Genomic DNA, 53,765 nt, shown 5'->3' with positions numbered 1-53,765 from the left:
ATTGAGCCACAGGACGTCGATAAAGGACGGTTTGGGGCGTCATATCGGGAGCTGCGGACCACTTAATCGCAGCTTCCTTAGAGATATAACGCCAAAGCATGGGCGCGCTCTTCGCCTCCAATGCCTTTTCTTGTTAGCTGTTTAATTACAAGTATCACTAACGTAGGTAATCGATGATTGAAGCAATCGAAACACACACGCGATCATCCCGCTTCGCTAAAATTAAAATCAATGCGCACTTTCAATGAATCTTAGGCAATTTATTCAATTAACGAATCTATGGTTTCAATGTGAGATTTGAGAGTCTTCAGTAATTTCTCTCTCTGTTTTTTACTGAGACTGGTATTTAACTCCGAGAGTAGATCAGCGTACAGGTATTCATTTTTTGCTTAGCCTTTAGGAGTGATTCAGACTTTAATGAATCAAGGTTTTTAATCAGAGAAGTAAACTGATTCGAAAATTCATCAGTGTTTCTCTCAAAAAACAACTGCTCCAACGCCGATCTAAGTTTTTTTGCTGTAAGCGTTTTCCTCAATAAAAGTAGACGCCATCTGTAATGAATAACGGTTAACTATACTTTGCTGTTGTGATGACAGGCTGCCAATGTTTTTTTCGATCGCTTCCGTTATTTTTTCTTGCCTTGCTTTAATTTCCTCATGTGCTCCCTGCTGTGCAAATTCTTCGAGCTCTTCATTATCACTCTCTGTACGCAACAGGGCGGGATTCTACTTTGCTCATAAGCTTCCTTTAGAGACATAATACCCTGCTTAGGGGCGGAAACACATGGGCTAAAATTAGGAGCGAAACGACGCAGCCCATATGTTTGCGTCCCAGCGAGCTTGCGAGCGACTACAGCAGATTGTTAGGCATTCGCGGCACTACTTAATAGATGAACCGTTACAGTGTAGTTTCCGTTTCCTGGCATTAACCCAGAATCCATTCCGATTTCTTTAAAACCGCAGCGCTTATAAAAGTTAAGAGCACTTGAATTGCCTTCTAGTACTTCAATAGAGAAAGGGGAATTGTTTATTGCCAAAGCTTTTTCTAACAATGCTTTACCTACGCCCTTTCTGTACATTTTCGGGTTAACGTAAAGCCATGCTATTTCTTCATTATCGAAAGCAATAAACCCTTGTACCTCATTGTCGCACTCAGCCACCAATATTTCATATTCAAATAAACCTTACTCGGCAGCTACTTCTAGTGGCAAAAAAGCACTTTCTAGGGACGCTGCTTTAAGTTCATCTGATCTTGCAAGATCATGAACTTTACAAAGGTCATTCCAATCAGATTTGATAAAACTACGAATGTTCATAATGTGCCTAACGCCAAGCTAAGCGGCGCGTGTTAGCGCGTCCTTGCTTGAGCGCCTCGTTAAATGCTGAACTCAACGATGCCACCTTGTTCAGCGTAAATTTTGTTTAAACCCGCCTGTAATTCTTTGAACTTGTCGAAATTTGGCGGAAAGTAAAAATGCTCTGATTTACCATTGCCTAGAACTACATGAATTCCATCACTGGTAACAGTGCATTCTTGCTTAAATCAAATGGAACCTATTTGCCCTTAAGCGCTTCTTTCGTTAAACACGGTAATCAGGTCGTATGGGGAAATCTAAAGGCCGCATCGTTAACTGGAAGCAAGAGCCTCCGTTTCTATAAGGGATAAACAACTAGCTACACGATGCTCTTCAGAACAAGAAAACGAGCCTATAGCACTTGGCCTATCGTTGATTGTTGCTACAAGGCTGAATATTAACCTGATTTATAACTCATAATTTTATGTTTTCGCTATTAGGAAACAAAACCATGGTTAACTGCACCAGATGGTTGGTTTTTTCTAAAGAGCGTACTGCTTGATATTGTGTCCTTTCTTCAACAGCAGTAGTCAGTGGTTGCTCGGCCGCTAGGTGCTTTGCCAGCCTCATAGCTATGCGCCGCTATTACACGGCGCATACTGATTATTTGCCAAACATATCCTCAAACTCAAAACCCTCGGCTTGCAGATGAGCCATGATTTGCTGTATCTCGCCCAGAGGACTAGGTACTGCTGCTCGTCGTGATAATTCTGCTTGCAGTGATTTTACCGTCGATAGCTGTGCTATCAGTTCGTTTAGCTCTTTTGCATTGTCGACCAAATCTTGCTGATAATGGACAAGTATTTGCTCACGTTCGCGCTTGTTGCCAGCACCAAAACGGTTCCACACCATCGACTTGATGTCGTTGCCATATTTCAATTCTTGATAGTCTTCATTCAAACCTTGCAGCTTCTGCTGTAAGGATTGCTCAAAGTGCTTAATCGCGTTGTCATCAAGCTCGATTGCCAGCCCGGGGAGCCACTGCTGAGCAAGGTGCATCATCACAAAAATATCATTGTCTTTTTTCGCCAGTGACAGCTGTTGCATCAATTGATGATTGCGCTGTTTGTCCTCATCGCTCTGTGCTTTATCTGGATGAAAAACCTTAGCAAGCTGCTTATAGAGTCGATTGATATCTTTGTGACGAAACAGCTCAATACTGTCTGACGATACGGCAGCGTCTGCCCACTCAGGTTCCCAATCGTCGCTTACGTCATCGTCCACGGAGAAATCGAATGTCTGCTCTGCGCTATTGCCTTCCAACTCACTGATAAACTTTGCGAATAATTCAGGGTCTTTAATGATTTCCACAAGCTGCTCATCATCCAGATCCAGCGGCATACCAGTTAGCTGTTCCACCTGTTCGCGAAAAAAGTCACAAGCTGCTGAATTTGTTGCTGGATTTGGCTCTGGAAATACCTCCATCATGGCTTGCTGGAACTGTTGTCGCAGAGGCTCCGTGCTATTCGCTCGGAACGGATTCGCTTCCAACGCCATCAACTCTTGCTCAATCCAATCAGCAAGCGTTTCTCGCTGTCTGTTACTAAGTGATTTACGAGGGAAGAAGTTAATCAGATGGCTGATCAGCGCCGCATTGGCAGCACATATCTCCAGCTCATGAGTTTTTAGTTTGTCTGAGAACTGTTCAAAAAACTTACTGATTTTGCGTTCATAACGCTCATTCGCTGCTTGTTTCTTTTCTATCTGTTCCCATAACTTACGCACTTTGGCCCAGCTAGTGGGAATACGTTGCTGTGGCGCTTTTATCGTTGCAGCAGTAATCGTTAATTTGGACATAAAGGATAAAATCTCATAACAGAAAATGCGGCACAGACTAGCACACGTGCACGCAATATTCTGCTAGTTGAGCGTTACCAATTTGCATACGATGACCCAAGGGCATCAAGCCACGCTGTCTAAGGACGGTGTTGGTGAAACCTTAAGGTGATTAACTCATCGAGTTGGTGTTGCTCTTTCTTAGCTTGGCGCAGTTGCTCTGCCATTTCGCGCTGCTGCAATAGCTTTTGCAGCCCTAAATTAAAGCCCACCTGCTTACTGCAGGCTTGTTGTTGACGACCAACATCTTGGCTGACTTCTGCCACCCGTTGGTGTTGTTGCTGACACAATCCCTGCATTTGATGCTTCATCTGCGCCATATTTTGCAGCAGTAAGGCATTGCTGCCGGGCTGCACCGTCAGCGCGTCGATATGTTCGTTGAGCTGAAATAAACGGGTTTCTTCTAACTGCTGCTGTTGTAGCAGTTCTTGCCGCCGCTGCTGCATATGCTCCAGCTTACGCTGTTGCAACTCCATGTACTTATTGAGCGACTTCATTAATCAACTCCATTAACTGCTGTTGACTCTGTTGGAAACTGACCGGTTCATACAACCCTTGGCACAGGAAAGCTTCCATCTTCGGATAGAGTTTGACGGCTAAATCTAGCTCTGGGTCTTCGCCAGTTTGATAAGCACCGAGCGGAATAAGCTCTTGTACTTCAAGGTAACGGCTATAAAGTTTTTTCAAGCGATAACAAGCTTGTAGCTGCTTATCATCAACAATCTGTGGCATCACGCGGCTGATAGATGCGCCGATGTCGATAGCCGGATAGTGGCCCTTTTCAGCCAAGGCACGCACCAACACAATGTGGCCGTCGAGAATAGCGCGGGCACTATCCACAATGGGATCTTGCGAATCATCGCCTTCGGCCAATACGGTGTAAATTGCCGTCATGGTGCCGCGGCTCTGAGCGCTGTTACCGGAGCTTTCTACCAAGCTAGTGAGCTTGCTAAACACCGATGGTGGATAGCCCTTAGTGGCAGGCGGCTCGCCGAGCGACAAACCAATCTCACGTTGTGCTTGGGCATAACGGGTCAGGCTATCCATCAACAGCAATACGTTTTTGCCTTGGTCACGAAAATGGCTGGCCAACTGATGGCTTAGTTCGGCACAGCGCATACGCAGCAATGGTGAGTGATCAGCCGGTGCGGCCACCACAATGGCCTTTTTCAGCCCCTGTTCACCCAAGGCATGTTCAATAAAATCGCGCACTTCCCAGCCACGTTCGCCCACCAAGCCCACAATCACAACGTCGGCATTGGTGTAACGCGTAAGCATACCGAGCAGCTTACTTTTACCCACGCCCGAGCCAGCAAACAGCCCGAGGCGTTGCCCTTTACCCACGGTGAACAAACCGTTAAGGGCGCGAATGCCTACATCCAGCGGTTCAGTCACGCCACGGCGTTGCATCGGACCAAGGTGCGGCGCTTGCAGTCGTTGTTTGGGAGCCGTCAGCGGGCCAAGCTCATCGAGCGGGCGCATCAAGCCATCCACCACGCGTCCCATCAAGCCTTCGCCTACGGGCACTGCCGCTGAGTTATCAATTTGGCGTACGCGCGCGCCTGCGTATAAACCGGAGACTGACGCCAGCGGCATCAAGAAGGCTTTATCTTCGTCAAAGCCAATCACCTCTGCGTCAAACCACTGGTCACGGCCTTCCACTTGGCAGCGCTGCCCCAGCGACAAGCGGCCGCCTGTGACGGTCAAGGTCAGCCCGTTGATGCTGAGTAAACGGCCGTAACTGTAATAGGATTTAGGTGGGTGTAGCTTGGCGGTCGCCTCAGCAAGGCGTTGGCTAAAATCAATCTGCATGAGGCATCAGCATAGGTTTAATCTGCGCCAGTACTTCGTCGAGTCGTTGCTGGAACGACAACTGGTGCAACTGATTATCGCCGTCAAACTGTACCTGTCCGCACGGCAAACTGTCGTCCACCCGCACTTCGACGCCGCCAATTTGGCTGATGTTTTGCGTTTGTAACCACTCACCATCGGCGGTGGCTACATGAATCGCGCTAATGGCTTCACGTCCTTGCAGGCAGGTTAAAACTTTTTGAATGGCAGCGAGATAGCTTTCTGGCTGTATGGCCAATTCAGCTTCAATCACTAACTGGCTGATGGCCGCTAAGCTGTCAAACAACTGCTCAGACAACTGCTGTTGTTGCAGTGACAGCTGTTGCTTCACGCCGTTGAGTAGGCTATCCAACTGCTGCTGATACTGCTGTTGTAGCTGCTCAACTCGCTGTTCGGTTTGCTGCTGGCAGCGCGCTTCCATCTCTTGGGTAAGCTGCTGCCGTGCGGTTTGTTGACCTTGTTTATCGCCTTCGGCGCGTCCTTCAGCAAGGCCGCGCTCGTAGGCCAATTGCAGCCGCTGATCTAAACTCAGCAGCAGCTCTTGACGATCTAAGGTGGGGAACGGAGAGTTTGCGCTCATCAACTAGCCCATCACCTCTTCTGGATAGAGACGATAATCGATGCGGCCTTCCGACATCATGCGGCGAATCACCTGCATGATTTCTAGCCTTGCTGCTTCAACTTTACGCACCGGCTGCGGCCCTAAACCGTCCAACTGTTGCTGGTACACTTGCGCCAAACGTTTCGGCAGTGACGCCAGCATGGCGGTAACAAATTCTGGTTTGGCGCCTTTGAGTGCCACAATCCACAATTCGTCGGAGATCTCGTTCATCAGCTCTGCACGCACCTCTTCGGTTTGATGCTCCAGCGTGTCAAAGTCGAACATCCGCTCTTCAATCGCGTTGGCGGTCTCTTGGTCGTGTTGTTTCAGCAGCGAGATGATTTCAGCTTTGTTGCCGTTGTAGCGGTTAACAATCTCAGCGACTTTTTCCACGCCATTAAGGCGAGCACCCGCTTGGTTGCCGACAAATTCGATACAACGTTCGAGGGTGTAGCGCAGATCATCAATCACATGTTCGCTGACTTCCCGCAGCCCCGCGACACGGAACAATAAATCTTCGTGGCGCTCTTTGGGCAGCAAGCTGATCACTGCTGAGCTTTGCTCAGCGGGCAAGAATGCCAACATCAGCGCTTGCATCTGCACATGTTCCTGCTCGAGGAAGCGGGCAATCAGTTCGGCCGGTATCCACTCCAGACGGCGCAGATCATCGACTAACTCGTTACCGTAAATATCATCCAGCATGCCGCGTGCAAGTTTACGGCCAACGGCTTTGTCGAGTGCTTTTTCCAGATAACGTCGAGACGCCCCACTGACACCACTTTCAACCCGATAACTATCAAAGAAGTGGCTCATGGTTTGCGTCATATCTTCCTGTGATACATGGGCGATCTTGGCCATGCGCTCCGACAGTGCTTTTACTTCGGTGCGACCCAGACGACGAATAACATTGGCGGCGTTGTCTTCACCCATGCTCAACAGCAAAATGGCGGCTTGATCTAGCTCAGACAACGGCTGTTTGTTGAGTTCAGGACTTTCTAGTTTCAATTTCTATTCCCCGTTCTACCCAAGTTTTAATAACAGCGGTAACACGCTCTGATTCTTTACTCGCTAAGTACTGCATATGGGCGACTTGCTCTTCAAACAGCGCGCCAGCTTCTGGCAACGCCATCGGTATGGGTTCTTCACGCATCAATTCTGTTTTGGCTGCAGTACTCTTCGCGCTGCTGGACGGGTCTTTATCCCCGTCCGCTTGCGTCTGACCATGACTGTTGGCCCCAAACTGCGGCTCATTACTGTTGCCAGCCAGCTGCGGCAGTTGGCTATCGCGTTTGCCTTTGACCAAATGGTTCACTAATGGGCGCACGCCAAAGAAGATCAGCGCTAAGGCAATTAAAGTACCGAACAGGTAACGGGCATATTCGCTAACCATCGGCAACTGCCACCAAGGGGTGTCGTCGGCCACGGCGGTAATATCTTGCGCAACAAATGGGAAGGTCGAAATGTTGAATTTATCCCCACGCGCTTCGTCATAACCGGCGGCGGTTTTCACCACATTGCCGAGTGATGCCAGCTGCGCGTCAGTCCAGCCGGCGCTTTGAGTTTCCCCCTCGCCGTTAACGCTTTTCACCGCTTCGTTGACCAACACTGAGATGCTGATGGACTTCAAACGGCCAACTTCATATTGGGTGTGAGTAACGGAACGACCGCTATCAAACTTGCGTTGCGCTTCTTGGCGTTGGTTGCTGCGGCCACCGTCGTTATTTTGTTGCTGGCCATTTTGATTTTGGTTTTGCGCATTGGCGGCGACTGGCGGCTGGTTGGCTAACGAGCCGGGAATGCCCATGGCCAGTTGGTCTTCGCTGCTGCCAGACTTGGTGTTTTCGGAGATCACCACCGTGTTAGGATCAAGCGTTTGCTTGGTCTCTTCAACTACGCTGAAATCAACATCGGCAGATACTTGGATGCGGTAGTTGCCCTCACCCACAATCGGCAGCAGCATAATCGCCGCCCGTTGCTCGATATTGCGTTCCAGTTTGTCGATAAACTGCAGTTTCTTGCTGGATTCTTTACCCACTGGTGAGGTATCAAACAGCTCTGCTGTTAGCAGTTCACCTTTCTGGTCAACTACCGATATTGCTCGCTGATCCATGCCCGGTACACTGCCGACCACCAAGCTAACAATCGCTTCCACTTGTGGCTGTTTCAGCTCATACCCCGGTGCTAAATCCACCATGACCGAGCCAGACGCCGTTTCCTCTTTACGACCAATAAACAAGCTGCGTTTTGGGATTGCCAGATGCACCCGTGCATTTTGAATACCGGTCATATTCATAATGGTGCGTGCCAACTCACCCTCTAAGGCGTGTTGGTACTGTTTGGTTTCCATAAACTGGCTGGCACCCATTTTGACTTTGTCAGTCAAACTGTTGAGGCCATCAGGCAGTGCGGCTTTGATTCCGCGCGCCGCCAAGGTGATACGGGCATCGGCTAACTTATCCGATGGCACCATAATGTTGCCAGTATCGGTATCGATACGGAATGGCACTTGGTCTTTGTCGAGGATCTCGAGAATACTGGCTTTGTCGTAATGTTCTTGGTTACCGTACAGCGGCACATAGTTCTTCGCGGAGGTCCACAAAATAATAACAATGGCGGCGGCCACTAACGTGGCTAATAAAGCGATTGAAGCTACACTACGATCGCCATTTTGCGGCCAGCCCAAACGGCCTGACAGGTTCACCACTTTTTCACGCAAACCCGCGCTATTGGCGCGGCTCGGGAAGTTGGCGCCGTCTTTCGTCGCTACTACGTCTTTCATTCAAACTTCCTACAGCGACATACGCATAACGTCGTCAAAACCATCCATCAGTTTATTGCGCACTTCCATCAGCATATTAAAGCTCAAGCTCGCTTTTTGGCTGGTGACCATAGTGCCAATTACGTCTTGTGATTCACCGGTATCAACCGCACGCATCATGTCAGATGCTAAATTCTGCTGAGCGTTGATATCGTGGATCACTTGCATAAAGTCCTGTTGGAAACCGCCGTTTTGAGCCGGAGCAATCTCGTTAGAGGAGGCAATCTGTTCCATGCTGTTCATGCGGCTAAGTAACAGATTTTGAGTTTCAATCGAGTTCATTTGGTGTCCCTAATCAAGATGCGATTGCGTCGATATCAATGCCAACTTCGCGCATTGCCGCGAGTTTGTATCGTAGTGCGCGTGTGCTCATGCCTAAGGCTTCGGCGGTGCGACTACGGTGTCCATTAAAGCGCTGCAATAAATCGTAAATGTAATCAAATTCAGCTTGCTTCTTGGTGTGGCGCAAGCGCCCACCACAATCTTCGTTAGCCGCTACTGGCACGGCCATCGGTAAGCCTAAATCTTCAGCTTGTAGCTCCATGCCGCGTGCCATCACTAGCGCGCGTTGCATGACGTTTTCTAATTCACGCACATTGCCTGGCCAGTCATAAGCCAATAGTGTTTCTCTGGCGGCACGGCTGAGCAGGTATTTGTCTTGACCGTACTTTTTGATGAAGTGCTGCGCTAACGGCAACACATCTTCCATACGCTCGCGCAAGGCAGGCCAGCGCAGTGGCAGTACGTCCAAGCGGTAGAACAAATCTTCGCGGAACAAACCTTGCGCCACTAATTCTCGCAAGTCTTTGTTACAGCAAACGATGATGCGCAGATTCAGTTGGATTTTTTGGTGGCTGCCGATGCGCTCTACTTCGCGCTCCTGCAATACCCGCAGCAGTTTACTTTGCAAGCTGAGCGGCAGCTCAGAGATTTCATCCAGTAGCAAGGTGCCACCATTGGCAAGTTCGAACTTACCAGCTACGGCACTTACCGCACCGGTAAAGGCGCCCTTGGTATGACCAAACAGCATGGCTTCCAGCATGTTTTCTGGAATAGCGGCACAGTTAACCGCGACAAATGGCTGCTTGCTACGAGGTGATGATTGATGAATAAATTGGGCGAGTTTTTCTTTCCCCGTGCCAGACTCACCTTGGATGCAGATGGTGGTGCCATTCGTTTGCGCTGCACGGTTGGCAAGACGCAATACCTGCTGGCTCACGGGGGATACCGCCACCATGTCACCAATATGCTGCTGCATAAAGTGTGCTTCACGGATAGAGGTGATCAGTTGCGATTGGCTATACGGGTACAGCAGATAGTCAATTGCCCCACCGGCTAGTGCTTGCGAAGCTAAGGCACTTTGCCCCGATTCGACAATGACGATAGTGGGTGTTGCCGGAAATTTAGCGCGAACAGCATTCAACCAAGCATCGACTTGCGAGGCTGAATTAACAAAGTCGATAAAAATAATATCAGGCGTTCTGGAGACATTATGTAGCTGGTCACTTTTTGTATAAATAAGTGATAGCGACTCCTGATTAAAACTTTCTAGTAACGTTGTCTTTGGCCGTTTGTCCGCTAGCCATAATACAGACTTACTGTTCATCATAATTACCCATTATTTTTGCGAATGAGCCTGATAGTTACCCGTCGATTTAACCCTTGTTCCAGAGTTTTATTATTTATGACCGGATAACGACTTCCATGTGCTCTCACTTCTAATAATGAGGATTCCATTCCAAATTCAACCAAGCGCGAGGCAACATCATCAGCGCGCTGCTGAGACAACACTCTATTTGCCGTATTGTTGCCTACGTTGTCCGTGTAGCCATCAATCAACACTTTGGTGACATTTCTATCCAAAGAAATATATCGAACAATATTTTTTAATAGTTCCAAGTCTTGTGCGGAACTTATAGTGCTTTTGCCAGTAGCAAAATAAAATTCGCTCTCTCTGGCGGTGTTCCAAGAAATTGGCGCCATTTCCGACAGACATTGGCGAAAACTGATCACGGCATCGGCACCGCTGGTATTGGTAAACAGTACATTTTTACGCCGCTCATGTTGCAGGTACGCAAAGGATAACCAATCACCCGCGGCAATGGCATCTAACACTTCACTGCCGATGTCGAAAAATTCTACTTTTGAATCAACAAAATGCCCGGTCGCCAATGTGGGATTAACCTGATCGGCCTCTTTTTTCCAGTCAGCATTTTGGATCTGTATCGCCGCTTCAGTTGCCGCGGCGTCAGGATGCTCTAGCGCAAAAACCAGCTTAGTTGCATGCTCAGGTTCACGTTGTAAAGAGACTTCACCAACGCCAGCTAAACGCTGACTTAAACGGCATTCAAAGCTGCTCTGCTTAATACTCCACGCGCCATTTTCATAAGACTGCTTCCACTGTTCAGAAGCTCGAACGGTGGAAATATATGAAAAAGACACTAGCAATAAGCCAACACAACTTAATTTGGCAACTAACATCAAAATTCCATGAAGTTATTACAAGCCTACCTGGCTCAGTTTTATTAATAAGCAGAGGGGAAACGGGAACAATCCAGATGACCACTTGCCACTAAGTAAATGCAACCCCGCTATCATATCCACACTTCTGTGGACTTAGACCGGTAGCTTTGCGTCCTGACTTTTCAATCAGTTTGCCAGTTAATTTCCTTAGCAACCATCTTGCAGAGAAGGTTACAGACAGATATTACTTTAGCTAAAGTATTATATTCACAGCTTACGTTCAACATTGTTACCAATATTTCTCACAGTTTTTATGGAAAAATGTATTTTTGAATCATCTTTGCGTGATCATCATCCCAAATTACCTAAAATATCTACTCTGATATTGTCAGGAACCTCATTATACGATAGGACGGCCAAGTTGTTTTGGGTAAATGTGCGCGCATAACGCGCTAACAGTGGTCGCAATTGCGGCACCACCACCAATACCGGGTTTACCCCTTGCTGCTGCATCTGTTGTTGGATCAGCGGCATCATGCGTTGGAACTGTTGCAATAGGTTAGGCGCAACCGGGAAACTATCTAGCGCCACTTTACCACCTTGCATCGCTTGGCTCAGTGCGTTTTGCAGCGTTTGTTCGAGTTTACTGTCGAGGCTAAAGGCGGCGAGTTCATCGCGTTCACCCATCAACTGGCGGGTAATGGCCCGTTGCAAAGCACAACGCACATCGGCGGCGAGCAAAATTGGGTCTTTGGTGACGTCGGCACTATCAACTAACGTGTTGGCAACGGTAACGGCATCTTTAATCGATACCAGCTCCCGCAGCAAATAACGGAACACTTTCAGTTGGATATTTTCATTAAGCGCCTTCTCTAAGGCACCTGCCAGATCCGGCGCAATCTCTTTTACCCGAGAGTTAAAATGCTTCACATCTTCAAAAGAGAACAGTTCATCCAGCGCGCCTTTGATCACCTTCCCAGCATGAGTTGCTATCACAGTGGGGAGATCCACCACCGAGTAGCCCATGTTGAGTGCACGTGATTTCGCTTCCTCTTTAATCCATACCGCGCTGAGGCCGTATGCCGGATCTTTGGTTATTTCACCATCGAGCTTGCCATAGACTTCGCCCGTATCCAGCGCCAACAATTGATGCGGTTTGAGGATGCCACTAGCAATCGGGATCCCAGACAGTAGAATGCGGTATTCTTGCGGGTTGAGCTTGAGGTTGTCTTTAATACGTACTTCCGGCAGCAAAAAGCCAAGCTGTTCGCACAGGTTTTTTCGAATACCACGCAAGGTGCCAATCAACTCCTCGCCCTTCTCTTTCTCCGCCATATATACCAGCATAAAGCCTAGCTCGATAGAGATACGGTCGACGTGTGGAATATCACTCCAGCGTAGCGATTGGCTTTCACTGAGTGACTCGGTGAGTTTTTCGACTTCTTCAAAGGGGTCGGCAGGCTGACGCTTATACAGCCGCCACGCCACATAAAACAGAATGGCAGCAAAGGTTAAAAACGCTAGCGTTGGCATACCGGGCACTATGCCCAGCACCACCATGATGAAACCCGCCGTAGCTACAGTACGTGGAGAAGCCAGTAATTGGGCACCAATCGCCTCCGACATATCCTCATCATCGTTCATACGAGTAACGATAATGGCTGAGGCGACAGCCAACAGTAATGATGGGATCTGAGCGACTAAGCCGTCACCAATGGTCAGCAAGGCAAAACGTTGGAACGCTTCGCTCATGCTTAAATCATGCTGGAATACACCAATGCTGACACCACCGAGCAGGTTGATCACTAGGATGATCAAGCCAGCAACTGCGTCGCCACGTACGTATTTAGACGCACCATCCATTGAGCCGTAGAAGTCCGCTTCGCGCGACACTTCAGCTCGCCGCGCTTTCGCCTGCTCAGGGCCAATCAAGCCAGAGTTAAGGTCAGCGTCGATAGCCATCTGTTTGCCGGGCAAGGCGTCCAGTGTGAAACGCGCAGCAACTTCAGAGATACGCTCACCGCCTTTGGTGATAACCACGAAGTTCATCACCATCAGGATGGCGAACACCACGATACCGACAACGTAGTTACCGCCGATAACGACTTCACCGAAAGCTTGAATCACCTTACCGGCAACATCGGCGCCTTCGTGACCATGCAGCAAGACGACACGGGTTGACGCAACGTTAAGCGTCAACCGCATTAATGTGGCTACCAGCAAAATGGTAGGGAATACCGAGAAATCCAACGGTTTACGGCTCGACACCGCCACCAACAACACCATAATGGATAGCACAATGTTGAAGGTAAATAGTGTATCAAGCGCCCAAGCTGGCAGCGGTAAAATGACCATCGCCAAGATGGCCAGCAGCAGCACTGGGATTGCGGTATACGGTCTGGTGAGGTTACGCCAGTTCAATGAAGATCTCCCACATACTAATGTTTAATAAACTTCTTCGGAATTTGTAGTTCGGGCAACGGCGCTGGTTTGCCGCCAGTGCCCGCTTTGTAAGCTTTAAGCTGCACCACGTAGGTCAGCACATAGGCCACCGCGGCATATAAGCCCGCTGGCACTTCTTGGTCAACGCGAGTAGACCAGTAGATCGCCCGCGCTAGCATCGGAATTTCCAAGACTTCTTTGTTATGTTCACGGCCAATGGCACGGATACGTAGCGCCATCTCATCCATACCTTTGGCCAGCACGAACGGCGCCTTCGCGTCCTTTTCGGAGTAACGCAGCGCCACGGCAAAATGGGTCGGGTTGGTGATGATCACGTCCGCTTTCGGTACCCGTTCTTCGATACGGCGGCGCGAAAACTGATATTGGATCTGGCGAATACGGTTTTTAATCTGCGGGTTACCGTCGGTAGATTTGCGTTCCTCTTTAACCTCTTGGCGAGTCATTTTGACTTTATCCAACACCGACTTAATCTGGAACGGCACATCAATAGCCGCTACCAATAGCAGCAAGCACGACATAATCATCAAGGTGAGAAACAGCAGTTGTAGTCCTTCGGATAAGGCCAGTTGCAGATCTTGCCGCTGTAAGTCGAGTAGGCGTCCAATAAGGTGCTGTAAAAAAAGCACTAAACACCCGAGCAGCAAAGTGATTTTGATGACCGATTTCAGCAATTCCATCAAACTGTTTTTGCCGAAAATCTTAGCTAACCCGGAGATAGGACTTAGACGATTGCCTTTAAAGGCGAGCAAACTGCTTTGGAATATTGCGCCGCCGGGTAAGGAACCACTTACCCACATGGCGATAAACAATACGGTGAGCATCGGCAGCAAGGTCATCATCATGTCATGCATCGCATCGCTGAGAGTAATCACCATCATGCTTTTATCAAACACCACAGTATGGTTTAACTGCATGCTGCGTTGCATCACCGTCGTGAACAGTGTGGTGAATAGTTCGGCAAACCACAGCATGGCAGCCACACCGATAATGATCAGAATAGCCGTATTAAGTTCACGTGAGCGAGCCACCTGCCCCTCTTTGCGTGATTCACGTAAGCGTCGCTCGGTGGGCTTTTCGGTACGTTCTTGGCTGGTATTCTCGGCCATTTAGTTGCCCACCATAAAGCGGCGCATGGTATCGAGTGCGTCAAACAATAACTGGGAAAACAAATTGCCTGCTTGGGCAAAGGTGAGATACACCACCACAAAGCCCAGCATTAATGTGAGCGGAAACCCAAAGGTAAACAGGTTAAGTGCTGGGGCCGAACGGCTGGCAATACCGAAGGTCATATTTACCAGCAACATGGCGATAACCGCTGGCAGAGCGACCAGCAACGAGGAAGCGAAGATCCAGCCAAACATGGTGAGCAACGCGTCAAAATTCAATGCTTCTAAGCTGTGCCCAACTGGCCATAACTGAAAACTGTCGACGATCATCTGCAATCCCAGCAGATGGCCGTTAAACGCGAAAAACAGCAATACCATCATTAGCCACAGCAGGTTACCCAAAATCGACACTTGGTCGCCCGAGGCAGGGTCCATCACCATCGCCATCGACAAGCCCATCTGCATCGACATGATTAAGCCCGCTTGGTTAAACACCTCAAACAGCATGCGAAACGCCATCGCCATACTAAGCCCAAACACCACTTGCTCAAATGTGAATGCCACCATAGTTAACGAAAACGGGTCAACATCAGGCATAGCGGGCAGTTGGTGTGACAAGGCAAAGGCAAGGAAAAACGCCAGTAAAATGCGGCTACGCACAGGCACAGCAGGGTTATCCATCACGGGCATGGCCCAGAAAAAGCTCGACAGGCGCACAAACGGCCACCAAACGGCGCCCATCAATTGCATTAAATCTGTTCCCAAGACGGGCACCAGCGAACTCATCCAAACACTCCGGGGATCATCTGCCCGAGGCGGGTGAACCAATCCGTGAGCGTTTCCACAATCCAATGACCAGCGAAGATCAGCATCATCAACGTCACCAGCATACGTGGCAGAAACGTTAATGTTTGCTCTTGTACCGAGGTCGCCGTTTGGATGATGGCCACGATTAAGCCAACCACGAGGCTTGGCGCAATCATCACCAACAGGATTTTAATGATGGTCAGTACCGCATCACCGACCAACTGAATAGCAAATTCGGGGCTCACCAGGAGCCTCCGAACGTCGCTGCCAGCGTTCCCGCTACCATCGACCAACCATCCGCTAACACAAACACCATCAGCTTAAACGGCAAACTGATAATCAGCGGCGATAGCATCATCATCCCCATCGACATCAGCACACTGGCGACGACTAAGTCGATAATCAAAAACGGAATGAACAGCATAAAGCCGATTTGGAACGCTGTGGTCAGTTCACTTAATACAAACGCGGGCACCAACACATCCAGCGGAATATCTTCTGGCTTCATCGTGGGCGCTTCGTCGGCGATGCGGAGTACTTGTTGCAACTCGTTTTCACGGGTTTGCGCCAGCATAAACTTACGCAGAGGTACTTCGGCGCGCTCTAATGCTTGCTCGGTGGTGATCTGCTCTGCTTGCAACGGCTTGAAGGCGTTGTCGTAGATGTCGTGCCACACCGGCCGCATGATCAGTAACGTCAACATCAGCGCAATACCGACCAACACGCGGTTTGGCGGACTCTGCTGCAACCCCATCGCCTGCCGCAAAATCGCCAGTACAATCACGATACGAGTAAATGACGTGGCTACCATCAAAATGGCCGGCAGCAAGGTCAATACCGTCATCATCAACAAGATCTGCAACTTGATATTGTAGTCTTGCCCATCTGGCGTATTTTGGGTCGAAAATAGCGTCACATCCTGAGCGTTGGCCAGCAGCGGTACGCACCACAGCGCCAACATCAAAGCGATACGCCAGCCCTTACTCTGCAGCACTGGCTTTTTCCACGGCATCTTTAGCAAGGAAGCGAATGCCGTAATGGCCATCTACCATAACGACTTCGGCTTTGGCAAAGGCCACACCGTTGACCATTACGTCTAACGGCTCACCCGCCATTTTATCCAATGGCAATACATCGCCTTCTTGTACTTTACTGAGTTCACCTAGCGTCAGCTCGGCGCTGGCAACTTCTAAGGTAACGGTTAACGGCACATCGCTGAAAAACGCCATGTCTGGGCCTTTAGCGTTGGCGCCAACAACGGCCTCATCGTTCATATCATCCAGCTCAAGTGCATCCAACTCTGCTAGCGCTGCATCCAAATTATCGGTCATATTGTTGTGCTCTTACTTTTCGGTTACCTGAAATACCAATTTGCCATCTTCTTGCGCCACTTTGCCGGTAAACATCTGCTGTTTACCGATACGGAAGTTGGCGTTATCTTGCAGCGACAACGGCATGAACTTCCCGCCGAGTAGTTGCTGGAGTTGGCGAACATTAATCTGCTTTTCTAACAATACAGCGCGGCCTTTGACGGGATAGTTCATCCAAGCGCCCACAGCCATCACCTGCTGACTGCCGTCATGTACACGTGTGGGCAAGCTGGGTTGAATGATCATCGCCACTGGCAACCAGATAAACCAGCTGATCACTTCGCCATCAAGCACCATGCGGATCTTGTAAACCACGGCAGTATGCGTTTCTGGCAACGTGGGCGATTTCATCACTTCGGCAACGCCACCACTGCGATTCCCGCGCAGCAGATACTCAAGCCCACGCAGCAAGCGAGAGAAAATCCGTAATGCGATACGGCTTTCAGTGACAGTCAATTCAGCATCGGTATCATTGGCTTGCGCATTAACGCGGCCGCCCAAACACAAGTTGGCCAATTGCTGAATGGCGAGGTAATCCATCGCCATATAGGCATCGCTTTCAATGTCGTCGAGATCCATGCGCATCATCAACGGTTTGCCTTCGGCTAACCACGCCGCCATGGCAGAACCTTGGCAGCGAGAGATCTCAATATCGAAGCTCAAGCCGTTGATCAATTGCTGCAGTTCGGTCAGCAACATCTCCTTGATCTCTGGCCGCAACTTATCGGCCTCAAAGGCGGCGTGCTGCTGTTCACGCTGTTCATACGTCAATGGATAGCGTGCGGCCAAGGCAGCCCGTTCGCCACGCAATAACTGTGGATATTTTTTACGTTTACTCAAGCAAGGACTCCTGTTGCACACCTTGGTTGCGTTTATTAGGTTTGGATTGCACATGCGGATTAAGCAGCGCCACCAGTTTCAACATGCGACGGCGTTTGCTATCAGGTTCGCGGCGCCAATCCACACCGAGAAACATCAATTTTTCACTGATCTGACGGCGATGTACCACTTTGCCTTTGAGCCGCACCGTGTTGTCTACTTCAACCACGATGCGCGTTGGCACCTTTTTATCGATTGGCACCAACAAGCCTGTGCCACCCAAGCCAACGTCTTTCATAATGGCGTTACAGCCGAACCATTCGATAACGAGCGGCCAGCGCAGATTCACAGCAATACCTTCATGCTGTAACTCTTCGGGGGCGAGTTCACGGCTCAGTGCGTGGCGCTTATATATTCGGGCGTTGTCTTGATTGGAACTCATGGTTGCATCTCACTTAAACGCGTGACGGGCTGATTGGCTTTCGCCTCAGCCGCCGCTTGTGTTACCGCAGGTGCAGTGTCTTCCACAGTTTTAGTGGCAAATAGTGCGTTCAGCCGACGTTCGGCTTCGGCAGTCAAAATCAGTAACTCTACGCGACGGTTTTCGCTGCTGTTTTTATCTTGGGTATTCAGTAAACGCGTGGAGCCAAAACCGTTCACTTGCGCAACACGGTCAGTCGGCATACCGCCAGCAACTAACATCTGCCGCGCTTTTAACGCGCGTGATGATGATAGTTCCCAGTTACTGTAACCACTGCGGCTATAAGGTGTTACATCGGTATGACCAGAAATAATCACTGAGTTATGGATCTGCTTAAAGACGCTACCTAGGCTAAACAGCAGGTCTTCAAAAAACGGCGTCATCTCTTCTTGACCGCGCGGGAACATCTGATGCTCTTTGTTATCTTTGATGATCACCCGTAATCCAGAGGGAACAGCTTCGACTTGGAGGTTACCTTCCGCCAGTTGCTGTTTGGCAATCTCTTGAAAGTTCTGCAGCAGTGCCGACAATTCAGCGGGCGTGGCTGCCTCACCTTCTAACATCGAGGTTAACTTTTTACCTTGGCCGGCGACGGGGTCTTGTTCGCCCTTGGGAATGTTAAGGAATTCGCTAATACCTGGCACGGGATTATTCGGCGGCAGTCGATTAGTCACCTCTTGGTCGATAACCGATGGCGTGCCTCCGAGGTCGATAGGATATGGGCTGTTTTCTGGCTCAAAAAATGATGGGCTGCCATCAAAAATAGAATGGGTACGCATGTAGTGTGCCGTCTTGGCTCGTTCCTCTTTGCTGGAAACTTGCATCAACCACATCACCATAAAAAATGCCATCATCGCCAAGGTAAAGTCGGCAAAGGCAACTTTCCAAGCGCCACTGTGCTTCTGCCCAACACTGCGCCGATTCTGGCGACGAATAATAACACTTTCGGTATTGGTACTCATCAAGCAGCCCTGTTATTAATCCACTCTTCCATCATGTTGAAGCTAGGTTTCAGCTCCTCACGGATCAGTTTGCGGCCGGCATCGGTCGCGACAATTGCCACATGCCCTTTGGCGTGAGCCACTAACATGGCACGCACACATTCAAACACGGCGACATTTTTCTTCACGTACTGTTCCATGGATGAAGCGATCGGTCCCATCAAACAGTAACAACCAAAAATACCAAGGAAGGTACCCACCAACGCTGCCGCCACGTGCATACCGATGCCGCTCAGTGGGCCATCAAGATGCTGCATGGTGATAATGATGCCCCCCACCGCCGCGAGAATACCGAAACCTGGCATCGCTTCAGCGACAGACGCCAGCGAGTGCGATGGCTTCAGCTTTTCATCTTCGATAGTGGCGATCTCTTGCTCCAACATGGCGTCGTAATCATGGGAGGAAATTTTGCCCATGCTGAACAAACGCAAGTTGTCGCAGATAAACGTGACCAGCTGAGGAAATTCTCCCACCGAGGGATAGGCGAGAAAGATTGAGCTGGTTTCTGGGTTTTCGACGTGTTCGTCCAGATCTTTCAAACCTCGGGTACGGGCTAAGTCCAACAAGGCATACATCAGCAATAACAGGTCTTGATACAGCTGATCTTGACGCTTTACGGTCTTAAATTGGTATTTAAGTTGGCTGATCATCTCTTTCAGCACGTAGGGTGAGTTACCTACCACCAGCGCGCCGATGGCGGCACCAAAAATAATGATCATCTCGGCTGGCTGCCATAATGCAGCGACGTTGCCTCCGGCAAACACGAAACCGCCCACCACAGCACCTAATACGATGACCAATCCAACAAATTTTTGCATGGCGTTTCCTGCCTCTAGCCTTTTAATTTTTCAGTCAATAACTGCAATGATTGTTTATGCAGCTGACACACGCGCGATTCCGTTAGTCCTAACGTCAGCGCAATCTCTTTCATGTTGAGCTCATGGGTGTAATACAGTTGCAGCAAGATGCGATGCCGCTCCGGCAACAATGCCAAGGTCTTTTTCATCAGTTGGCGCACTTCCAACTGCTCAATATCTTCGTTGCTATCAGCAAAATGGGTTTGCTGCTCTAGCAACACTTCAAAACTTTCAACCACTTCCGCTTGCTCGAGATAGCGCATGTTCAGTAACTGCCGCTCGCTAATTTTGAGCGCAATGCAGATTTCACTGTCACGCGGTTCACGGCCGAGCTTGCGGCGCAATTCACGTACCGCATCGCGAAAGTCATGCGCCTCTTTGCGCGATTGGCGCGGCCGCCAATCCAAGCGACGAAACTCATCTAACATAGCGCCACGAATCGATTTGAAGGCATAGGCTTCAAACTGCTCATCCAGAGTACGACCATAGCGGCGAATGGTTTTTAACAGCGCCATCATGCCTATCTGTTGCAAATCATCGCGATCAGCGACAACGCCAATCTGCGAACGCATATGGGCGACAACACGCCGAACAAGGTGGGCGTAGCGATTTAGCGCTTCGTTCTCACCGGCCACTGGCTGGTTTTCTAACTGCTCACCAGCGGCTTTCCATTCGTGCTGCGCCAACATGGTTATGGCGCCTTACTGCAGGTAAACATTGGTGACGAGCACCTGTTCCAGTTGGCTGTCAATTTCCTGCGCTTGCAACGCTTCATTAAATTGAGTCAACAGCTGCTGCTGCACATCGGCCACATTTTCAAAAGCTTGTTTAGCTTGTTCGTGCGTAATGTTGGCGAAGTGTTTTACCAGCACGTTACGCAATACCGGCGCTTGCTGTTTCAGCAGATCAAGAAATGGTTGATTTTTGGTGGCTAGCGATAACTCCAGCACCAGATAACGCGAATAGTTGGCGTCGCTCACACTGACCACAAAACGTTGCATCGGGAAAAACAGCATAGGTTTAGCCGGTACTTTAGCGGCTTCAGCTTGCTCGCTGGCGCTAGCGCCTTTCTGGTTGGCGTAATAGATACCACCTGCAACCCCAGCGCCTGCCAGAACTAATGCAAGAATGATGGCGATGACTACTTTCATGTACTTCTCCTAAAACAATCCCTTATGCCTTATGCGAGACGATTAATCCAACCTTGCTGTTGATGAGCTTGTGTTAACGGCTCGTCGTCAAGCACCAGTGAATTGCTGTCTATCTGTTCCGCTATGTACTGCGGTTGTGGCTGCGATGACTGACCCTGCGGATCACTGTTGGTGAATACCGTGACATCGCTGCCCAATTTGTTCATCAAGGTGGTACGCAACTGTTCGGCGGTGGTTGCCATGGCATCTCTGACCGTCGCTTGACTGGCGTTGAGATGCACAATGGTACGGTCGCCTTCGACGCTAATGCGCACGTCGATACTGCCCAGACGCGGTGGGTCAAGGCGAATTTGCGCAACTTGTTGCTGAGTATCTAACTGCATCTGCACACGGTCTTTGAGCACGTTGAGCAATTGCTGGCCAATCGCTGCGTCGCTCGCTATCGGTTGGCGCTGAACATTGGCGCTGCCATGCGTTTCTAAAGACGGCGTGAGCTGTGCAGCACTCACGTTGGCTGCTGGCGTTTCAATACGGCCACCGGAAAGCTGAGTGTCATTAGTGGACGTGCTTTTCAGTTGTTGCTGTACCGCCATGGAGAGCGCCAACATATTTGCTGACAGGCCATTGCTGGCAGATGGCGTATTCACGGTAGATTCGACAGCAACGGTGGTCGCGATATTACTGGTCAACGTTTGCAGAGTGGTATCGCCTTGCAGCAAGCTATTGATTGGGTTTGCTAAATTCGCTGACGAGGTTTTAGTCTGCACAGTGTGACTATCTGCGCGTACCGTAGGTGCAACTGGCGCTGGCATTGGCGTATTGCTGGCTAACGTTGCATCTGGGCTGATGCCGTTGGTTACAGCAGTAGTAGATGTGCCAGTAGCCACCGCAGGCTCGGTGCTCACGGAGGCCGTGACTGGGCTAGTTTCAAACGTTTCATCCACTACAGGGCTGCTGACCAATGGCTGTAACTGTGCGGTTAAATCCGCGTTGGTCATGTCACGATCCGCGTTGGTCATGTCACCAACGCTCGAATAAGCGCTATCGGCTGCTGTAGGAACAACAGCGGTTGGCAAAATAAACAGCGATGACAGCCAACTGCTCGGTAAGCTATCACTACTATTATCGCTTTGGTCGTTATCCTTAGTTAACTCATCGGTATCCGCATTCACATCACTATCGGTTTGCGCTTGCGTCACTAACGCTTGCTCCTCACCGTCAGGCGATGGTGGCAACTGTTCACCCACCGCCGGAAATGCGCGGGTATCGCTAGCTAGCGCGTCGCCACTACGACTCACTTTGGCATTACTGCCGCCAGCACCGCTGCTAACGTTGGTTAAATTTATGGTGTTAAGCACATTCATTGTCATTAATTGCCATCCAAAGACGTTTGGTACGCCTTTATTCCCTCTTGATCGCGTAAATGCTGATCCATTTTTTGTTTGACTTGTGCTTGTTCCACTTCAAGTTGGCTAAGCAGCTTTTGGTAATGTCCCAGCAACAACGGCTTCAACCTTGGTGCTAAAGCGCGAAATGGCGCAGACTCTAACCGTTGCAACAAACCTAATAGTTCGGTGTCTAGGCTACGCAGTTGGTGCCACTGCTGACTCGCGGCGGCTTGTTGCATCGCCCGAATAAATCCCTGCACTTCACGGGTAAACACTAGCTGCTGATTATCTTCGCTACTCATGCCACTCACATTGTCCAAATCAATGTTGCGCTAAGCGCGATATTGATTGGTGACGATAACTTGTTATATCTCAACTGATACAAAACGATACAAAAAACATGCCACAGGATAACTAACTGTTTAATAAGGAGTATAAACCAACTCACGATCTATAGCGGAAGATTGACTTCCGCATCCATAGGAAGTGGCAAATGGGTGATTCCGCTAAGATCAAAAAGGGCCACCAGCATGGTGGCCCTTTAGGGAAGGTATCAACCTTAAGCTTGTGAACCAATGCCCTTCCAACCTTGTTGCAGGTTGGTCATCACGGTGCGGACATTGTCCAACGGTTCTATGGTATTACGTAAACTCGCTTGCAGTACTTGCTGGCCGCAGTGATCGTACAAACGGGCCATATTGGCGGCTAACTCACCACCTTTGTCTAAATCAAGCGATGCTTCAAGCCCACCAAGGATACGCAGCATTTTTTCCACGCTATTGGCTTTACGCTCAAAACGACGGCCATTGATATGACCCACTGTACGTTCTAACTCTTCTAAGAATCCATCAAACAGCATCAATACCAGTTGCTGAACGTCAGCGCCGGCAGCCTTACCTTCAACTGCGGTGTTTTGGTAAGCAGAATACCCCGTATCAAACATATAATTACCTCTGGGTGGAGTACGACATTAATTATTCGGAAAATGATGACATACTGGATTGCAGCTGGGAAATAGTAATCTGCATTTGCGTAAACTGGTTCAAATAGCGGGTGTACACGTTTTGCATTCTCGTATCAAAATCTTGCTGTTTTTTCTCAACCTTGGAGAGCTGATTGGTCAACGTATCCACTTTGGTTTTGAGGAAACCGAATCTGTCGCTGTAAGGTGACAGGGAGTCATTAAGTTTAGCCAGTACCCCATTTTCACCGGTGAGCATGGCTGATACTTGGCTAGAGTTAGTCTCTAACGCGTCTTCCAGTTTGGAAGTATCGAGTTCCATCTTACCGTCGCGGTTAAATTCGATACCGATAGAATACAAAGTGCTACCTTCAAACACCCCTTGGAAACTGCTGCGCATTAAGCTTTTGATATTACGCGCCATGCTGTCATTGCCAATATCATCATCAACTAAGCCGTCCATCAGGTCATTGTATTGCTTGACTATTTTATTAAGGTTTTCAGCAGTCTTGCCAGTATCTTCACCCACGGTAATCCGTAGCGGACTATCGTCGCTGGTTTGCGCTTGTTTAAGATCGATGGTTACCCCATCAATAATGCCTTCAAGCGAGTTAGTGCTTGAGGTCAGCGTAATCGAGGAACTCGAACCTAAACGCACTGACGCATCTTGCGCCGCCGTCAGTTCTTGCTGATTAGTGATGGCGTTGGCAAACGTATCACCTGCGGCGCTGCCATCACTGCTATAACTCAAGCTAACGTTGTTTGCAGCACCGGTTTCATTGCTGGTAAATACCAAATAATCGCCGCCACCACTGCGCATCACACTGGCGGTTACACCGGTATTATCGGCGCTGTTGTTCACCAGTCGTGCCACATCAGATAAAGCTGCACTCGCACCGAGCGATGACAGATCCACCACAAATTCGCTACCGCCGACACTAATACCTAAATCACCACTGGTTGGCAACGTCGTATTGCTACCGAAGCTCAACGCGATTTGGTGTGCTTGCGCCAGCTTATCGACGTGTAATTCATAAGTACCAGAAGCGGCCGTACTATCAGCGGTAACCGTGGCAACATCTTCGTTGGATGCGGTAGCAGAGTGCACCAGCACACTATCACCACCCAATAGGTCTTTTAATGAGTCGGCAAAATCAGTCAGACTCGTTCTTAACGCCGTAAATGCTTTCAGTTCAGCGTTAGCACTATTGTATTGTTGAGTCAGCAACTGGTCTTTAGCTGCTCTATCTAACTGAGTGTACTGTTCAGCCATATAGGCCGGATCCATACTAAGTGATGAAGTGCTTGTGGCCATCGCTGTGCTCCTGATTTGACGAGACTCAATAAAATGTTAACTAAAGGCTAAAACATAAAGGGTGGCGCCAGGCCACCCCTTAGAAGTATCAATAAAAACGGATACTTAACTGTTGCTAGGTGATTAACCTTGCAGCAGAGATGCGATCATCTGGTTAGTGCTGTTTGATACGCTCAATACAGATACACCAGAGTTCATCAACAATTGCTGTTTAGTCATTGCTGAAGTTTCTTCAGCATAGTCAGCGTCCATCAGGTTAGAAGCCGCTGAATCAGTCGCTTCTTTCATGTTGGTGACGTTGTTGATGGTGTGATCCAGACGGTTCATGCTAGCACCCAGAGATGAACGAGCTGAACCGATGTTACTGATTAAAGTATCAATTTCATCCATTGCGTCTTGGGCATTTCCTTGGGTTGTTGCACTGTCAGTGTCCCAAGCAAGCGCTGTACCAGCATATGTACCACCGGTACCGATAGCTGTGTTGATAGTACCAATTTCAGTAGAAACATCCACATCCAGAGTTTCGCTGGTTGATGCGCCGACTTGGAAAGTGATAGAACCTGAACCAAATTTGCCGTTGGTTGTGTCCAACAATGAAGTGCCTGAACCGTATGATGTATTGGCAATAATGCTCTGCAATTCAGCCCCAAGATCTTGATATTCGCTGTTCATTGCAGTGTATTCAGCAGAGCTGTTGGTTCCGTTAGCTGCTTGCGTAGCCAGCTCTTTCATACGGTCAGCGATGTTAGTCATTTCATCAAACGCGCTATCAGCAGTTTGCATCATAGTCATCGCGCTGTTGGAGTTATACAGTGCAGCTTTCTGACCAGTAGACTGAGCAGTCAGACGGTTAGCGATCTGCAGACCGGCGGCGTCATCTTTAGCTGAGTTAATACGCAGACCACTGCCCAGACGTTCCAGCGCGGTACCCAGTGCACCGTTAGTACGGTTCAGCTGGTTCTGGATAGACAGTGATGAAGAGTTGTTCATGATAGATAAGGCCATCGTTTATCTCCTTTGAATTCGATGTACCCCATCTATAAGCGGCGCTATTTTTGCAAAACTAAAATTTATTTTTCGAAAAAGTCCCATTAATTTCAGATAAAAACATAACTGCATGAATTAAAGCAATTTTTAGTTAATCATTAGAATTGCTATTTTGTGTAAACACCAGCTTTTCACTGCCCCAAACAGCTCACTTTTTTGCTGTGTAAAACATCACCCTTCTGCCTAGCTCTCGCGTGTTCACTGCCACTTGGTAACAACAATACCTGACTGCACCATAGCAGCAGTGGCAACCGATTGAATCGCCAAGCCCCAGCAAGCGAGTATGCTGCAACGCCAGAGAAAACAGATAAAAAAATAGCGCTCAACAGAGCGCTGTGGGTCGGGTTACTCAGCGATTTAACACTAAGTAAGCTTGGCTAATGGGATGCCAAACTGAAAGACACGAGGTTACGGGTAATATTGGCTTGAGCAATCAAAATCGGCACCGCATGGTGATTCGGTTGTTGCATCAGTTGCTGTACTTCACCATTAATCTCGGTCAGGTGTTCTTCACTCAATGGTGGCCGTTGTACTTGTTGTAAGCGCATTAAAATTTGCTGGCGACGGCTCTCAATGCCTTGCAACGCCGATTTGATATTACGCTGCAACTTCGCAATCTCTTGTGAGTAGGCTTCGTAGCGCGCATCGGTTTGCTGTGACAATTGTTGCAGATCGTCTAGTGCGTGCGGTTCATCGTTTAATGAGATAGCCACGGGATTACCCGCCGCCACCCGCACGCCGGTGCCCATCATCAGCCACGGCTCTTTTAACGCCGCACGACTCTGTCCATCGGCATGAAATAGCAGCTCGCTACGGCCAGAAACACTGACATCAATATTCTGTCCGGCAAACGCCTTGCTCACTGTTTGCAGGTTGTCATTGCGGCTAGCGCCCGCTGGTAAGTTCAGTGACACCGCCTTACCACTGCGTCCCATCACGATACTGACGGTTTCATCCATCGGCTTAGGTGACAACAGATCGACTTTGTTGGTTAACGCTTTGGTCAGTCTACTCGGGGCTTGCAGCTCTTGACTCTGAAAATGGTTATCCACCCCACCTTGCTGCAGCTGACGCTTCATCGCCGTAACCAGTTGATTAACCTTTTTCCCCACATCTGAACTATTGCTTGTTTGATGAATTTGCGTTTCAAGCGACTTTAGCTGGCGCGATAACTGCTGCAATGTGCGGGTGGAATGCTCGCTTTGGCTCATAGACTTAGCAATAGATGCTAACGATACCCAGCGTGACAACACCGCATGTTGTGTGGAGCTGGCCTGTTTAGTTACTCGAACGCTGGCGCCAGCGCTGTCACGTGCAACCACAGGAGAGGCGGCTGACGGTGCAGCCGTGGCCACACGGCCTTCCGCTTGTCGTTGGGATTCGGTAACCGCAGGAGCGGTATCTATCTGCATGATGTCGCACTATTCCATTACTAGCTAGATAAGCGAAAACAGTGAAATTTCACTGACACGATTATACACTTTCAAGGTCGATTCATATGAAGTGACCGTTTCGTTCAACTTAATGTAGGTTTCGGCATAATCCACTTGACTGATATCGTCTTTCAGCCCTTGGGTATAAACACCAATATCTTGGTTACCGTTTTGAATATCTTCTAACGAAGCGCGTGTTGAACCTACTTGGGTCAACTGATTAGTCAATGACTGCAGAAAACCATTAATGCCGTCAATCATCGCCCGCGATTGATCCCCCACAGTGGCATCACCTGGCGTGCTGGTCAGCAGGTTCAAATAATCATTCATTTGATTGAGGAAGTTGGCGTTAGGATCAATAGCATCACCAGTGACATTACTGATCACTTTCGAGTCTTCCGAAACAGCAACTTCACGGATATTACTATCACCCATGTATTGATACTGACCAGCAGCATCTTGCTGGAATGGCATCACATCGGTTTGGCTACCAGAGAAAAAGTAGCGGCCATCACCGTCTTTGGCATTAAGTAAATCAACCACTGCTGGGAATAACACACTCATCTGCTTAGCCAAGGCACTGATCTCGTCATCGCCCATCGACGCATCGGCGGCGGTGGTGGTGAGATCCACCAAGTTATAAAGAATATTGACCGCACTATTGAGCTGCGTTTCTTGCTGCCCTAAGGAGTACTCCACTTGGTCCATGTTGGACTGATATTGGTCCAACGTACTGAGTTGGCTGTTCAAGGTGAGCAACATCACCGAACCCAATGGGTCGTCCGACGGCTTTTGAATACGCTTATTAGTCGCTAACTGTACCGAATAATCGTTATACGCTTGGGTACCGTTGTTGATGTTCCGAATAATATTTTGGTGATATAGATGCGAACTGACTCTCATGTTCACTCCTTAAAACATGTTCAACAACGTTTGGAAAGTTTCATCGGCGATGGAGATCACCTTCGCATTGGCCTGATACATCTGCTGGTAATACAGAATGTTAGACGCTTCCTCATCAAGGTTTACCCCCGAGAGATTATCGCGTGCAGCCACGGCGTTATCGTTCAACGCCTGCGTTGTCGCCACGTTACTTTGGTTTTCTGAACTTTGCGACGCTAATCTTCCGACTAACAAGGAATAGTTGTTAGATTGCGATTTGAATGAATCGACCACACTTTGAATATTGCTGTTATCACCCACACCGCCAGCTGCGACCCAGTTACCACCAGCGTCATATTCACCGCCGATAAACGCCAGTTTGTCAGTGGTGATTGCGGGATTCACGGCGAAGGTGCCCAGCGGATCGGCCGCATCATAGGTGAACAGTGGAATACCAGCGTCGCCATTTAGGTCAAAACCTTGTGATAACGCGCTATTCACATCATCTGCTAGTTGGCTGAGAATACTGCTCATGGCATCTACGGTTGGGGTTAATACATCGGTATCTGCCCCAATTAAGCCACCGAGTGAACCGCCGACATTAGACGTCAGACCAAATTGCTGACGTCCAAAAGTGATAGAAACATCGGTACGGTCAACCGTCATCTTCGCCGCTTGGCTTCCTACCAGCAGTGGCGACCCATTGTTGGTGGAAATATTGATTGAACCGTCGCGTTGTTCGCTGACCGAAATCCCCACATAGGAAGCCAGTGATGTCACTAACTGTTCGCGGCTATCTTTTAACGCCGCAGTGGCATCGCCATTGGCCGTCGCAGTGCGAATTTTCTCGTTGTAATCCGCCAGTTTTTGCAGCGTGGTATCGACGCTGCTGGCGGTCTCGCCCAGCTGTAAACCTAGTTGGTCGCGCTGGTCGCTAATTGCGCCGTTAATTTGCGCCATCTTGTTCACCAGCGAAGCCGCAGAAGACAATACCTCTTGACGATAAGCTGGCGATTCCGGTGCAGTCAACGCGGAACTTAAGGCATCAGCAATGGTGCTGATAGCATCGTTGAAATTGAGTGAATCTGTGCCCAACAGCTCCTCAGCGTAACCGAGGTAACTCTGTTTGCTGTTGTAGAAAGAAGCATCCGATTGCGTACGCCAGATATCTTGGTTATAGAAACCATTGACTACGCGGTCAACGTTATTGACCACTACCCCGTTTAGATTGCCGGAGGTAGCAAACTGCGCTGCTTGGCGGCTATACCCCACCGTAGCAGAGTTTGCGACGTTATTTCCGCTAACGGTTAACGCTACATTAGCAGCGTTTAAGCCCGAAAGCGCATTAGACAACATACCCGGCATAACTACCTCTCTTCAGGAAAATCGACACCGCTGGCCATTAATGGCTGGGAAAAAGCGGCTCCTTCTATAGGTAAGGCGACCGTTTGTTGCGAATCCTTTAATTTATTTTCAAGATGATGCAAATGCCCGCTGAGCTGTTGGTACATCTGCTCGGCTAATCCCACCTGACCGGAGGAGGCCATATACTGTGAAATCTGCGTATTGTAGATGTCTTGATACATGCGCTGTTCGCGGCTACCGAACATGCCGTCATCACCGCTCACCGCTTCTGTGGCACTGTTCATGTTTTTCAGTACCAGTTGCAGAAACATCGCTTCAAACTGTTCGGACGCTTGCTTAAGACCGTCAGCCTCACTCAAGTTACCGTAGATCTGTTCAACTTGTTTAGGATCAATCGCCAGCATACGCGTGAGGGCTGGCGAGACTTCATTTGCCATGACGCAAATTCCTTATATCACGATCAGGTCGGCTTCTAACGAGCCGGCTTTATCAAGCGCAATCAAAATTGACATCAACTCAGATGGCGTAGCGCCTAAGCTATTAATCGCTTGCACTATGGTTTCCAATGACGTGCCATCAGGAAACACCATCATATTATTGCGCTGCTGATCTACGCTCACATCACTGTCGTTTACTGGCATGGTTGTGCCGTTAGAGAATGGGCCTGGTTGGCTCACACCTTGGCGTTCAGTCACAGTAATCGTTAAGCTGCCGTGGGTGACGGCAGCTTTGTGTACCCGCACTAATTCGTTAATCACCACCGTGCCAGAACGGCTGTTAAAGATGACTTTTGGACGTTGACTGCCCTGCTCTACTTGCACATCTTGCAGCATCGACATAAAGGTATTGAAGTCATTAGGATCGCGTGGTGCGCTGACTACGAGCTTGCTCCAGCTTTCGGCGTTGGCTACGCCAGCACCAAATATCTTGTTGATGGCATTAACGACGTTACGGGCTGTTTTGTAGTTAGGTGATTTGAGATTTAACACCACTTGTCCCGCTTGGGCGGTACGCGACAAAATTTCACGCTCCACCGTGGCACCATTGGGGATCGTCCCAGCTGTAGGTACATTAACGGTGACTGACGAGCCAGTACTACCTGAAGCGTTAACCCCACCCACCACTAAGTTACCTTGTGCAAGGGCATACACCTTACCGTCAACACCGCGCAATGGTGTTAACACTAAACTGCCACCTAGCAAGCTCTTGGCATCACCCAATGAACTGATGGTGACATCAATGGTTTGGCCTGGGCTAGCGTTGGCAGGCAAGGTGGCTTGTACGCTAACTGCCGCGACGTTTTTAGTACGCGGCAAGTCGCCTTCATCCATCTTCACGCCAAACTGCTTCAGCATGTTGTTCAGCGACTGTCCGGCAAACTTAATCTGTGATTTATCGCCAGTGCCAGCCAAACCCACTACTAGCCCATAACCCACTAATTGGTTTTCGCGGGTTCCCTGCACGTCGACTAAGTCCAACAAGGCACGGCTACTCGCCTGCGCCAGCGGCGCAATCATGCCTACGGCTAATGCCATTACCATCAAGATTTTTGAAAACATAACTCAGCCTTAGAACGGATTGAGGTAGCGAGTAAACAATTTAGTTAACCAACCAGGTTCTTGAGCATCGGCCAAATCGCCACTGCCTTCGTAGCTGATTTTGGCGTCAGCAATACGTTGTGATGAGATCTGGTTTGATACATCGATATCTTCCGGACGGACAATGCCTTCCAACTCAAGATACTCATCACCTTGATTCAAGCGGATCTGCTTACGGCCTTTGACGCGCAACGAGCCGTTAGGCAACACATCAATCACGCGCACCGAGATATAGCCCGTTAGCGAGTTCTGTTGGTTCGCTGAACTTTGACCGTTAAATGCGGTAGATGAATTGGTTTGAATCGCCAAATCGTTGGTGTTAAGCGTACCCACTAACGGCACACCAACGTCCCAACTGCTGTCTTTACCAGAGCTGCTATCAGCGCTCTTACTCGACATTGTACGTTCAGCTAATAACACGGTCAGCACATCGCCAACGGTGTAGGCACGCTTATCAGCGAACAAGGTGAACATGTAGGAATCGCTGTACAGGCCGCCGTCTTGCGGCGCTGCAACTCGCTGAGATGCCGCATAGATATCATCATCGGTGCTGCTCTGTGCCGCACTATCCGGTGCTGGCGTGCTGCTACAGCCGGCCAATAGCGACAGTAGCAACCACCCTGTTAGCTTATAAGCGCTCATGTTGATCACATATTTTGGTTAACAAAGCGCAGCATCTCATCCGCTGCTGAAACCACTTTGGCGTTCATTTCGTATGCGCGCTGTACCGCGATCATGTCAACCATTTCATCAACCACACTGACGTTAGACCCTTCAACGGTAAATTGCTGTAATTCACCCAGCGCATCTTGACCAGGAATACCTTCAATCGGTGCTCCTGAGGCAGCCGTTTCACCATATAAGTTACCCCCCAAGGCTTCTAAGCCCGCTGGGTTGGTAAAGTTGACTGTTTGAATTTGGCCGATGTTTTGTGGGTTTGCGTTACCCGCAACGACCGCAGTCACAGTACCATCTTTACCGATAGTGACTTTAGTGGTGTTGTCTGGCACGGCAATATTTTGCGCCAACGGTAAACCGTCACTGTTGACTAACATCGATTCCGCATTGAGCTGGAATTGACCATTACGGCTGTAAAGAATGTCGCCATCTGGACTTTCGATTTGGAAGAAACCTTGTCCAGCAATCGCAACATCTAATGGATTGTCCGTAGTTTCAAATGAACCTTCAGTAAACTGCTTTTGCGTACCATTGACCCGTACACCAGTGCCCATTTGCAACCCTGATGGCACTTGGTTCAGCTCATCGGCTTGGGTACCGGGTTGGCGCTGTACTTGATAGAACAGATCTTGGAACATGGCGCGGTCTTTTTTAAAGCCTACCGTGCTAACGTTCGCTAAGTTGTTGGAGATGGTGGTCATACGCAAATCTTGCGCTTCCAACCCGGTCTTACTGACCCATAATGCTGAGCTACTCATCGACTACTATTCCTTACCTTATGACTGACCACGGACCAAACGGTCTCCAGATTCGGCCAGTTCATCGGCCATCTTCATCATCTTGATATTCATTTCAAACTGGCGACTGATGTTCATGGTTCTCACCATCTCCGCCACCGCGTTAACGTTGGAGCCTTCCAACTTGCCAGTGGTCACTTTTACCGCCGGATCGGCATTGAGAGGCTGACCATCAGTGGCACGTAGTAAACCATCCTGACCTTTAACGAAGTTGTTATCGGTACTGACCAATTTCAGCTGAGCATCTTGCGCAATTAAGCCACCACCCACAGGTGTTAAGTTGATAGTGCCGTCAGGGCTAATATCGATATCACCATATTGCTGTAACTGGATTGGGCCTTCGTTACCGATCACCTGCATACCGTTCACGGTGAGGCGGCCTTGGCCGTCGACCATCAGATTACCCGCGCGGGTATAAGCCTCTTCACCGTTGGCATCTTCCACCGCCAAATAGCCGTTATCGCTCATGGCGATATCGAGCTTGCGGCCAGTTTCCATCATTGGGCCAGCAGCCAAACTGGTGGTCACTGGCATCAACTGCGCTTGGTAGCGGGTACGGAAACCATCACCAGACACCAACATCGATTGGGCTTGCTCTAGGTCTGCGCGAAAACCGCTGGTGCTGACGTTGGCTAAGTTGTTCGCTACAACTTGCAACGCCTTGTTATTCAGTTCGGCGCCGGATACCGCGGTATAGATTAAACGTTCCATAACCTGCTAATCCTTATACTGCGTTGAACAGCACTTGCATCATCTCATCCGCGGTGCTGATGGTTTTGGCGTTGGCTTGATAGTTCTGTTGGAAGGAGATCAGGTCAACCAATTGCTCGCTGATGTCGACGTTCGAGTTCATGTACTGACCAGACAGCAACTGCCCGACGGTGTCCGATGCAGCTGTAGCATACAGCGGGGTACCTGAGGTTGCGGTGCTCACCCACATGGTGTCATTCACTTGCTCAAGCCCGTTGACGTTAGCAAAGGTAGCCATTACTAATTGGCCTTGCAATTTGCTTTCACCGTTGGAGAAGGTTGCGAACAGGTTGCCGTCATCATCCACAGTGACACCGGTATATTCACCAGAGGTATAACCGTCAGCATCGTTGGTGTACATAGAGAAACCTGAGCCATATTGCGTGCTGCGGGTCATATCTAAGGTCAACTGAATATCACCAGCACCACTTGGGTTACCATCGCTATCCAATGGCGCAATGGTCAATCCCACTTTGCGTTGATCATATGGGTCGGTAACGTTGTCATCGGCAACGCCGCCAGCCGGAATCGTTGGAGTGCCCAGCGGTCCCATTTGACCATCGGTATCAAAGCTCATTGTGACCACCGCCGCAGCGTAATCCACCCCTTCGACATTCACAGTTTGAGTGCCAACAGTCGCGCCTGCTGGGGCAGTGACACCCGCAGTCAGCGGCTGGCCATCAACGAAATACATGGTTTGCCATTCGTTGCTGCCAGTGTGGTTAAAGTACTGGGTCAACACATGGCTGTTACCTAACGAGTCAAATACCTCGGTAGACTGAGAAAAGTTATATGATGAACCGTCGGTGGGATCAAAGTTCTCTGGTGCTGTGGGATAGGGGATCACATCACTCGCCGAACTAAAGTTAGCCGCAAAATCGATGTCTTCAGTAGCTTTTGCTGCAATATTCTGCCCTTCGATACGCAAGTCAGTCATTACCCCAGGTACAATATTACCATTGGCATCAACGCCATAACCACGTAGGTTGGCGCCCGCCGCGTTGACAATTTCAAGGTCATTGTTGAGACCAAATTGCCCCGCTTGGGTGTAAGACTCTTGACCACCGTTGTTCATAACAAAAAAGCCGTTACCAACGATGGCTAAATCGAGGGCGTTATCGGTGCGAACTAAATCGCCTGACGTGGCAAAATCTTCTTTGATATCAGAAACTTTAACACCACCACGCTGACCGCCATTGTAAACTGCAGCAAATTCAGTACTACCGGCTTTATAACCTGAGGTAGCCGAGTTGGCGATGTTGTTACTGGTCACTTCCAGTGCCGATTGAGTGCTTTGCAACCCACTCAAGCCGATTTGAAAAATAGACATACTCTCGATTCCCTATACTGTTATGACTGAGTGACCAACTGATTGATATCAGTAAGATTAAAGTTACCTAGCCCGTTAACTTGCAACAAAATATCATCGCTACTGCTACCGACAGACACTCGCTCAACGGTGCCGTTCAACCAAGCGGTTAAGCCAGTAGACAAGCCACTAGACTGCGTCGCCTGAACTCGCACGCTGTACTGACCAGCATCCTGATCAGTAAATTTGAAGTTCAGCGTGCCAACGCCGCTATAAGGCAGTTGTTGTTCCGCCACTAAGTCGCCATCCGCATCATAAAGCTGTGCGGTCACTGACTCAGCGGGAGCTGCTAGGTTGACCGTACCGCTGATATCACCGTCATGCTCCAGCACCACATTGTTGGCCGGCACACTCACTTCACGCCCGACCAGCTGAGTGGTTTCAAGCACTTTCATTACGTCCAGCGAGTTTTGATTCGCCGCCGTGTTGTCGCGAATACCTTGCAGCGATTCTAAGCTGCTAAACTGCGCCAACTGAGTCACGTATTCAGTGCCGTCAGAGGGATCTAACGGGTTTTGGTGGCTAATCTGTGCCACCAGCAACTCCAAAAACATGTTGGAGAGATCTTCACCGTTAGTGGCAATACCATTCGCAGTCGCAAAGTTAGTTGCTGTGCTGCCTTGTGAAACGCTGTCAACCATGACAACTCCTTATGATTGGCCCAAGCGCAGAATGCTTTGTTGCATACTGTTGACCTTGCCCAAAATCTCAACTGAGGTCTGATAACTGCGTGATGCAGACATCATGTCGGCCATCTCTTCCAGCGAGTTAACGTTGGAATAAAACACATAACCATCGGCATTCGCGATGGGATTATTGGGCTCGTAACGCTGCTCAACCGCACGGTCTGATTGCACAATGCCCATCATTTTGACACTGGCGGACAAGTTATTACCGTTGTCGGTATCAGCTGATGCCTGTTGATACATGGCAGAAAACACTGGCTTTAACGCGCGGTAAGCTTCTTGTTCACTACCAGCCACGGTATCAGCGTTGGCTAGATTTGATGCGATGGTATCCAACCGCATCACCTGCGCATTCATCGCGCTGCCACTGATGTCATAGATATTGTTAAAAGACATGGTTATTTACCTTTAATCGCTGAGTAGATGCCGTTAATTTTCATGTTCATGAACGTCATGCTGGTCTGAAAATCCATGTTGTTTTGAGCAAACTTGGCTTGCTCTACGTTCAGCTCAACACTGTTGCCATCAGCAGACGGTTGAAACGGCACGCGATACATCAGCGGATGTTCCTCTGTTACCACAGCACCTTCGTTGTGGTTCATGCTCGATTGCACATCTTGCATTACGCTCCGGTAATCCAAATCACGTGCTTTAAATCCTGGAGTATCGACATTCGCTAGATTGCTAGCGATAATTTCCGCACGATCTAACCGCAATGCCATTGAATAAGGATGTACACCAAAGGCTTTATCAAATGGTCCCACGTCAGTGCCCTTTTGAATAACAGGTATGAATATTGAACAGTGGTAAACAAAATTTATGCCAACAAATAAAAGCCTTTAATATCATAGCTATGACTATTACTGAGATAAACTTTAGCGCGATAAGGGAAGCGTTACTTCCGCAGCGGAAGCGTTTTAAGCTGTTACTTCCGCTATTGCTTGTGGTGCCACCCGCTGATGCCGACAATGGCATCAGCGCCGCACTCAAACAGCATGTTGAACAGGAACTCAGCAACTACCAACAACGCCAAAGTTTTAAGGCCAGCAAACAAAAAATTGATTTACGCATTGCTGATGCCACGCAGGAACAGCCGTGCGATAGCTGGCAGTTTTCTCGACCTAATGCGGATCACCCACCAATAGGCCGTGTCGGCTACCGCATTGAATGTTTGCAACCAAGTCCGTGGACTAGCCGTGCGATTGCGGAAGTACATGTGTGGACATCTGTGGTGGTTGCCGCTAAAACATTGGAACGTGACACGCAGATTGGTTTAGCAGATATCAAGTTAGCCACTTTTGATTTAGCCAAGCTCAATGACGCGGCCCTATTTCATCAGGCTGACGTACTCAATAAGCGAGTACGTCGACGTATCGCTGCTGGGCAATCGATACTGTCTTTTCAGCTAGAATCACCAGAACTGGTACAGCGCGGTGATATGGTCACATTAGTGGTTAAAATTGATGGTTTTAGCGCATCAACCCGCGGTACTGCGTTGGAAGATGGCAAGTTAAATGAGCGCGTAAAAGTAAGAAACAACAGCTCAAATAAAGTGCTTGAAGGTATAGTGTTAGGCGATGGTCAGGTGATGGTCGATTTTATTGGCCAATAATTAAAGTTTTCGCGGCAAGTGGTCGCCTAGCATAATTAGTCAGGGTTTAGTTCGAGAGTATTTAGCATGAAAATTCGCAACCAAGGTGTGGTTCCTATTGAGCAGCTGAAAGCTGATCCCCAGAAAACCGCCGCCGAAACACCCAAGCCAAACACGCACGCCGCAGTAGAAAACAGTGCCAAAATTAGTCATGCCAGTCTGGCTGCTGGTGCCTCGTTGCAACATTTAAGTGCCAAAGATGAAGTCGATATGGATAAAGTGAATGCAATGCGCAGCGCCATTGAAAAAGGCGAGCTGTCGCTGGATGCCGATGCACTGATTTCCGCAGTGTTGGAGCTGCACCGTCGATGAGCGAATCCATCAAAGATCTCAAAGGTTTTTTCGCGAGTATTCGTGGCGATATCAACCAATTGAACCTCCTCATTGCGCAGTTCGAGCGCCAATATGAACTGTTAAGCAATCGTGATGGTAAACAGTTACCCGACCTCAACGATAAGATGTTGACCTTGTTGGATGAGCTGCGGTTATCCAATCAAGGCCGTGAACAATACCTAAAGCAACTCGGCCTACCCGGCGATAAAGAGGGCCTAAAAATGCTGCAGGCCAAACTCCCGACGCCAACGCGCAATCAAGTAGCTAACCTACTAAAGGAAATCAGCTTAAAGGTACAAACCTGCAATATGATGAACGAGCGTGCGGGCAAATTATTGGCCTGCCAACGTAACATCATGACTCAGCTCGGCAACCTCAAAAACCAACAGGCGTACCCTGACTTTCGCGCCTAAACGCCTTAGCTATCCGCCATTACTTAGATATGGCGGATAATCACTTCCTTCAAATTTAATTTCAACAACATAGCAAAGCCGCTAACCCCCTCTATACTTAATTAGCTTTTCACGGACGAGCGCCCACCGGGGTACAGAATTGCACTATTGCAGGCTTGTTCAGGTAAAAGGCACGATGAATGCGCCGTCACTTACACCGAGCAAAACTAAGTAGGCTGATGGCATAACGATCAGCAAAGGTCAATCGCCCCCCCAATAATCCATAACTCAGGAGCCAATGATGTTTTCACGCTCAACGCTTCGCAGGCGATTACTTTGGGGAGTTGCTGCGGCGTGTATCGCTACACTTGGGGTACAGATGTTGATTCGCTACTTCTGGGTGTTGCCGCAACTCAACGAACTGGCACATTATAATGACCGCGTTGAAGTGCTGCGTATCAAAAATCAGATCTATCAACGGCTCAAACTCCACAGTAATTACGCCTATGACAATGCCGTTTGGGATGAAGCCTATCAAGCCGCTCAGCAGCATGATGTGGATTGGTTTAAGCGTAACTTTTTTCTCAAAGAACTATTTGCCAAGCAGAAATTCAACGGCGTCTATTTTTATGACCAACAAGGGCAATTGATCACAGGCTTAAGTGTTGATCCGAGCTTTACCCCATTAAGCACCCCGGAGTTTACTGATCCTAGTCGTTATACGTCGCTGCTGATCAACCCATCCGAAGTGCGCGCAAATCAGCTAAAACCGATTATACGGCTGCAATTTACCCACGTATTGGCACAACCCGCCGCCGTATTTAGTCATAGTATTGCTCCGACCAACGAAAATGGTCCCTCAGCCGGAACCATGGTGGTGTGGCAATTTATTGATAATGACTTTGTCGATAAGCTGAGCCTAGAGGATAGCGACCCCATCGACATCCATACCGGAGATGAACTCGAGGTATTGTTCCAGCATCTGTCAGCAGAATTGCTCCAAAAAGGCGTGAATGCGCAAATCTATCGAGAGCGGCTGCTGATTGGCGCCCGAGATATACAAGGCAAGCCACTGCTGGCCTTTTCCTTCGCCCCAAGTCCGAGGCTATATGACCAATCCTATCTAGCCTCCTCCACCATCGCAGGCTTGCTGATGACCGCCTCTATCTTAGTGATATTCTTCGCAGCGATTAGCATCCGCGTAGTACGGCCGATTATCCGGCTATTGCAAACCGTCAGCTATGCCTCTTTAAGCAATGACTACAGCGTCAGAACCCACCTCAGAGGTAATAGTGAGCTATTTCGCCTAGCGGGAAAAGTTGACGAACTACTGGAAGTTGTTGAACAGCAACAACAAAAGCTTAAGGCGCAAAACCTGCGGCTAGAAGAGTTAAGTAACACCGATGCACTGACAGGACTTGCCAATCGGCGTTCACTTGACACTTACCTCAACGCGCTCGCTTCCCATAAGGTCGACAGTACGTTAGCTTTGTCGTTATTAGTTGTTGATATCGACCATTTTAAATCCTACAACGATACGCAGGGTCATGCCAAAGGCGATAAAGTGTTGCAACAAGTCGCCAACGGGCTGAAGCAACTGACACATGGCGCGACCGATTTAGTGGCTCGTTTTGGTGGCGAAGAGTTTGTAGTGGTCTTAGAAAACACCGACGCAGAGAATGCCACATACGTTGCGGCCAACTTGTGCCAAGGGATTGAGGCGTTAGGGATCCCACATTCGGCAGCACCGATGAGGATTGTCACTGTATCCATCGGCGTCGCAACGAAGGCCGCTCAGCAGCCATTGAATCCGCAGGCCTTGTTTGATGCTGCCGACAACGCGCTCTATCAAGCTAAGCAACGGGGACGTAATCAGATTGTTGTCGCAAGCTAAGCAGCGCCGCTAACAACTAGCTGCGTAGATTGTCCTAAAAAATGGAATGTTTTCTCCAATATTTAGCCGTTGTATTAAACTTTATCGAACTTATTATATTTGCAGAACAATGTTGATACTCAGCAGCTTTCTCCCTGCGCAGTACTGTGTCAACACCACCAAAATCACGCAACGGCCAACGTTACAATAACGGGCCACAAGGAAAGAGAGGCTTCACATGACATCTTGGAAAAAAATGACCTTAGGTTTGGCACTGGTAGGCGTATCTAGTTTGAGCAGCGTTGCTATGGCAGCAACCTATAAACTAGATCCAACTCATACCAGCGTAGTGGTATCTTGGAACCACTTTGGTTTCTCTAACCCAACCGCTGATTTCCGCGATGTCACCGGTAAACTGATATTCGACGATAAAGCCCCTGAAAAATCTTCTGTATCAGTCACTATCCCAGTAAAAACTATTGATACTGGCGTAAAAGCATTGACCGACGAATTCATGGAAAAAGCATTCTTCAACGTTGCTGAGCACCCAGAAGCCACTTTCGTGAGTGATAAAGTGACTAAAACTGGTGACAAAACTTACGACGTCACTGGTAAGCTGACCATCAAAGGCATCACTAAAGAAGAAACCCTGAAAGTGACCTTGAACGGCCAAGGCGAACACCCAATGAAAAAAGTGCCAGCTATCGGTTTTGATGCAACTACCACCATCAAACGTTCAGACTTCGATATGGCGCAATACGTTCCATACGTAAGTGATGAAATCACTATCCGTATCACTACTGAAGCGACTGAGTAATCATTACCGCTAAGTGATATATCAATGCCCGCTGCTGCGGGCATTGTTGTTTTTGCCGCAAATAAATCTTATTGACCACTTCTGTTGCTAGGACAACAGCGCTATGCTGCCGCATCTAGCCAAAGTGCATGGAGAGTGGCTTTGCATAAATTACAGTTTCCCGCCGAACCGTTCGGCACGCTGTTAGGGCACGCACCTGGCGGTGTTGCTATCTATTCTAGCGACTACGACTCGGTCGATCGTAGTCAATATACTCATCACAGTGATTTCCGCAGTTACATCAATAACGAATACATGGGCTACAAATGGCAATGTGTCGAGTTTGCACGTCGCTGGTTGTATCTCAATCGTGGTTTGGTGTTTACCGATGTACCAATGGCCTATGACATATTTGCCATTCGCCACTATCGCCGCGTTGAAGATGATGCACTATTGCCGCTGCAAGCCTTTGCTAATGGGGGGTTAAAAGCGCCTGAAGCGGGGGCCTTATTGATTTGGGCTGAAGGGGGGGAGTTTGAAGTAACCGGCCACGTCGCCGTAGTCACCGAAGTGCTCGCTGATCGGGTACGCATTGCCGAGCAAAATGTCGAACATAATAAACTGCCACTTGGCCAGCAATGGTGTCGCGAGTTGAAGCTTGAGCGCACGCTGACACAAGGCTATCGCATTATTGAAGGCTACCCAGATACACAGATCTTAGGTTGGATGATCCAAACCGACGACACAACTCACGCTGAGCCAACCCAATGGGTTAACCCTGCGTTGTTTGATATCAATAGCCGAGAAATGCCGCAGCCTATCGCCAAAGCGCATTGGCTTAACGAGCAAGCGCCAGTACAAGCAGCATTTGTGCATGCCATGAACGGCCATTATTTAACCAACAATACCAACGAACAGCAGCGTTACTTTAGGATGTCGGCAACGGCGGAACGCGAACTTATTCGAGCAACCAATGAACTGCATTTGATGTATCTGCACGCCACTGAAGTGGTACTGCGGGACGATAGTTTGTTGGAGCATTTCAATATTCCTAAAGTGCTGTGGCCGCGTCTCAAACGCTCGTGGCAAACACGCCGACATCAGATGATCAGTGGCCGTTTTGACTTTTGCATGACGGCAAAAGGACTGAAAGTCTATGAATACAATGCTGACTCTGCGTCGTGTCATACCGAGGCAGGCCTAATTCAAGGCTTATGGGCTGACGCCATTGGTTGCCATGACGGTGAGGACGCCGGTGCCGACCTACTCCATTCGATGACTGAGACTTGGCGCCATTCAGGGGTAACTGGCCGCGTCCATATTTTACAGGACGATGATAAAGAGGAAGATTACCACGCCCAGTTTATGCAGTTAGCAATGCACAACGCTGGGATTGAAACCCGAATTATTCGCGGTTTGCATACGCTGCATTGGAATGCAGATGGCGAAGTGGTTGATGCCGAAGGCGATGTCATTAGCTGTGTGTGGAAAACGTGGGCATGGGAAACGGCACTTGACCAAATCCGTGACGAGTGTGAGAACGAACTCAATGCACCGCCAATCCGCACGGGTGCCGCCTATGAACCAGTACGCCTGATTGATGTATTGCTGCGCCCCGAAGTACAAGTGTATGAGCCATTATGGACACTTATCCCAAGCAACAAGGCGATTTTGCCTGTGCTGTGGTCGCTGTTCCCAAATCATCGCTATCTATTGAACGCCAGCTTTACACTCACCGACGAGTTGATCGCCCATGGTTATGTACGCAAGCCGATTGCTGGTCGCTGCGGTGATAACGTCAGTCTGGTAGATAAACACGACAGCGTCTTAGGTGAAACGGCCGGACGGTTCGCTGAGCAGAATGTGATTTATCAAGAGTTATGGCGCTTGCCACAGATTGGTCACTACCGTGTGCAGATGTGCACTTTTGCGCTTGGCGGCAGCTACGGTGGCAGTTGTGTGCGCATTGATGATTCACTGATTATCACCACCGACAGTGATTTGTTACCACTGCGCGTAGTAGACGATAACCAGCTCTAGCGCTGAAAGCGTAGGCAGCGTATTGGCTGCAACGCATTCAGTAACAAGATAACCTGTTCGTCAATTCCAGTAAAAAAGCCCCAGCGAGGTCACTCACAGGGGCTTTTTATCAGCACGGTTTGTGGCGATTAGTGCTTGCCAGTACGATCGGAAATCGCATCTGTTAACGCAAACAACACACCGGACACCACAAAGGTTAAGTGAATACCCACTTTCCATGCCAAGGTGGTGTTGCTTAAATTATCGGAGTCCACGAACACTTTCAGCAACTCCACTGCAGAAATAGCCACAATGGCACCGATCAGCTTAAGTTTTAAATCAGAAAATCCCACTTTGCCCATCCAACCGGGACGATCTTCATGCTCGCCAATCGACATTTTAGAGACAAAGTTCTCGTAACCACTGAACGCGATAATCAACAGTAAACTAGCTAATAGCGCACTATCCACCAGCGTTAGGATATTGGTGATAGGGTTGTCTATCGCCCCAGTGATCACGCCCGATACCAACAGATAGAGCTCTTTAAAGAACTTAAAAAGCAAGGCAATGACAGCGATCATCAAGCCGAAGAAAAATGGCGCTAGCATCCAGCGAGCGCTAAAGAATAAGCGTTCTAACGTCGTTTCCAATTTCGACATACTCACATCACCTTTAAGTAAGCAATTAATGTAAAGAGGAGGTCATCATCTCTGATCTGACCTCGTTCAGCAAGCTAGTCAGCGCAAAGAGCACTGGGTATTAACTTAGTAAACTGTATGATTTTAATACGTAAACTTGGTCACCAGCTCGTTAAGTCGTTCAGCGAGTTTTGCCAGTTCAGTGCTTGACTCACTGGTTTGTCTTGCACCAACAGCGGTTTGAACAGACAGATCGCGAATTGACACTAAGCTGCCGTCCACCGTACGCGCAACTGTCGCCTGCTCCTCTGCGGCCGCAGCAATGGTCAGGTTTTGTTCGTTGATGCCATGAATGAGGGTAGCAATCTCCGTCAATGCATGTTGGGCATCGTTAGCCACTTTTAAGGTGGCGGTGGCTTTGACATTACTCTGGTGCATATCGGCGACGGCATTGTCACTTTCGTGCTGCACGGCTGTGATCATCGCTTCAATTTCTGTGGTGGAATGTTGTGTCCGCGATGCCAGTTGCCGCACTTCATCCGCCACCACTGCAAAACCACGACCTTGTTCACCAGCCCGAGCGGCCTCAATGGCGGCATTCAGCGCTAGCAGATTGGTTTGTTCCGCCACACCACGGATCACATCCATCACCGAGCCGATGTCAGTCACATGCTGTGCTAACTGACTAACACTGTGGGACGATTGCTCAATGCCTGCCGCCAAGGTTTCAATGGTGTCAATGGTCAACTGTAGCTGTTGCATGCCCTGCACCGTTTTGTCATTGGCGGAGTTGGAATTATCTGAGGTGCTCACGGCACTATGGGCAACATCATCAATGGCGACGGTCAGTTCATTCACGGCCGATGCCGCCTGCTGCAACTGAGCACTCTGTTCATTCAAGGTTTGCGTTGACTGATTGGTGACCACACTAAGCTCTTCCGACGTAGCAGCAAGTTGATCGGAAGAGTCACCGATGGTCTGTAATGCGTTGCGCAAGTTCGTTTGCATCTGCGCCAGCGCCCGCATCATCTCGGCAGCTTCATCTTTACCATCATCGCTGAACTTAGCGGTTAAGTCGCCGTTAGAGATAGTTTGCGCCACGCGCACCGCGGTTTTGAGCGGCACAATCAAACTTTGGCTAAAAACCCACGCCAATACGAACACGATCAACACCGCCACCACCGACCCGACACCGATAGCCCATTGAGCAGTCTCAAACACTTTATTCGCTTGCTGCGTAGCGACGTCGGCTTGTTGATGCTGATAAGCGACCAGTTGCTTCAGCTCAGTATTTAACTGTTCAGACAACGGCACTAACTCGGCAGCTCGCAGTTGTAGCGCTTGCGGCATATTATCTTGCCGAATCAAGCCAATAACCTGTTTTAACGATGCTAAATAACGGTCGCGCGCATGATTTACCGTTTTTAAACGCTGCTTGCTCTGCGATGAAATAACAAAGGCCTGTAGCGCGTTGTCTGACTGCAATAATTTTTGCTGCCAATCGCTAATATTGCCTTCCACTCGGTCTAAATCATGGCTGGATTGCGCGGCGTATATCTCCATCGCGCTTAATCGTAATCCGAGAAAATCTCGCTGTAGATTCTCTGTATTAATCACTGCGGGCAGCCATTGCTCACTAATGACATCCACATCGTGTTTTAACAAATTCAATTGAAAACTCGCAAAAACACCGAGTAATAAGGTCACAATACCGAGTATTCCAAATGAAAATAATGAACGTTTTGCTATGCCGACTGTACGTATCATATCTATCCCTTGCTCTTATTGTTGTAGGGTTGCGATCTCTAATTTCAGACTGTCCGTAATTGCATGGGCAGAAAAAACGACCTCTAACCTCACAAAACCGCAGCTCGAAATAACTTGTGCTCAATTAAAGATGTTGCACATCAACCATACCGTTGCTGTGCGAGTCGAGCCACTGTTCAAGCTGATGCACACTCAGCGGTGCAGCAAAAAAATAGCCTTGCACCACCGGAAAACCAATCTGCTGCAATATGCGGCACTGCTCGGCAGACTCAACGCCCTCGGCGACCACTTGTAGCTGCATACTTTTGCCAATCAACAACGCCGCCACACTCACTGATTTGGCCACATCGTTGCTGTCGATATGCTCAATCAAGCTACGATCTAACTTAAGTTGCATGGCTGGCAAGTGCTGTAAGCGGCTTAAATTGGAATAGCCAACCCCAAAGTCGTCGACAGAGAGTTTTATGCCGCTGGTGAATAGTCGATTGATGACATTTTTCACCGTAACGTCCTTTTCAACGAAGCCACTTTCGGTGATCTCAACAACCAGATCACTGGTGGTAAGGCCGTTGTCGCGTAACACCTGCATGATCAACTCAGGCAAGTGCTCAATCGTGAGATTGACCGAGGACAAGTTAATTGCCACAGCGGGAATATCTACTCCTTTGGCGCGCCACTGCGCTAACTGTCGACAAGCGCAACCCAATACCCACAAATCCAGCTCAGTGATCATGCCGACCGATTCAGCCAAGGCAATAAACTTATCTGGGGCGATCATGCCATAATCATTGTGAAACCAACGACATAAGGCCTCAACGCCACAGATTCTTCCCGTTATCACATTAACCTGCGGTTGATAGTAGAGTTGTAACTGATGCTGCTGAATGGCAACGCGCAGATCGGTCGCTAACGGCAGTTCAGCGGCAGCGGGCGGACGAGTGCGGCTTTGCAGTACATCCAATGTGCCGCGATCCAGTAATTTACGATGGTAGGGAGAGATGGTGGAATTGGTCGGTAACTCAGAGGGATAACAATATTTGGCCACCAATAAATACTGACATTGCCCTTCCAACAGCAATTTGGAGACAGACATCACTACTTTACAACTGACACCGTTACCTTGATGAAGCAATAAGTGTACTGTACTGCCAACCAGTTGGCCGATAGCAAAACCTTGGTAAGATTCGGGATACTCGACCACCGAACATATTGACTTGCCTATTAATTGATCAAGCCGATAGCTCCACTTAGATAACGCCGCTTTGTTAACTAAAACAATGTTACTATCGGCATCGACAACCAATATACTGTCAGTAAGCTGCTCCAACACCGCATATTCCCGCGGGAGAGTACGACCATCACCAAGCACATTGACTTCCTTTTTCAAATGTTACTGACGAAATGCAATAAACAATTTGGAGCTCTAACAGTAAAAAACACTCTTTGGTGCCATCATGCCCACTATTTATTGCTAAATAATCAAACAGACAGCAATATATTGCCTTATAGGCAATTTGTGTCAAGCAATTTGCCTAACTGGTTTTGTCTATATGGCAAGTGGCACGGATAATCACGCCATGCATATAGGACACGCTATTAGAGTTTTGCGCATCCAACGCAAACTAACCCAAGAACAACTCGCGCTGGATGCAGACATTGCCACCAGTAATGTTTCGCGCATAGAAAACGGCTTAAGGCAGCCGTCGCAAAAACTCCTACGCAAACTCGCTTATGCCCTAGACACCACGCCTTCAAGCCTAATGCAGGCGTGTGAGAATGGAATTGTGAAGGATACAAGTCTCCAGGACGAACGCGTTAACCACGACGATGTGATTGCAACAGCAGAGACACAAACGCTGTTGAAGTTGTTTAATGAGTTGTCCGCCGAAAATAAAAAACTACTGCTGGAGCAGACGAGATTATTGCACCATTGGCAGCAAGGAAAGGTGTAACAGATTGTGAATTATAAATGCTGACATCCCCCATAAATAACTTAGGCGAGTAGTCAGCCCAGAATGACTCACTACTCGCCTAACTAATTAACCAATGTCACCAATTACAGCGCAGCTTGGATGCTTTCAGAAATTGGAGTGGTAGGACGACCAATCAGTTTTGATAACTGATGACCGTCATCAAACAAGCCACCTTTAGCCGCAGCAGTTTCTGAGTTGCCCAGTACCGCCGCAAATGGCCCAGGCACACCGACTTTTTCCAGCAGTGCCACATAATCAGCTTCACTCAAGTTTTGATAAACTACTTTTTTGCCCGACAGACGGCTAATAGTGTTAGCAAAGTCAGTTAAGGTGAACGCAGTGTCTCCGGCCAATTCATACACTTTGCCCGCTTGGTTGTCACTGGTGAGCACTTTCGCTGCGGCTTCTGCATAATCTTGGCGAGTCGCAGTCGCCAAACGCGCATCGTTAGCACAACCTGCTACGGCACCATGTTCAATCGCGGCGACCACACCCATAGTGTAGTTTTCACTGTACCAACCATTACGCAGTAATACCGCAGGTAAGCCACTTTGTTTGATATAAGCTTCAGTGACACGATGCTCTTCAGCCAGCAGTAGTGGTGAAGTATCAGCACGTAAGATACTGGTGTAGGTCAGTAATTTAACGCCAGCCGCTTTGGCAGCATCAATCACCGCCTGATGTTGTGGTGCACGTTGCCCGACTTCGCTAGAGGAGATGAGCAGCAGTTTATCCACCCCAGTAAAGGCTGAGGTCAGCGTGGTTGGTTTGCTATAGTCAGCTTGACGCACCAGAATACCTTTAGCCTCCAAGTCAGCCGCTTTAGCTACGTTACGTACCGCAGCCACAATCTGATTAGCAGGTACCGTTTTCAGCAACGCTTCAATCACCAAACGACCGAGTTGTCCGGTAGCACCAGTTACAGCAATCATGATGTTCTCCTTAATATTCATGAGATAAAGTGGCATTAAGGCTAGGCGGTTGGGGAGTAAAACCGACCGAATTCGCTGGTTTATACTTGCAAGACGCTGCTAGCCAAACACCGTTGAAAGCTATATTATGCCCAACACAAACTTTTAGTAAGTACCAACAAAAAGGTAAGTGTTAAATGAGCCAAGACTTAACTCCTCACGCACTCGCAGAGTTGATGCAACGCGGCAATGTGTTTTCTGACAAATGCCCTTCGCGTGATGTACTTAAACATGTCACTAGCCGCTGGGGCGTGTTGGTGCTGTTAGCGTTAATGGATGGTGAGCAACACCGTTTTAGTGCGCTAAAACGCAAGATACTTGGCGTGAGTGAGAAAATGCTAGCGCAAACACTGCAACAGTTAGAAAGCGATGGTTTTGTCCGTCGTACCGTTTTTCCGGTGGTGCCACCGCATGTGGAATATGCGCTCACGGAGTTAGGGCATCCAATTGCCAAACAAGTTGTTTGCTTAGCCGATTGGATTGAAAATAACCTGCTGCAGATTTTAGCGGCACAACAGCAGTATGAATTACAGCAAACCAACGGGTTGCAGCACTGGCAATCCTAGGGCTGCAGACCGCTCATGTTCGATATATCCCAATTGAACACGTTTGGGGGCGGGCAGCGACAGCGCCCAATCCATGCAGCGTCAGGTGCGATTAATGGAGAATGCTAACGGCGTACCACCTGCCTTGCCTAAATCATCGTCTATCAGCGACAAAAACCACCAAGGTCACAAGCCAACCTAGAATGCATATGCCCGCTAGGCAACTGATATGACGTGGTATAAGTTTGTATGCTCGACCTACTCCGGCCATAGTTTTGTAACCGCGTTGCCTAAGCATCAACCTTGGCTAAGTCGCTAACACGATTAAAAAATCAGCACTTCGTAACTAAGGGATTTGCTTTGCAGTGCGTGGGCATTTATTGTCAAATGACATAGATATCTTTTAACAAGGACGCTTACATGGCCATCACTGAGCTTGATGCCAGCCTTACCTATCGTCAGGCAGAATTACTGCAATTGCCGGACACTATCACCACCACGAAAGAACTCGAACCACTGGATGAAATTATTGGGCAGGAGCGCGCCCAAAAAGCGGTAGAGTTTGCCATGTCGATTCGTGACAAAGGCTATAACATCTATGCAGTGGGTCGTAATGGGCTGGGCAAACGCACCATGATGCTGCGCTATTTAAAACGTCACGAATTTCAAGATTCGACATTATACGACTGGTGCTACGTGGCTAACTTTGATGAACCACGTACCCCACAAGTGCTTAAACTGCCTGCTGGCACCGGCAGCCAATTCAAGAAAGATGTTGAAAAGGTCGTGCTACGCTTAGTTAAAGCCTTGCCATTAGCCTTTGATAACGAGGTCTACTATCGCCGCGCCGATAAACTCAAGGCGCAGTTGTCACAACGCCAAGAAGCCACCTTAGGCGAATTAGCGGCAGAAGCACAAGAGATGCATATTCGCTTAGTCGTCAGCCCCGATGGTGACTATCAATTGATCGCGCTAAATAGCGAAGATGAGCCGCACACCGATGAGACTTACGCGGCATTGTCGGACAGTGAACGTAATCAGTTCGATGACAATATTCGCCACTTAGAGATCCGCCTGCGTGGCATTGTGCGCCAACTGACTGAGTGGGAAGAGGAGTTTAGCACTAAGCAACAACAGCATGATGAGCAAGTCGCGCGTGAAGTGTTAACCCACTTTTTCAAACCGTTGAAAGACGACTATCGCCACATCAGTGAAGTGCGTACATTTTTAAGCAACATGCAAAAAGATATGCTCAGCAATTTGGATATCTTTTTGGAGCAAAGCGAAGATCAGCTCGGGCTAGCTTATGCCTCACTTGAAAAGAAAATGCCACGCCGTTATCAAGTCAACCTGCTGGTGAATCAAGAATGTGAGCGGTTCCCTGTGGTGGTGGAAGAGAATCCCACCTACCACGGCCTATTTGGCTACGTGGAAAGCGCCACCTATCGCGGTACGGTATTTACCGACTTCTCACTGATCCGCCCCGGCAGTCTGCACCGCGCCAACGGGGGCGTGTTGTTGATGGACGCCATAAAAGTGCTTGAGCGCCCTTACGTCTGGGATGGACTCAAACGTGCACTGCGCTCACGCACACTGGATTTAAACTCGCTAGAACGCGAAGTCAGTTTGTCTGGTACGGTATCACTGTCACCAGAGCCCGTGGCGCTTGACGTAAAAATTGTGCTTTTTGGCGACTATGAAACTTACCAACTGTTGCAACAGTATGACGCCGATTTTAGTGAATTATTCCGCGTCACCGCCGACTTTGAAGACGTGATGCCACGTAATGATGAATCCGAAGCCTTTTACGTCCGTTTTATCAGCTCGATCGTTTACGATAACCATTTATTGCAGTGTGATCGCTCAGCCCTCGCGCGTATTATCGAATACAGCAGCCGCCAAGCTGATGATCAAACCATGCTGTCGTTACACTCGGCCAACATCGCTAACCTGCTGCGGGAAACCCATTTTTGTGCCAAGTCCGCCAATGCCCGCCGCATTCGCGCAACCCATGTAGAGCAAGCATTACAGCAGCAAGAGCAACGTGTCAGCCGCTTGCGAGATCAGATGATGTTGGGCTTTGTGCAAGGCACCAACTTGATTGAAGTACAAGGCAAAGCCGTCGGCCAGATCAATGCACTGTCAGTCCTCGCCACAACCGATCACCAATTTGGCATGCCCAATCGTATCACCGCCACAACAGCACACGGCCGCGGAGAGGTATTAGATATTGAACACAAAGTCCGCCTCGGTGGCCGGATTCATAGTAAAGGGGTATGGATTTTAAGTGCTTACATTAACGGCTTATTAGGCAAAGACGCGGCGGTGCCACTAACAACGTCGCTCACGTTTGAACAATCATACTCCGGAGTGGATGGCGATAGCGCCTCCATGGCGGAATGTTGCGCCATTATGTCGGCCATTAGCGGTATCGCTATTCGCCAAGACATTGCCATTACCGGTTCAATGAACCAATTCGGTGAGGCACAACCTATCGGTGGTCTTAATGAAAAAATCGAAGGCTTTTTTGATGTGTGCACCATCAAAGGCCGTAAAAATAGCCAAGGGGTGATCATTCCTAAACGTAATGCCCATAACTTAATGTTGAAAAAAGAGGTAGTCGACGCGGTCAGTAAAGGGCGGTTCCATATTTGGACTGTTGAGCATGTCACCGAAGCTATGGCGATTTTGACCGACACCAGTGTGGCCAAAGCCAACCGTTATGGCCGCTATCAAGCCGACTCCATTATCGGCGTAGCGCAGCAGCAAGTAGAACAACTGCGTAAAAGCTTAGAGGCCAAAGCGTAAACAATGGGACTTATTACCCGCGGTCTCGCCGTCAGCATCATCTTGTTGTTTAGCTGGAGCAGCCAGGCAACCACAACGGTCACCCTATCTAACGATGAATGGCCGCCTTATGTTGATACAGGCGGTCAACAAGGTTTAGCCATTGAGATTGTGCGGGCGGCGTTGCAACAACAGCAACGCTCATTGACAGTACACGTCAAACCTTGGGCGCGTGCTTATCGCGAGGTCACCACTTGTAACAGCGACTTGCTATTGGTGTGGTACGAAGCCAGTCGTTTGCATGAGATCCGCTACTCCGAGCCGTTTTTAACCAATCGCTTACGCTTTATCAAACGGTTAGATGACGATTTTGAATATCAAGATATCGCCAGCCTCGCAGGTAAACATATCGGCGTGATCCGCGGTTATAACTACCGTAATGAGTTTATTAACAACCCTAGTTACCACCTCCGTGCCAACCACAGCTTAGCCGCCAACTTGCAGATGTTGTCACTAAAACGCATCGATTTAGTGGTAGAGGATGAACTCGTCGCCGCTACCACCATCTTTCAGCAGCGTATGGAGGGCCAATTTATCTTTACTGGCCCGCCACTCAATGAGCGCAAGCTCTATGTCGCCACCGGTATGTGTAACCTAGAAGGGACGGCGCTCATCGACAGTTTCAATGCCGGACTCGCAGCTATTAAAGCAAATGGCGAATACCAACAACTGGTAGATAAGTATCGCGCCATACTGCAAAGCCGCGAGACACCAGTCGATATTCATACCCTGTTGCCCGTTATGCGCACGCCTAAGTATCATGCTCCGCTGCTACAGCGAACGGCACAATTGCCGCACGAGAACCATGACGCTTCCCCCTACATTCGCTAGTGGCTGTTTATCTTTAGTGTTTAATTTTTTGTGCAAATTAAACGCATTATGAACGAGGCGAGACCTGCGACGCTTAGTCAACTAAGCAAGCTGGATGCAACAAAGGTCAACAGCCCTAGGCTTTGAATCCCACTCGAAATCCGCCCCAATGTCGGCCATTAACGTAAATTGGCACGGATAGATCGTGCATCACCTCACCGGTATCACGCTTATAGGTTTGCAGTAGCATAGTCTCGGTATGTTGGCCGCAACGGATGCCGGTCACATCATTAAACAAACGCTTAGTGCGGTTATTGATAATATCGCGTTGCCGATCACCAGTTAGTGGCTGGCTAAAACGGCGGTTATGGGTTGGAAAGTACCCCTTTTTATCAACCGCACCCGCGTAAACAATGCCTTGATGCCGCTGCAAAATCGGCTCCTGTATATCGGGAAAAACTTGGTCGGTAAAACCATCAAATGCCGTACTATATTTAGCAGGTTCGGTGGTGCCAATGCGTTGGTAATTGGGGCTAAACAGTTGCTGCTCAGTGAACTTGCCGCTCTGTAGTGCCTGCGCCAACTGTTGACCACACGCGACTGCGGCCGCTTGGGCCTCATGCAACACTTGCTGTTCAAACGTATCGGTGTCCCACAAGGTCAAGGCACGGAAAATCCCCTCAGTCTTGCGCGAGAACTCAAATGCTTGCTTAGAAATTTGCTGAGCACGGCCATCGGTATCTTGCAGCAATTCGCTAATTTGCCCGATACTGGCAGCGATATTACTGGTGGTATCGCGATACTCGCGTAGTGAGTTATCGATATGTGCTAGCGCATCGGCCGAATGCTCAACGCCATTGGCAATATTATCAAACCGTTGTTCCAACGCTGACATCGCCGTAACCGCCTCAGCGGTACGCTCAACCACCTGCGTCATCAAGGTCGAGGTCGCATCCGTTTGCTGGCGAATATTGCCCAGCATCGCGGCGATATCTTGGGTTGATTGCGCAGTTTTCGCCGCCAACGCTCGTACTTCATCAGCGACCACAGCAAAGCCACGGCCAGCATCCCCTGCCCGCGCCGCTTCAATCGCAGCGTTGAGTGCCAGTAAGTTAGTTTGCTCGGCCACCGCATCAATCACCTCAGTGATTTTTTTAATCGCATCCGCTTGGGATTTCAGCTGTTGTACGTGTGCCGCCGCATTGGTGACATTACCGCTAAGATGTTGAATAGCCGCAAAACCACTTACCGCAAAATCACGGCCTTCCAGCGATAGCCGTTTAGACTGCTGTGCCTGTGACAACACGGCTTGTACGTGTTCACTCAAGGCGATGGTGGAGTCAGATAGCGCCGACGATGACAGATTAATCCGTTGGGCGGTGTCACTGCTAAGCTCGATGGTCGTTTTCAGCTCATCAACAAAGTGAGAGACCTCTGCACCACCAATAGCCAAGGTGCTGGTATCTTTAGCAATCTGGCTAACAGCTTGCTGTTCTTGCGACGCGACAACTGCCATTGCCGCCAAAGGCTGTGGAGTAGGACGCTGGCACAGACGCAAAATCAACAATAGCAAAGGTAGGCACAGTAACGCCACCAACGCATAGTCCCATAGCCCTTGTGCCTCAGCTCCCTGCTGAATAGCCATCAACAATGCGCCACCGCTAAATACTCCCGCGACGCTCCACTGCCACTGCGATGTCGACGCTAACGCCATTAAATTTCCTCTTATGATTCATGGTATCGCGAACATCCGTTCGCACTATCTTAAGCGTAAACCATGAATCCGTTATTTGCTGGCGCTAATAACAAACAAGGGACCCGAAGGTCCCTTCAGATTAATGACAAACCCCGGTTTTTTAGCCGGGGTTTGTTTTATTAGGCTTGTTATGGGAAACGCTCTTCT

Annotated in this window: 55 protein-coding genes and 1 riboswitch; of the genes, 10 read left to right on the top strand and 45 right to left on the bottom strand. The window is 49.0% G+C overall.

Annotated elements, in window-relative coordinates; all coding sequences use genetic code 11:
* Positions 1–503 precede the first annotated feature (503 nt).
* From ACN0TT_RS16545 to flgB, 40 genes are all read right to left on the bottom strand, one after another.
* Entirely contained in the window at positions 504–713 is a 210-nt protein-coding gene (locus tag ACN0TT_RS16545) for a hypothetical protein (protein ID WP_417763250.1), read from the bottom strand.
* Positions 714–862: 149 nt separating this feature from the next.
* Entirely contained in the window at positions 863–1,162 is a 300-nt protein-coding gene (locus tag ACN0TT_RS16540; RefSeq protein ID WP_417763249.1) for a GNAT family N-acetyltransferase, read from the bottom strand.
* A gap of 795 nt (positions 1,163–1,957) precedes the next feature.
* Positions 1,958–3,151, bottom strand: coding sequence for a J domain-containing protein (locus tag ACN0TT_RS16535; protein ID WP_417763248.1), 1,194 nt, complete (start codon positions 3,149–3,151; stop codon positions 1,958–1,960).
* A 119-nt stretch (positions 3,152–3,270) separates the two neighbouring features.
* A complete protein-coding gene (locus ACN0TT_RS16530; RefSeq protein ID WP_417763247.1) occupies positions 3,271–3,687 on the bottom strand; it encodes a hypothetical protein in 417 nt (138 codons plus the stop codon).
* Complete coding sequence (locus ACN0TT_RS16525; RefSeq protein WP_417763246.1) at positions 3,671–5,002, bottom strand: FliI/YscN family ATPase; 1,332 nt, start codon at positions 5,000–5,002, stop codon at positions 3,671–3,673. Before ACN0TT_RS16525 ends, ACN0TT_RS16530 begins: the two co-directional genes overlap by 17 nt.
* Positions 4,992–5,621, bottom strand: coding sequence for a FliH/SctL family protein (locus ACN0TT_RS16520; RefSeq protein ID WP_417763245.1), 630 nt, complete (start codon positions 5,619–5,621; stop codon positions 4,992–4,994). The genes ACN0TT_RS16525 and ACN0TT_RS16520 overlap by 11 nt, the downstream gene beginning before the upstream one ends.
* Before the next feature lie 3 nt (positions 5,622–5,624).
* Positions 5,625–6,647, bottom strand: a complete 1,023-nt coding sequence (locus ACN0TT_RS16515; RefSeq protein ID WP_417763244.1) for a FliG C-terminal domain-containing protein — start codon at positions 6,645–6,647, stop codon at positions 5,625–5,627.
* Complete coding sequence (gene fliF / locus ACN0TT_RS16510) at positions 6,628–8,421, bottom strand: flagellar basal-body MS-ring/collar protein FliF (protein WP_417763243.1); 1,794 nt, start codon at positions 8,419–8,421, stop codon at positions 6,628–6,630. Before fliF ends, ACN0TT_RS16515 begins: the two co-directional genes overlap by 20 nt.
* A 9-nt stretch (positions 8,422–8,430) precedes the next feature.
* Positions 8,431–8,742, bottom strand: coding sequence for a flagellar hook-basal body complex protein FliE (gene fliE, locus ACN0TT_RS16505; protein ID WP_417763242.1), 312 nt, complete (start codon positions 8,740–8,742; stop codon positions 8,431–8,433).
* Positions 8,743–8,755: 13 nt separating this feature from the next.
* Positions 8,756–10,069, bottom strand: coding sequence for a sigma 54-interacting transcriptional regulator (locus ACN0TT_RS16500; protein ID WP_417763241.1), 1,314 nt, complete (start codon positions 10,067–10,069; stop codon positions 8,756–8,758).
* 2 nt (positions 10,070–10,071) lie between these two features.
* Positions 10,072–10,941, bottom strand: a complete 870-nt coding sequence (locus tag ACN0TT_RS16495) for an OmpA family protein (protein WP_417763240.1) — start codon at positions 10,939–10,941, stop codon at positions 10,072–10,074.
* Positions 10,942–11,038: 97 nt separating this feature from the next.
* A riboswitch (cyclic di-GMP riboswitch) is annotated at positions 11,039–11,129 on the bottom strand.
* 145 nt (positions 11,130–11,274) lie between these two features.
* The gene (locus ACN0TT_RS16490; RefSeq protein WP_417763239.1) at positions 11,275–13,344 is read right to left on the bottom strand and encodes a flagellar biosynthesis protein FlhA; all 2,070 of its coding nucleotides are present in this window, start codon (positions 13,342–13,344) and stop codon (positions 11,275–11,277) included.
* A 17-nt stretch (positions 13,345–13,361) separates the two neighbouring features.
* The gene (gene flhB / locus ACN0TT_RS16485) at positions 13,362–14,492 is read right to left on the bottom strand and encodes a flagellar biosynthesis protein FlhB (protein WP_417763238.1); all 1,131 of its coding nucleotides are present in this window, start codon (positions 14,490–14,492) and stop codon (positions 13,362–13,364) included.
* Positions 14,493–15,278 carry a flagellar biosynthetic protein FliR gene (fliR, locus tag ACN0TT_RS16480; RefSeq protein ID WP_417763237.1) on the bottom strand — a complete coding sequence of 262 codons (786 nt, stop codon included), beginning with the start codon at positions 15,276–15,278 and terminating at the stop codon, positions 14,493–14,495.
* Positions 15,275–15,544, bottom strand: a complete 270-nt coding sequence (locus tag ACN0TT_RS16475) for a flagellar biosynthetic protein FliQ (protein WP_417763236.1) — start codon at positions 15,542–15,544, stop codon at positions 15,275–15,277. The genes fliR and ACN0TT_RS16475 overlap by 4 nt, the downstream gene beginning before the upstream one ends.
* The gene (fliP, locus tag ACN0TT_RS16470) at positions 15,541–16,260 is read right to left on the bottom strand and encodes a flagellar type III secretion system pore protein FliP (RefSeq protein WP_417763251.1); all 720 of its coding nucleotides are present in this window, start codon (positions 16,258–16,260) and stop codon (positions 15,541–15,543) included. The genes ACN0TT_RS16475 and fliP overlap by 4 nt, the downstream gene beginning before the upstream one ends.
* A 19-nt stretch (positions 16,261–16,279) precedes the next feature.
* On the bottom strand, positions 16,280–16,630 hold the full coding sequence (locus ACN0TT_RS16465; RefSeq protein ID WP_417763235.1) for a FliM/FliN family flagellar motor switch protein: 351 nt from the start codon (positions 16,628–16,630) through the stop codon (positions 16,280–16,282).
* A 12-nt stretch (positions 16,631–16,642) separates the two neighbouring features.
* Positions 16,643–17,509, bottom strand: coding sequence for a FliM/FliN family flagellar motor switch protein (locus tag ACN0TT_RS16460; protein ID WP_417763234.1), 867 nt, complete (start codon positions 17,507–17,509; stop codon positions 16,643–16,645).
* The gene (locus tag ACN0TT_RS16455) at positions 17,502–17,930 is read right to left on the bottom strand and encodes a PilZ domain-containing protein (protein WP_417763233.1); all 429 of its coding nucleotides are present in this window, start codon (positions 17,928–17,930) and stop codon (positions 17,502–17,504) included. The genes ACN0TT_RS16460 and ACN0TT_RS16455 overlap by 8 nt, the downstream gene beginning before the upstream one ends.
* A complete protein-coding gene (locus ACN0TT_RS16450) occupies positions 17,927–18,931 on the bottom strand; it encodes a flagellar motor protein MotB (RefSeq protein ID WP_417763232.1) in 1,005 nt (334 codons plus the stop codon). The genes ACN0TT_RS16455 and ACN0TT_RS16450 overlap by 4 nt, the downstream gene beginning before the upstream one ends.
* Positions 18,931–19,788: a flagellar motor stator protein MotA gene (gene motA, locus ACN0TT_RS16445; RefSeq protein ID WP_417763231.1), complete on the bottom strand. Its 858-nt coding sequence runs from the start codon at positions 19,786–19,788 to the stop codon at positions 18,931–18,933. The genes ACN0TT_RS16450 and motA overlap by 1 nt, the downstream gene beginning before the upstream one ends.
* Positions 19,789–19,802: 14 nt before the next feature.
* Positions 19,803–20,516 (bottom strand): RNA polymerase sigma factor FliA, encoded by a 714-nt coding sequence (gene fliA / locus ACN0TT_RS16440; RefSeq protein WP_417763230.1) that lies wholly within the window; start codon positions 20,514–20,516, stop codon positions 19,803–19,805.
* 12 nt (positions 20,517–20,528) lie between these two features.
* The gene (locus ACN0TT_RS16435) at positions 20,529–20,978 is read right to left on the bottom strand and encodes a flagellar basal body-associated FliL family protein (protein ID WP_417763229.1); all 450 of its coding nucleotides are present in this window, start codon (positions 20,976–20,978) and stop codon (positions 20,529–20,531) included.
* Positions 20,979–21,007: 29 nt separating this feature from the next.
* Positions 21,008–22,348 (bottom strand): flagellar hook-length control protein FliK, encoded by a 1,341-nt coding sequence (locus ACN0TT_RS16430; protein ID WP_417763228.1) that lies wholly within the window; start codon positions 22,346–22,348, stop codon positions 21,008–21,010.
* Positions 22,348–22,668 (bottom strand): hypothetical protein, encoded by a 321-nt coding sequence (locus tag ACN0TT_RS16425; RefSeq protein WP_417763227.1) that lies wholly within the window; start codon positions 22,666–22,668, stop codon positions 22,348–22,350. The genes ACN0TT_RS16430 and ACN0TT_RS16425 overlap by 1 nt, the downstream gene beginning before the upstream one ends.
* A gap of 257 nt (positions 22,669–22,925) precedes the next feature.
* Entirely contained in the window at positions 22,926–23,309 is a 384-nt protein-coding gene (gene fliS / locus ACN0TT_RS16420) for a flagellar export chaperone FliS (RefSeq protein WP_417763226.1), read from the bottom strand.
* A 31-nt stretch (positions 23,310–23,340) separates the two neighbouring features.
* The gene (fliD, locus tag ACN0TT_RS16415; protein WP_417763225.1) at positions 23,341–24,642 is read right to left on the bottom strand and encodes a flagellar filament capping protein FliD; all 1,302 of its coding nucleotides are present in this window, start codon (positions 24,640–24,642) and stop codon (positions 23,341–23,343) included.
* A gap of 123 nt (positions 24,643–24,765) precedes the next feature.
* Positions 24,766–25,647 (bottom strand): flagellin, encoded by an 882-nt coding sequence (locus ACN0TT_RS16410; RefSeq protein ID WP_417763224.1) that lies wholly within the window; start codon positions 25,645–25,647, stop codon positions 24,766–24,768.
* Between the two features lie 419 nt (positions 25,648–26,066).
* Positions 26,067–27,101, bottom strand: a complete 1,035-nt coding sequence (locus tag ACN0TT_RS16405; RefSeq protein ID WP_417763223.1) for a hypothetical protein — start codon at positions 27,099–27,101, stop codon at positions 26,067–26,069.
* Positions 27,102–27,125: 24 nt separating this feature from the next.
* Positions 27,126–28,025, bottom strand: a complete 900-nt coding sequence (gene flgL / locus ACN0TT_RS16400) for a flagellar hook-associated protein FlgL (protein WP_417763222.1) — start codon at positions 28,023–28,025, stop codon at positions 27,126–27,128.
* 9 nt (positions 28,026–28,034) lie between these two features.
* Positions 28,035–29,369 carry a flagellar hook-associated protein FlgK gene (gene flgK / locus ACN0TT_RS16395; RefSeq protein WP_417763221.1) on the bottom strand — a complete coding sequence of 445 codons (1,335 nt, stop codon included), beginning with the start codon at positions 29,367–29,369 and terminating at the stop codon, positions 28,035–28,037.
* 2 nt (positions 29,370–29,371) lie between these two features.
* Positions 29,372–29,806 carry a rod-binding protein gene (locus ACN0TT_RS16390; protein ID WP_417763220.1) on the bottom strand — a complete coding sequence of 145 codons (435 nt, stop codon included), beginning with the start codon at positions 29,804–29,806 and terminating at the stop codon, positions 29,372–29,374.
* Positions 29,807–29,818: 12 nt separating this feature from the next.
* On the bottom strand, positions 29,819–30,928 hold the full coding sequence (locus ACN0TT_RS16385) for a flagellar basal body P-ring protein FlgI (RefSeq protein ID WP_417763219.1): 1,110 nt from the start codon (positions 30,926–30,928) through the stop codon (positions 29,819–29,821).
* A gap of 9 nt (positions 30,929–30,937) precedes the next feature.
* Positions 30,938–31,609 (bottom strand): flagellar basal body L-ring protein FlgH, encoded by a 672-nt coding sequence (locus tag ACN0TT_RS16380; protein WP_417763218.1) that lies wholly within the window; start codon positions 31,607–31,609, stop codon positions 30,938–30,940.
* Between the two features lie 5 nt (positions 31,610–31,614).
* On the bottom strand, positions 31,615–32,403 hold the full coding sequence (flgG, locus tag ACN0TT_RS16375; RefSeq protein ID WP_417763217.1) for a flagellar basal-body rod protein FlgG: 789 nt from the start codon (positions 32,401–32,403) through the stop codon (positions 31,615–31,617).
* 18 nt (positions 32,404–32,421) lie between these two features.
* Complete coding sequence (locus ACN0TT_RS16370) at positions 32,422–33,153, bottom strand: flagellar basal body rod protein FlgF (RefSeq protein WP_417763216.1); 732 nt, start codon at positions 33,151–33,153, stop codon at positions 32,422–32,424.
* A gap of 13 nt (positions 33,154–33,166) precedes the next feature.
* Positions 33,167–34,522: a flagellar hook protein FlgE gene (locus ACN0TT_RS16365; RefSeq protein WP_417763215.1), complete on the bottom strand. Its 1,356-nt coding sequence runs from the start codon at positions 34,520–34,522 to the stop codon at positions 33,167–33,169.
* A 20-nt stretch (positions 34,523–34,542) separates the two neighbouring features.
* Positions 34,543–35,202 carry a flagellar hook assembly protein FlgD gene (locus ACN0TT_RS16360; protein WP_417763214.1) on the bottom strand — a complete coding sequence of 220 codons (660 nt, stop codon included), beginning with the start codon at positions 35,200–35,202 and terminating at the stop codon, positions 34,543–34,545.
* A gap of 9 nt (positions 35,203–35,211) precedes the next feature.
* Positions 35,212–35,643 (bottom strand): flagellar basal body rod protein FlgC, encoded by a 432-nt coding sequence (gene flgC / locus ACN0TT_RS16355; protein ID WP_417763213.1) that lies wholly within the window; start codon positions 35,641–35,643, stop codon positions 35,212–35,214.
* Between the two features lie 2 nt (positions 35,644–35,645).
* Positions 35,646–36,011, bottom strand: coding sequence for a flagellar basal body rod protein FlgB (flgB, locus tag ACN0TT_RS16350; protein ID WP_417763212.1), 366 nt, complete (start codon positions 36,009–36,011; stop codon positions 35,646–35,648).
* A gap of 179 nt (positions 36,012–36,190) precedes the next feature.
* On the opposite strand from flgB, the gene flgA reads away from it, so the two are divergent.
* The 6 genes from flgA (at position 36,191) to gss (ending at position 42,332) form a co-directional block, all read left to right on the top strand.
* Complete coding sequence (gene flgA, locus ACN0TT_RS16345; RefSeq protein WP_417763211.1) at positions 36,191–36,859, top strand: flagellar basal body P-ring formation chaperone FlgA; 669 nt, start codon at positions 36,191–36,193, stop codon at positions 36,857–36,859.
* 66 nt (positions 36,860–36,925) lie between these two features.
* A complete protein-coding gene (gene flgM / locus ACN0TT_RS16340) occupies positions 36,926–37,210 on the top strand; it encodes a flagellar biosynthesis anti-sigma factor FlgM (RefSeq protein WP_417763210.1) in 285 nt (94 codons plus the stop codon).
* Complete coding sequence (gene flgN, locus ACN0TT_RS16335) at positions 37,207–37,644, top strand: flagellar export chaperone FlgN (protein ID WP_417763209.1); 438 nt, start codon at positions 37,207–37,209, stop codon at positions 37,642–37,644. Before flgM ends, flgN begins: the two co-directional genes overlap by 4 nt.
* A gap of 358 nt (positions 37,645–38,002) precedes the next feature.
* Entirely contained in the window at positions 38,003–39,517 is a 1,515-nt protein-coding gene (locus tag ACN0TT_RS16330; RefSeq protein WP_417763208.1) for a diguanylate cyclase, read from the top strand.
* A 217-nt stretch (positions 39,518–39,734) separates the two neighbouring features.
* Positions 39,735–40,313, top strand: a complete 579-nt coding sequence (locus ACN0TT_RS16325; RefSeq protein WP_417763207.1) for a YceI family protein — start codon at positions 39,735–39,737, stop codon at positions 40,311–40,313.
* Between the two features lie 141 nt (positions 40,314–40,454).
* On the top strand, positions 40,455–42,332 hold the full coding sequence (gene gss / locus ACN0TT_RS16320) for a bifunctional glutathionylspermidine amidase/synthase (RefSeq protein WP_417763206.1): 1,878 nt from the start codon (positions 40,455–40,457) through the stop codon (positions 42,330–42,332).
* Positions 42,333–42,460: 128 nt separating this feature from the next.
* Here gss and ACN0TT_RS16315 read toward each other — a convergent pair whose 3' ends face one another.
* From ACN0TT_RS16315 to ACN0TT_RS16305, 3 genes are all read right to left on the bottom strand, one after another.
* Entirely contained in the window at positions 42,461–42,970 is a 510-nt protein-coding gene (locus ACN0TT_RS16315) for a TIGR00645 family protein (protein ID WP_417763205.1), read from the bottom strand.
* A gap of 123 nt (positions 42,971–43,093) precedes the next feature.
* Positions 43,094–44,716 (bottom strand): methyl-accepting chemotaxis protein, encoded by a 1,623-nt coding sequence (locus tag ACN0TT_RS16310; protein WP_417763204.1) that lies wholly within the window; start codon positions 44,714–44,716, stop codon positions 43,094–43,096.
* Positions 44,717–44,840: 124 nt separating this feature from the next.
* Positions 44,841–46,103 carry an EAL domain-containing protein gene (locus tag ACN0TT_RS16305; protein ID WP_417763203.1) on the bottom strand — a complete coding sequence of 421 codons (1,263 nt, stop codon included), beginning with the start codon at positions 46,101–46,103 and terminating at the stop codon, positions 44,841–44,843.
* Between the two features lie 163 nt (positions 46,104–46,266).
* On the opposite strand from ACN0TT_RS16305, the gene ACN0TT_RS16300 reads away from it, so the two are divergent.
* Entirely contained in the window at positions 46,267–46,668 is a 402-nt protein-coding gene (locus tag ACN0TT_RS16300) for a helix-turn-helix domain-containing protein (RefSeq protein ID WP_417763202.1), read from the top strand.
* Between the two features lie 104 nt (positions 46,669–46,772).
* Here the strand turns inward: ACN0TT_RS16300 and ACN0TT_RS16295 are convergent, their stop codons facing one another.
* The gene (locus tag ACN0TT_RS16295) at positions 46,773–47,621 is read right to left on the bottom strand and encodes an SDR family oxidoreductase (protein ID WP_417763201.1); all 849 of its coding nucleotides are present in this window, start codon (positions 47,619–47,621) and stop codon (positions 46,773–46,775) included.
* Positions 47,622–47,797: 176 nt separating this feature from the next.
* Between ACN0TT_RS16295 and ACN0TT_RS16290 the strand changes: the two genes are divergently transcribed.
* The 3 genes from ACN0TT_RS16290 to ACN0TT_RS16280 all read left to right on the top strand — a co-directional run bounded on the left by ACN0TT_RS16290 (position 47,798) and on the right by ACN0TT_RS16280 (position 51,883).
* Entirely contained in the window at positions 47,798–48,226 is a 429-nt protein-coding gene (locus tag ACN0TT_RS16290) for a winged helix-turn-helix transcriptional regulator (protein WP_417763200.1), read from the top strand.
* Between the two features lie 399 nt (positions 48,227–48,625).
* Positions 48,626–51,013, top strand: coding sequence for a Lon protease family protein (locus ACN0TT_RS16285; RefSeq protein WP_417763199.1), 2,388 nt, complete (start codon positions 48,626–48,628; stop codon positions 51,011–51,013).
* Between the two features lie 3 nt (positions 51,014–51,016).
* Positions 51,017–51,883, top strand: a complete 867-nt coding sequence (locus ACN0TT_RS16280; protein ID WP_417763198.1) for a substrate-binding periplasmic protein — start codon at positions 51,017–51,019, stop codon at positions 51,881–51,883.
* 115 nt (positions 51,884–51,998) lie between these two features.
* On the opposite strand, the gene ACN0TT_RS16275 is transcribed toward ACN0TT_RS16280, so the two are convergent.
* Positions 51,999–53,576 (bottom strand): methyl-accepting chemotaxis protein, encoded by a 1,578-nt coding sequence (locus ACN0TT_RS16275; RefSeq protein ID WP_417763197.1) that lies wholly within the window; start codon positions 53,574–53,576, stop codon positions 51,999–52,001.
* Positions 53,577–53,765: the final 189 nt, after the last annotated feature.

This window comes from Shewanella sp. (assembly GCF_048265805.1).
Lineage (GTDB): Bacteria > Pseudomonadota > Gammaproteobacteria > Enterobacterales > Shewanellaceae > Shewanella.
This window is presented reverse-complemented; position numbering and strand designations above follow the sequence as displayed.

Excerpts from the sequence above, each read along its gene's own strand:
- fliD (WP_417763225.1), bottom strand. The coding sequence starts at position 24,642 with ATGGCCACAAGCACTTCATCACTTAGTATGGATCCGGCCTATATGGCT.
- ACN0TT_RS16360 (WP_417763214.1), bottom strand. The coding sequence starts at position 35,202 with ATGGTTGACAGCGTTTCACAAGGCAGCACAGCAACTAACTTTGCGACT.
- ACN0TT_RS16385 (WP_417763219.1), bottom strand. The coding sequence starts at position 30,928 with ATGTTTTCAAAAATCTTGATGGTAATGGCATTAGCCGTAGGCATGATT.
- ACN0TT_RS16280 (WP_417763198.1), top strand. The coding sequence starts at position 51,017 with ATGGGACTTATTACCCGCGGTCTCGCCGTCAGCATCATCTTGTTGTTT.
- ACN0TT_RS16455 (WP_417763233.1), bottom strand. The coding sequence starts at position 17,930 with ATGAGTTCCAATCAAGACAACGCCCGAATATATAAGCGCCACGCACTG.
- ACN0TT_RS16370 (WP_417763216.1), bottom strand. The coding sequence starts at position 33,153 with ATGGAACGTTTAATCTATACCGCGGTATCCGGCGCCGAACTGAATAAC.
- ACN0TT_RS16410 (WP_417763224.1), bottom strand. The coding sequence starts at position 25,647 with ATGGCCTTATCTATCATGAACAACTCTTCATCACTGTCTATCCAGAAC.
- ACN0TT_RS16525 (WP_417763246.1), bottom strand. The coding sequence starts at position 5,002 with ATGCAGATTGATTTTAGCCAACGCCTTGCTGAGGCGACCGCCAAGCTA.
- flgC (WP_417763213.1), bottom strand. The coding sequence starts at position 35,643 with ATGTCTTTTAACAATATCTATGACATCAGTGGCAGCGCGATGAATGCG.
- motA (WP_417763231.1), bottom strand. The coding sequence starts at position 19,788 with ATGCAAAAATTTGTTGGATTGGTCATCGTATTAGGTGCTGTGGTGGGC.
- ACN0TT_RS16275 (WP_417763197.1), bottom strand. The coding sequence starts at position 53,576 with ATGGCGTTAGCGTCGACATCGCAGTGGCAGTGGAGCGTCGCGGGAGTA.
- ACN0TT_RS16290 (WP_417763200.1), top strand. The coding sequence starts at position 47,798 with ATGAGCCAAGACTTAACTCCTCACGCACTCGCAGAGTTGATGCAACGC.
- ACN0TT_RS16520 (WP_417763245.1), bottom strand. The coding sequence starts at position 5,621 with ATGAGCGCAAACTCTCCGTTCCCCACCTTAGATCGTCAAGAGCTGCTG.
- ACN0TT_RS16495 (WP_417763240.1), bottom strand. The coding sequence starts at position 10,941 with ATGTTAGTTGCCAAATTAAGTTGTGTTGGCTTATTGCTAGTGTCTTTT.
- ACN0TT_RS16535 (WP_417763248.1), bottom strand. The coding sequence starts at position 3,151 with ATGTCCAAATTAACGATTACTGCTGCAACGATAAAAGCGCCACAGCAA.
- flgN (WP_417763209.1), top strand. The coding sequence starts at position 37,207 with ATGAGCGAATCCATCAAAGATCTCAAAGGTTTTTTCGCGAGTATTCGT.
- ACN0TT_RS16380 (WP_417763218.1), bottom strand. The coding sequence starts at position 31,609 with ATGAGCGCTTATAAGCTAACAGGGTGGTTGCTACTGTCGCTATTGGCC.
- fliE (WP_417763242.1), bottom strand. The coding sequence starts at position 8,742 with ATGAACTCGATTGAAACTCAAAATCTGTTACTTAGCCGCATGAACAGC.
- ACN0TT_RS16425 (WP_417763227.1), bottom strand. The coding sequence starts at position 22,668 with ATGAGTAGCGAAGATAATCAGCAGCTAGTGTTTACCCGTGAAGTGCAG.
- ACN0TT_RS16325 (WP_417763207.1), top strand. The coding sequence starts at position 39,735 with ATGACATCTTGGAAAAAAATGACCTTAGGTTTGGCACTGGTAGGCGTA.
- ACN0TT_RS16300 (WP_417763202.1), top strand. The coding sequence starts at position 46,267 with ATGGCAAGTGGCACGGATAATCACGCCATGCATATAGGACACGCTATT.
- ACN0TT_RS16330 (WP_417763208.1), top strand. The coding sequence starts at position 38,003 with ATGTTGATTCGCTACTTCTGGGTGTTGCCGCAACTCAACGAACTGGCA.
- ACN0TT_RS16450 (WP_417763232.1), bottom strand. The coding sequence starts at position 18,931 with ATGAGTACCAATACCGAAAGTGTTATTATTCGTCGCCAGAATCGGCGC.
- fliF (WP_417763243.1), bottom strand. The coding sequence starts at position 8,421 with ATGAAAGACGTAGTAGCGACGAAAGACGGCGCCAACTTCCCGAGCCGC.
- flhB (WP_417763238.1), bottom strand. The coding sequence starts at position 14,492 with ATGGCCGAGAATACCAGCCAAGAACGTACCGAAAAGCCCACCGAGCGA.
- flgM (WP_417763210.1), top strand. The coding sequence starts at position 36,926 with ATGAAAATTCGCAACCAAGGTGTGGTTCCTATTGAGCAGCTGAAAGCT.
- ACN0TT_RS16405 (WP_417763223.1), bottom strand. The coding sequence starts at position 27,101 with ATGCAGATAGATACCGCTCCTGCGGTTACCGAATCCCAACGACAAGCG.
- ACN0TT_RS16310 (WP_417763204.1), bottom strand. The coding sequence starts at position 44,716 with ATGATACGTACAGTCGGCATAGCAAAACGTTCATTATTTTCATTTGGA.
- ACN0TT_RS16500 (WP_417763241.1), bottom strand. The coding sequence starts at position 10,069 with ATGATGAACAGTAAGTCTGTATTATGGCTAGCGGACAAACGGCCAAAG.
- ACN0TT_RS16315 (WP_417763205.1), bottom strand. The coding sequence starts at position 42,970 with ATGTCGAAATTGGAAACGACGTTAGAACGCTTATTCTTTAGCGCTCGC.
- fliR (WP_417763237.1), bottom strand. The coding sequence starts at position 15,278 with ATGAGTTCGCTGGTGCCCGTCTTGGGAACAGATTTAATGCAATTGATG.
- fliS (WP_417763226.1), bottom strand. The coding sequence starts at position 23,309 with ATGTTTGATACGGGGTATTCTGCTTACCAAAACACCGCAGTTGAAGGT.
- ACN0TT_RS16465 (WP_417763235.1), bottom strand. The coding sequence starts at position 16,630 with ATGACCGATAATTTGGATGCAGCGCTAGCAGAGTTGGATGCACTTGAG.
- flgK (WP_417763221.1), bottom strand. The coding sequence starts at position 29,369 with ATGCCGGGTATGTTGTCTAATGCGCTTTCGGGCTTAAACGCTGCTAAT.
- ACN0TT_RS16285 (WP_417763199.1), top strand. The coding sequence starts at position 48,626 with ATGGCCATCACTGAGCTTGATGCCAGCCTTACCTATCGTCAGGCAGAA.
- ACN0TT_RS16365 (WP_417763215.1), bottom strand. The coding sequence starts at position 34,522 with ATGTCTATTTTTCAAATCGGCTTGAGTGGGTTGCAAAGCACTCAATCG.
- ACN0TT_RS16295 (WP_417763201.1), bottom strand. The coding sequence starts at position 47,621 with ATGATTGCTGTAACTGGTGCTACCGGACAACTCGGTCGTTTGGTGATT.
- flgL (WP_417763222.1), bottom strand. The coding sequence starts at position 28,025 with ATGAGAGTCAGTTCGCATCTATATCACCAAAATATTATTCGGAACATC.
- ACN0TT_RS16430 (WP_417763228.1), bottom strand. The coding sequence starts at position 22,348 with ATGACAATGAATGTGCTTAACACCATAAATTTAACCAACGTTAGCAGC.
- fliP (WP_417763251.1), bottom strand. The coding sequence starts at position 16,260 with ATGTTGGCGCTGTGGTGCGTACCGCTGCTGGCCAACGCTCAGGATGTG.
- fliA (WP_417763230.1), bottom strand. The coding sequence starts at position 20,516 with ATGTTGGCGCAGCACGAATGGAAAGCCGCTGGTGAGCAGTTAGAAAAC.
- ACN0TT_RS16390 (WP_417763220.1), bottom strand. The coding sequence starts at position 29,806 with ATGGCAAATGAAGTCTCGCCAGCCCTCACGCGTATGCTGGCGATTGAT.
- ACN0TT_RS16530 (WP_417763247.1), bottom strand. The coding sequence starts at position 3,687 with ATGAAGTCGCTCAATAAGTACATGGAGTTGCAACAGCGTAAGCTGGAG.
- ACN0TT_RS16435 (WP_417763229.1), bottom strand. The coding sequence starts at position 20,978 with ATGAAAGTAGTCATCGCCATCATTCTTGCATTAGTTCTGGCAGGCGCT.
- flgG (WP_417763217.1), bottom strand. The coding sequence starts at position 32,403 with ATGAGTAGCTCAGCATTATGGGTCAGTAAGACCGGGTTGGAAGCGCAA.